The sequence below is a fragment of the Streptomyces sp. NPDC031426 genome (assembly GCF_055581585.1).
On record NZ_JBVIJE010000018.1, the window covers coordinates 115,344 to 163,949 of the forward strand.

45 protein-coding genes, 2 tRNA genes and 3 pseudogenes (1 of these 50 cut by a window edge) are annotated in these 48,606 nt (G+C 71.0%); 24 read left to right on the plus strand and 26 right to left on the minus strand.

The annotated features are described in order from the left end of the window. Positions 1-253 carry the 3' portion of a S41 family peptidase gene (locus ACZ5NH_RS31045; protein WP_468779895.1) on the plus strand. Its footprint begins 3,245 nt before the window's first position, so only the last 253 of its 3,498 coding nucleotides appear in the window; its start codon lies beyond the left edge, outside the window; its stop codon occupies positions 251-253. A gap of 158 nt (positions 254-411) precedes the next feature. Here the strand turns inward: ACZ5NH_RS31045 and ACZ5NH_RS31050 are convergent, their stop codons facing one another. The 4 genes from ACZ5NH_RS31050 to ACZ5NH_RS31065 form a co-directional block, all read right to left on the minus strand. Further along, the gene (locus ACZ5NH_RS31050; protein WP_388632218.1) at positions 412-636 is read right to left on the minus strand and encodes a hypothetical protein; all 225 of its coding nucleotides are present in this window, start codon (positions 634-636) and stop codon (positions 412-414) included. Positions 637-728: 92 nt separating this feature from the next. Then, the gene (locus ACZ5NH_RS31055) at positions 729-1,613 is read right to left on the minus strand and encodes an SDR family oxidoreductase (RefSeq protein WP_451554492.1); all 885 of its coding nucleotides are present in this window, start codon (positions 1,611-1,613) and stop codon (positions 729-731) included. Continuing rightward, on the minus strand, positions 1,610-2,551 hold the full coding sequence (locus ACZ5NH_RS31060; RefSeq protein WP_468779897.1) for an alpha/beta fold hydrolase: 942 nt from the start codon (positions 2,549-2,551) through the stop codon (positions 1,610-1,612). The genes ACZ5NH_RS31055 and ACZ5NH_RS31060 overlap by 4 nt, the downstream gene beginning before the upstream one ends. Continuing rightward, positions 2,548-4,074 (minus strand): flavin-containing monooxygenase, encoded by a 1,527-nt coding sequence (locus tag ACZ5NH_RS31065; RefSeq protein WP_468779899.1) that lies wholly within the window; start codon positions 4,072-4,074, stop codon positions 2,548-2,550. The genes ACZ5NH_RS31060 and ACZ5NH_RS31065 overlap by 4 nt, the downstream gene beginning before the upstream one ends. A 177-nt stretch (positions 4,075-4,251) precedes the next feature. On the opposite strand from ACZ5NH_RS31065, the gene ACZ5NH_RS31070 reads away from it, so the two are divergent. Next, a complete protein-coding gene (locus ACZ5NH_RS31070) occupies positions 4,252-4,875 on the plus strand; it encodes a MerR family transcriptional regulator (RefSeq protein ID WP_468779955.1) in 624 nt (207 codons plus the stop codon). A gap of 17 nt (positions 4,876-4,892) precedes the next feature. Here the strand turns inward: ACZ5NH_RS31070 and ACZ5NH_RS31075 are convergent, their stop codons facing one another. Next, complete coding sequence (locus tag ACZ5NH_RS31075) at positions 4,893-5,696, minus strand: exodeoxyribonuclease III (RefSeq protein WP_468779901.1); 804 nt, start codon at positions 5,694-5,696, stop codon at positions 4,893-4,895. Between the two features lie 79 nt (positions 5,697-5,775). Here ACZ5NH_RS31075 and ACZ5NH_RS31080 point away from each other — a divergent pair, with 79 nt between their 5' ends. Next, positions 5,776-6,252, plus strand: coding sequence for a GNAT family N-acetyltransferase (locus ACZ5NH_RS31080; protein WP_388632233.1), 477 nt, complete (start codon positions 5,776-5,778; stop codon positions 6,250-6,252). A gap of 49 nt (positions 6,253-6,301) precedes the next feature. Here ACZ5NH_RS31080 and ACZ5NH_RS31085 read toward each other — a convergent pair. From ACZ5NH_RS31085 to galU, 7 genes are all read right to left on the minus strand, one after another. Then, positions 6,302-6,375 (minus strand) — tRNA-Ala (locus ACZ5NH_RS31085). A gap of 91 nt (positions 6,376-6,466) precedes the next feature. Further along, the gene (gene sepX, locus ACZ5NH_RS31090; protein ID WP_468779903.1) at positions 6,467-7,687 is read right to left on the minus strand and encodes a divisome protein SepX/GlpR; all 1,221 of its coding nucleotides are present in this window, start codon (positions 7,685-7,687) and stop codon (positions 6,467-6,469) included. 172 nt (positions 7,688-7,859) lie between these two features. Beyond that, positions 7,860-8,483, minus strand: coding sequence for a GNAT family N-acetyltransferase (locus ACZ5NH_RS31095; RefSeq protein ID WP_451006520.1), 624 nt, complete (start codon positions 8,481-8,483; stop codon positions 7,860-7,862). Between the two features lie 20 nt (positions 8,484-8,503). Then, positions 8,504-9,004, minus strand: a complete 501-nt coding sequence (locus ACZ5NH_RS31100; RefSeq protein WP_388632242.1) for a MogA/MoaB family molybdenum cofactor biosynthesis protein — start codon at positions 9,002-9,004, stop codon at positions 8,504-8,506. Next, positions 9,001-9,513 (minus strand): cyclic pyranopterin monophosphate synthase MoaC, encoded by a 513-nt coding sequence (gene moaC / locus ACZ5NH_RS31105; RefSeq protein WP_388632245.1) that lies wholly within the window; start codon positions 9,511-9,513, stop codon positions 9,001-9,003. The genes ACZ5NH_RS31100 and moaC overlap by 4 nt, the downstream gene beginning before the upstream one ends. A gap of 146 nt (positions 9,514-9,659) precedes the next feature. Further along, positions 9,660-10,982, minus strand: a complete 1,323-nt coding sequence (gene glp, locus ACZ5NH_RS31110; RefSeq protein WP_468779906.1) for a molybdotransferase-like divisome protein Glp — start codon at positions 10,980-10,982, stop codon at positions 9,660-9,662. Next, positions 10,979-11,890: a UTP--glucose-1-phosphate uridylyltransferase GalU gene (galU, locus tag ACZ5NH_RS31115; RefSeq protein ID WP_388632251.1), complete on the minus strand. Its 912-nt coding sequence runs from the start codon at positions 11,888-11,890 to the stop codon at positions 10,979-10,981. Before galU ends, glp begins: the two co-directional genes overlap by 4 nt. A 133-nt stretch (positions 11,891-12,023) precedes the next feature. On the opposite strand from galU, the gene ACZ5NH_RS31120 reads away from it, so the two are divergent. Continuing rightward, entirely contained in the window at positions 12,024-12,605 is a 582-nt protein-coding gene (locus ACZ5NH_RS31120) for a 5-formyltetrahydrofolate cyclo-ligase (RefSeq protein ID WP_468779957.1), read from the plus strand. Between the two features lie 73 nt (positions 12,606-12,678). Here the strand turns inward: ACZ5NH_RS31120 and ACZ5NH_RS31125 are convergent, their stop codons facing one another. Further along, a complete protein-coding gene (locus ACZ5NH_RS31125; RefSeq protein ID WP_468779908.1) occupies positions 12,679-15,513 on the minus strand; it encodes a penicillin acylase family protein in 2,835 nt (944 codons plus the stop codon). Positions 15,514-15,730: 217 nt separating this feature from the next. On the opposite strand from ACZ5NH_RS31125, the gene ACZ5NH_RS31130 reads away from it, so the two are divergent. The 6 genes from ACZ5NH_RS31130 (at position 15,731) to mscL (ending at position 21,543) form a co-directional block, all read left to right on the plus strand. Beyond that, positions 15,731-17,287 (plus strand): potassium/proton antiporter, encoded by a 1,557-nt coding sequence (locus tag ACZ5NH_RS31130; protein ID WP_451554482.1) that lies wholly within the window; start codon positions 15,731-15,733, stop codon positions 17,285-17,287. A gap of 283 nt (positions 17,288-17,570) precedes the next feature. Further along, a complete protein-coding gene (locus tag ACZ5NH_RS31135) occupies positions 17,571-18,869 on the plus strand; it encodes an MFS transporter (protein ID WP_468779910.1) in 1,299 nt (432 codons plus the stop codon). Positions 18,870-18,937: 68 nt separating this feature from the next. After that, positions 18,938-19,237 (plus strand): FmdB family zinc ribbon protein, encoded by a 300-nt coding sequence (locus ACZ5NH_RS31140; RefSeq protein WP_451554480.1) that lies wholly within the window; start codon positions 18,938-18,940, stop codon positions 19,235-19,237. A gap of 99 nt (positions 19,238-19,336) precedes the next feature. Continuing rightward, complete coding sequence (locus ACZ5NH_RS31145; protein ID WP_468779912.1) at positions 19,337-20,170, plus strand: S-methyl-5'-thioadenosine phosphorylase; 834 nt, start codon at positions 19,337-19,339, stop codon at positions 20,168-20,170. A 146-nt stretch (positions 20,171-20,316) separates the two neighbouring features. Continuing rightward, complete coding sequence (locus ACZ5NH_RS31150; RefSeq protein WP_468779914.1) at positions 20,317-20,928, plus strand: hypothetical protein; 612 nt, start codon at positions 20,317-20,319, stop codon at positions 20,926-20,928. 138 nt (positions 20,929-21,066) lie between these two features. Continuing rightward, the gene (gene mscL, locus ACZ5NH_RS31155; protein WP_388632267.1) at positions 21,067-21,543 is read left to right on the plus strand and encodes a large conductance mechanosensitive channel protein MscL; all 477 of its coding nucleotides are present in this window, start codon (positions 21,067-21,069) and stop codon (positions 21,541-21,543) included. 19 nt (positions 21,544-21,562) lie between these two features. On the opposite strand, the gene ACZ5NH_RS31160 is transcribed toward mscL, so the two are convergent. Then, positions 21,563-21,739 (minus strand): hypothetical protein, encoded by a 177-nt coding sequence (locus ACZ5NH_RS31160; protein ID WP_468779916.1) that lies wholly within the window; start codon positions 21,737-21,739, stop codon positions 21,563-21,565. Positions 21,740-21,920: 181 nt separating this feature from the next. On the opposite strand from ACZ5NH_RS31160, the pseudogene ACZ5NH_RS31165 reads away from it, so the two are divergent. The 4 genes and pseudogenes from ACZ5NH_RS31165 to ACZ5NH_RS31180 form a co-directional block, all read left to right on the plus strand. Next, a pseudogene (locus tag ACZ5NH_RS31165) lies at positions 21,921-22,103 on the plus strand (low temperature requirement protein A); the annotation flags it as partial. A 37-nt stretch (positions 22,104-22,140) separates the two neighbouring features. Continuing rightward, positions 22,141-23,166, plus strand: a complete 1,026-nt coding sequence (locus ACZ5NH_RS31170) for a P1 family peptidase (protein ID WP_468779918.1) — start codon at positions 22,141-22,143, stop codon at positions 23,164-23,166. A 185-nt stretch (positions 23,167-23,351) separates the two neighbouring features. Continuing rightward, on the plus strand, positions 23,352-24,569 hold the full coding sequence (locus tag ACZ5NH_RS31175) for a L,D-transpeptidase (protein ID WP_388632381.1): 1,218 nt from the start codon (positions 23,352-23,354) through the stop codon (positions 24,567-24,569). A gap of 157 nt (positions 24,570-24,726) precedes the next feature. Then, positions 24,727-25,473 carry a DUF6227 family protein gene (locus ACZ5NH_RS31180; protein ID WP_468779920.1) on the plus strand — a complete coding sequence of 249 codons (747 nt, stop codon included), beginning with the start codon at positions 24,727-24,729 and terminating at the stop codon, positions 25,471-25,473. A gap of 37 nt (positions 25,474-25,510) precedes the next feature. On the opposite strand, the gene ACZ5NH_RS31185 is transcribed toward ACZ5NH_RS31180, so the two are convergent. The 5 genes from ACZ5NH_RS31185 to ACZ5NH_RS31205 form a co-directional block, all read right to left on the minus strand. Continuing rightward, positions 25,511-25,765 (minus strand): hypothetical protein, encoded by a 255-nt coding sequence (locus ACZ5NH_RS31185; protein ID WP_450987141.1) that lies wholly within the window; start codon positions 25,763-25,765, stop codon positions 25,511-25,513. Positions 25,766-25,885: 120 nt separating this feature from the next. Further along, positions 25,886-28,084 carry a PTS fructose transporter subunit IIABC gene (locus ACZ5NH_RS31190; RefSeq protein WP_468779922.1) on the minus strand — a complete coding sequence of 733 codons (2,199 nt, stop codon included), beginning with the start codon at positions 28,082-28,084 and terminating at the stop codon, positions 25,886-25,888. A gap of 283 nt (positions 28,085-28,367) precedes the next feature. Further along, positions 28,368-29,315: a 1-phosphofructokinase gene (pfkB, locus tag ACZ5NH_RS31195; protein ID WP_468779924.1), complete on the minus strand. Its 948-nt coding sequence runs from the start codon at positions 29,313-29,315 to the stop codon at positions 28,368-28,370. Beyond that, entirely contained in the window at positions 29,312-30,073 is a 762-nt protein-coding gene (locus tag ACZ5NH_RS31200; RefSeq protein ID WP_468779926.1) for a DeoR/GlpR family DNA-binding transcription regulator, read from the minus strand. Before ACZ5NH_RS31200 ends, pfkB begins: the two co-directional genes overlap by 4 nt. Before the next feature lie 278 nt (positions 30,074-30,351). Continuing rightward, complete coding sequence (locus ACZ5NH_RS31205; protein WP_468779928.1) at positions 30,352-31,932, minus strand: MFS transporter; 1,581 nt, start codon at positions 31,930-31,932, stop codon at positions 30,352-30,354. A 62-nt stretch (positions 31,933-31,994) separates the two neighbouring features. Between ACZ5NH_RS31205 and ACZ5NH_RS31210 the strand changes: the two genes are divergently transcribed. Next, the gene (locus ACZ5NH_RS31210; protein WP_468779930.1) at positions 31,995-32,984 is read left to right on the plus strand and encodes a helix-turn-helix transcriptional regulator; all 990 of its coding nucleotides are present in this window, start codon (positions 31,995-31,997) and stop codon (positions 32,982-32,984) included. Positions 32,985-32,988: 4 nt separating this feature from the next. On the opposite strand, the gene ACZ5NH_RS31215 is transcribed toward ACZ5NH_RS31210, so the two are convergent. Continuing rightward, a complete protein-coding gene (locus tag ACZ5NH_RS31215) occupies positions 32,989-33,828 on the minus strand; it encodes a TetR/AcrR family transcriptional regulator (protein ID WP_468779932.1) in 840 nt (279 codons plus the stop codon). 187 nt (positions 33,829-34,015) lie between these two features. Between ACZ5NH_RS31215 and ACZ5NH_RS31220 the strand changes: the two are divergent. Together ACZ5NH_RS31220 and ACZ5NH_RS31225 are read left to right on the plus strand one after the other, a co-directional pair. After that, positions 34,016-34,455: pseudogene (locus ACZ5NH_RS31220) on the plus strand (MerR family transcriptional regulator); the annotation flags it as partial. Then, positions 34,432-35,226, plus strand: a complete 795-nt coding sequence (locus ACZ5NH_RS31225; RefSeq protein WP_468779959.1) for a hypothetical protein — start codon at positions 34,432-34,434, stop codon at positions 35,224-35,226. The pseudogene ACZ5NH_RS31220 and the gene ACZ5NH_RS31225, both read left to right, overlap by 24 nt. A 468-nt stretch (positions 35,227-35,694) precedes the next feature. Here ACZ5NH_RS31225 and ACZ5NH_RS31230 read toward each other — a convergent pair whose 3' ends face one another. Beyond that, positions 35,695-36,693, minus strand: a complete 999-nt coding sequence (locus ACZ5NH_RS31230; RefSeq protein ID WP_388632299.1) for a sigma-70 family RNA polymerase sigma factor — start codon at positions 36,691-36,693, stop codon at positions 35,695-35,697. A 192-nt stretch (positions 36,694-36,885) separates the two neighbouring features. Between ACZ5NH_RS31230 and ACZ5NH_RS31235 the strand changes: the two genes are divergently transcribed. Next, entirely contained in the window at positions 36,886-37,404 is a 519-nt protein-coding gene (locus tag ACZ5NH_RS31235) for a GNAT family N-acetyltransferase (protein WP_468779934.1), read from the plus strand. A gap of 37 nt (positions 37,405-37,441) precedes the next feature. On the opposite strand, the gene ACZ5NH_RS31240 is transcribed toward ACZ5NH_RS31235, so the two are convergent. Continuing rightward, a complete protein-coding gene (locus ACZ5NH_RS31240) occupies positions 37,442-38,233 on the minus strand; it encodes a dioxygenase family protein (protein WP_468779936.1) in 792 nt (263 codons plus the stop codon). Positions 38,234-38,340: 107 nt separating this feature from the next. Between ACZ5NH_RS31240 and ACZ5NH_RS31245 the strand changes: the two genes are divergently transcribed. Next, entirely contained in the window at positions 38,341-38,850 is a 510-nt protein-coding gene (locus tag ACZ5NH_RS31245) for a MarR family winged helix-turn-helix transcriptional regulator (RefSeq protein WP_468779938.1), read from the plus strand. Positions 38,851-38,881: 31 nt separating this feature from the next. Here the strand turns inward: ACZ5NH_RS31245 and ACZ5NH_RS31250 are convergent, their stop codons facing one another. Together ACZ5NH_RS31250 and ACZ5NH_RS31255 are read right to left on the minus strand one after the other, a co-directional pair. After that, positions 38,882-40,438: an MFS transporter gene (locus ACZ5NH_RS31250; protein WP_468779940.1), complete on the minus strand. Its 1,557-nt coding sequence runs from the start codon at positions 40,436-40,438 to the stop codon at positions 38,882-38,884. Between the two features lie 179 nt (positions 40,439-40,617). Continuing rightward, positions 40,618-41,265, minus strand: coding sequence for a TetR/AcrR family transcriptional regulator (locus ACZ5NH_RS31255; protein ID WP_388632312.1), 648 nt, complete (start codon positions 41,263-41,265; stop codon positions 40,618-40,620). A gap of 433 nt (positions 41,266-41,698) precedes the next feature. Here ACZ5NH_RS31255 and ACZ5NH_RS31260 point away from each other — a divergent pair, with 433 nt between their 5' ends. The 5 genes and pseudogenes from ACZ5NH_RS31260 to ACZ5NH_RS31280 all read left to right on the plus strand — a co-directional run bounded on the left by ACZ5NH_RS31260 (position 41,699) and on the right by ACZ5NH_RS31280 (position 46,787). Beyond that, positions 41,699-42,931, plus strand: coding sequence for a M6 family metalloprotease domain-containing protein (locus tag ACZ5NH_RS31260; protein WP_468779942.1), 1,233 nt, complete (start codon positions 41,699-41,701; stop codon positions 42,929-42,931). A gap of 82 nt (positions 42,932-43,013) precedes the next feature. Continuing rightward, positions 43,014-44,624 (plus strand): IclR family transcriptional regulator domain-containing protein, encoded by a 1,611-nt coding sequence (locus ACZ5NH_RS31265; RefSeq protein ID WP_468779944.1) that lies wholly within the window; start codon positions 43,014-43,016, stop codon positions 44,622-44,624. A 91-nt stretch (positions 44,625-44,715) separates the two neighbouring features. Then, positions 44,716-44,791, plus strand: a tRNA-Arg gene (locus ACZ5NH_RS31270). A gap of 759 nt (positions 44,792-45,550) precedes the next feature. Beyond that, a pseudogene (locus ACZ5NH_RS31275) lies at positions 45,551-46,000 on the plus strand (tyrosine-type recombinase/integrase); the annotation flags it as partial. Then, positions 45,939-46,787: a DUF3987 domain-containing protein gene (locus tag ACZ5NH_RS31280; protein WP_468779961.1), complete on the plus strand. Its 849-nt coding sequence runs from the start codon at positions 45,939-45,941 to the stop codon at positions 46,785-46,787. The pseudogene ACZ5NH_RS31275 and the gene ACZ5NH_RS31280, both read left to right, overlap by 62 nt. Before the next feature lie 475 nt (positions 46,788-47,262). On the opposite strand, the gene ACZ5NH_RS31285 is transcribed toward ACZ5NH_RS31280, so the two are convergent. Together ACZ5NH_RS31285 and ACZ5NH_RS31290 are read right to left on the minus strand one after the other, a co-directional pair. After that, a complete protein-coding gene (locus tag ACZ5NH_RS31285; RefSeq protein ID WP_468779946.1) occupies positions 47,263-47,580 on the minus strand; it encodes a hypothetical protein in 318 nt (105 codons plus the stop codon). A gap of 29 nt (positions 47,581-47,609) precedes the next feature. After that, on the minus strand, positions 47,610-48,606 hold a 997-nt coding region (locus ACZ5NH_RS31290; protein WP_468779948.1), incomplete at its 5' end, for a Hint domain-containing protein.

The following is a 48,606-nucleotide window of genomic DNA, read 5'->3' on the forward strand; positions in this document are numbered from 1 at the left end:
CACGGTGATCACGGTCCCGATGAACGCGGCCTGGTTCGACGCCTACGGCTGGTCCGTCGAGAACCACGGCGTCGCCCCCGACCTGGAGATCCTGCGCACCCCTCTGGACTGGGCGGAAGGCCGCCACGCCCAGTTGACCGACGCGGTCGAACTCGCCCTGGAACTCCTGGAGTCCTGCCCGGCCGCCGTCCCCCCCGACTACACCGAGGTCCCCAACCGAGCCCGCCCCGAGCTACCGCCGCGGGCCACCTGACGAGGAGGGGTGCGTGTGGGAGGGGCGCGGGGAACTGCGCGACAAGCCACAACGCACCCGCGCACGACCACACATCCCCACCACCCCAAAAACCAGCGCAGGGCACCCTCCGCAAAGAAGGGCGCCCCACGCAAACCGGTCAAAGCCGAGCGCAGCGACTACGCGTCGTAGTCCCGGTCGAAGCGGTCTTCCATCTCCGCTTCCGTGTCCTCGATGTCGCGCAGATTCTCGCGGCCGCGCTGCGGCTGCTGCTGGCCACGCTGCGGCTGCTGCTGACCGCGCTGGGGCTGCTGCTGACCGCGCTGGCCGGCCCGCTCGCGGGCCTCACCGATCTTCTGCTTGCCCTGTTCCTGCCACTCGTTGGCCTTGTCCTTCATACCCATGTGGGTTCACTCCCGTGGTGGGTGAGTTGGGGGTCGGCCCCTCGGTGGGGCCTCACCCAGATTCACACGGGCGACCACGCAGCGCATGTGGATCAGTCACGGTGCGTAGCGCGCGCCGCCTCGTCGGCCGCCCCGCCTGCACCGACGAGCCCCGAGCGCATTCCTTGCAGACGGGGCGCGAACCGCTTCATCTCGCGCTGCCCGACCGTCCCGATGAGCGCCGGCAGATACCCGCGCACGCCCTGCATGCCACGCAGCCACCACTGCCCGTACACATGCGCCGAGCGCCGCTCGATCCCGGCGACGAGCCGGTCCACCGCGGGCCCCAGCGGGTAGGTCTTGTTGGACGGCCACGGCAGCCGCTGCCGCAGTTCGCGCATGACGTCGTCCTGGTCGGCGCCGCGCACCATGTCGGTGTCGGTCCAGGACAGGTACCCGACGCCGACGCGCACTCCCTGGTAACCGACCTCGGCGCGCAGACTGTGCGCGTACGCCTCCACACCCGACTTGGACGCGCAGTACGCCGTCATCATCGGCGCCGGCGTGATCGCGGCGAGCGAGGCGATCTGGAGGAGATAGCCCCGGCTCTCCACCAGCACCGGCAGGAACGCCCGGGCCGTCACCGCCGAACCGATCAGGTTCACCTCGATCACCCGCCGCCAGGCCTGCGGATCGGAGTCGGCGAACGGACCGCCCGTCGCCACACCGGCGTTGGCCACCACGATGTCGACCTTCCCGAACCGCGCCTTCACCTCCTGCGCGACCCGGCTCATCGTGTCGTGGTCGGTGACGTCGGCGTACCAGTGGGCGCTGTCGCTGTGCAGGCGCGAGGAGACGTCCTTGAGCGCCTCCTCCTCCAGCCCGACCAGCGCCACCTTCGCGCCGCGCGCGGAGAGCTTGCGCGCCAGCAGCTCACCGACACCGCGCGCCGCCCCGGTGACGACCGCGACCTGCCCTTCGAGGCTGACCCTGCTCATGCGCCCTCCTTGATCTGCACGCCTGTGGCCTTCTTGGTGGTGACGTAGGTGGTGACGAGTTCCCGGATCCGGCCGGTCACCAGCTCCGGGGCCTCGATCGGGGTCATGTGGCCGACGCCGGTCAGCTCGGTCAGGCCGACGCAGTGCGGCAGCGCGGCGACCAGCGCACGGGCGTGCACCGGGGGCGTGAGCCGGTCGGACGCGCCGTGCACGATCGCGGTGGGCGCGTGCAACTCCCTTACGCCGTGGTCGAGATCGAGCGCTTCGAGCACGCGCGACCAGGCGTGGCGCACGGCGCGCGGGCAGGCGTGCACGATCAGCGCACACGCCTCCACCATGTGCGGGGCGGAACCGGCGCCCATGGTGGCGTACTTGAGGATGCGCTTGGCGACCGGCGTGACCGGGCCGAGCGGGGCGCGCGAGCCGAGAATGCGCGCGGTGATCCAGGTGCGCACACGCCCGGCGCCGAGCGGCACCACACGCGCCTCCGCGACCAGCCGCGAGCTGCCGGTGCTGCACAGCAGGACGGCTGCGGCGTGGTCGCGGAAGCGGGGGCGCGTGGCCGCGGCCATGACGGTCATCCCGCCCATGGAGTGGCCGACGATCAGCGCCTTCTCCCCGGGCGCGAGGGTCTGCGCGAGCACCGCTTCCAGGTCGTCCGCCAGCGCGTGGGTGGTGCACGCGGAGCTCGCGGGACTGCGCCCGTGCCCCCTCTGGTCGTACGCGATCACGCGGTGGTCGGTCGCCAGGTCCCGGATCTGCGCCGCCCAGAAGGCGGTCGAGCAGGTCCAGCCGTGCGCGAGGACGACGGGGGGCGCGTTGTCGGGGCCGTGCACCTCGACGTGCAGCCGCGCGCCATCGGCGGAGACGACGGTGAGTTCACGGGAGGGGGTGGGCGGGGCGTACGGCCCGGAGGTCACGGGAGCGAGCCGGCTCATGCGGCGCCCTCGCTCTGCGGAACGGCGGCGACCGTCTTCTCCACGGCTGTACCGGACTTCCGGATGACCTCGTACTCCCCCAGGTCCACCCGCCGGGTCGCGCGCCGGAACTCCGATGTCGTACCGGGCCAGATGGTGGTGTTGCGGCCGCTGGCGTCCAGGTACCAGCTGGTGCAGCCGCCGGTGTTCCACACGGTGCGCTTCATGCGCTCCTGGACCTTCCGGTTCCAGTCCTCGACGGCCGCGGGCCGGGCATCGAGGGCCGTACGGCGGCCGAGGACGTCCAGTTGCCGCAGATAGTCGGCCATGTAGTTCAGCTGGGACTCGATCATGAGGATCATGGAGGAGTTCCCGAGTCCGGTGTTGGGCCCGATGATCGTCATCCAGTTCGGGAATCCGGCGGCCGCGGCACCGCGCAGCGCCTGCATGCCGTTCTTCCAGGACTCGGCGAGGGTGACGCCCTCCGCCCCGACCACCCGCTCGGCGATCGGCATGTCCGTGACGTGGAAGCCCGTACCGAAGATGATCACGTCGGCCTCGGCCTCGGTGCCGTCGGCCGCGACCAGGGTCGACCCGCGGATCTCGCTGAGCCCGCTGGCGACGACGTCCACGTTCGGCCTGGCCAGCGCCGGGTAGTACGTGCTGGACAGCAGGATCCGCTTGCAGCCGATGCGGTAGTCGGGGGTGAGCTTGGCGCGCAGGGCCGGATCCTTGATGGCGCGGGCCATGTTGCGCTTGGCGAGCTGCTCGATCAGGCCGAGTTCGTCCGGGTGCTTGGTGAACGCCTGGACCTGCAGTTCCCGGATGCCCCACAGCAGGCCGCGCCGCAGCTGGGTGGTGAAGGGCACGGCCCGGTGCAGCCGGCGCTCGGCGCCGCTGATGGCGCGGTCCATGCGGGGCATCACCCACGGCGGGGTGCGCTGGAAGAGGGTGAGCCGGTCGACCTGCGGCTGGATCGCGGGCACGATCTGGATGGCGGAGGCGCCGGTGCCGATCACGGCGACACGCTTGCCGCGCAGGTCGTGGTCGTGGTCCCAGCGGGCGGAGTGGAACACCTTGCCCGGGAAGGATTCCAGGCCGGGGATCTCCGGGACCTTCGGGTCGGACAGCGGCCCGGTCGCGGAGACGACCACGTCGGCGGAGAGCGACCCGCGTGTGGTCTCGATGTCCCACCGCAGGTTCTCGTTGTCCCAGCTCATCAGCTTGACCTCGGAGTCGAAGCGGATGTGCGGGCGCAGTCCGAAGAGGTCGGTGACGTGCTCCAGGTAGGCGCGGATGTGCTCCTGCCCGGAGAAGGTGCGCGGCCACTCGGGGTTGGGCGCGAAGGAGAAGGAGTACAGATGGGAGGGCACGTCACAGGCGCACCCTGGGTAACTGTTGTCCCGCCAGGTGCCGCCGACGCTGTCCGCCCGCTCCAGGACGACGAAGTCGGTGATCCCTTCGCGGCGCAGCCGCACGGCGGCCCCCAGGCCGCCGAACCCGGACCCGATCACCGCCACCCGTACATGCTCGTGCTCGGCCATCCCGAAGCCTCCACGCATCGCCTTGGACTCTGCCAGTGAACACTGGCGCAATGGGACTGTAGAGCAGCCCCGTACCGAGCGGTAGGGGTCGGGAACAGGAAAGTTACCGGCGGTACAACATAGGCTGCGGGCGTGGCAGAGGACGCAGAACGCAAGGAAGGCGGGCGCGAGTACCGCATGGAGGAGCTGGCGCGGCTGGCCGGCATCACCGTGCGCACGCTGCGCTTCTACCGCGAGCGCAAGCTGATCCCGCCACCCCGCCGCGAGGGCCGTATCGCCTGGTACGACGACCACCACCTGGCCCGCCTGCGGACCATCGCCGCCCTGCTGGAGCGCGGCCACACCCTGAACGGCATCGCGGAGCTCGCCGAGGCCCTCGACCAGGGCCGAGGCGTCGCCGACCTGCTCGGCGTCGGCACCCCCACCGAGGAGGAGCCGGTCCGCCTCACCCCGGAGGAACTCGCCGCCCGCTTCGAGGGCGAGGTCACCCCCGAGAACCTCGCCGCCGCCATGGAACTGGGCTACCTGGGCACGGACGGCGACGAGATCGTCCACATCAGCCGCCGCCTGCTGGACGTCTCCTCCGCCCTGGTCCGCGAGGGCATCCCGCTCGCCGAGGTCCTCACGGCCGCCGCCCGCGTCCGCGAACACGCCGACGCCCTGGCCGGACTCTTCACCGACCTGATCCTGCGCCACGGCCCCGAGGAGGACCTCCACCGCCTGCGCCCGCTGGCCCGCAGCGTGGTGGAGGCGGAACTCTCGCTGGCGCTGGACCGGCGGATCAGCAAGCGGGACTACTAGCGGATCAGCAAGCGCGACTAGAGGTCGTAGACGACGGTCACGGGCGCGTGGTCGGACCAGCGCTCGGCGTGCGTGGCCGCGCGCTCCACCAGGCCCTTGACGGCCTTCCCGGCGAGACCGGGCGTGGCGACCTGGTAGTCGATGCGCCATCCGGAGTCGTTGTCGAAAGCCCGCCCCCGGTACGACCACCAGGTGTACGGACCCTCGACGTCCGGGTGCAGGGCCCGTACGACGTCGACGTAGCCGCCGTCCTCCGCCGCGAACACCCGGCCGAGCCACTCGCGTTCCTCGGGCAGGAATCCGGAGTTCTTGGTGTTGCCGCGCCAGTTCTTGAGGTCGGCCTGCTGGTGGGCGATGTTCCAGTCGCCGCAGACGACCACCTCGCGCCCGTCGGCGGCGGCCCGCTCGCGCAGGGTCTTGAGGTGGGCGAGGAACTCGTCCATGAAGCGGACCTTCTCGTCCTGCCGCTCGGTGCCGACCTCGCCGGAGGGCAGATAGAGGGAGGCGACGGTGACGCCGGGCAGGTCGGCCTCGACATAGCGGCCGCTGCCGTCGAACTCGGCCGAGTCGAAGCCGACCCGGACGCGGTCGGGCTCGCGCCGGGTGTAGAGGGAGACGCCCGCACGGCCCTTGGCGGCGGCCGGGGCGTGCACGACGTGCCAGCCGTCGGGCTGCCGCACCTCCTCGGGCAGCTGGTGCGGCTCGGCGCGCACCTCCTGCAGGCAGACGACGTCCGCTTCCGTCTGCGCGAGCCACTCCACGAAGCCCTTCTTGGCGGCGGCTCGCAGCCCGTTCACGTTAACCGAGGTCACAGTCAGCACCCGGGCACGATACCGGCACACTGGTCGGAGCCCTCAAAGCCCGAGGCCCCACCGTCTGCATAGAAGTACGATACTCAGAATGTATATACGCCGCGTTCGTTTCGATCATCCCGACGCCGTGAAGCTCAACACCGAGGTCCAGGCCGAGTACGCCGAGCGTTACGGCGACGACGGCGACGCCACCGTCCTCGACACGACGGACTTCGACCCGCCCCACGGCGTCTATCTGATCGCGTACGACGAGTTCGACCGCCCCGTGGCCACCGGCGGCTGGCGCAGCCAGGACCGCAACGAGGAGGGCAACGAAGACGGCGACGCCGAGCTGAAGCGCATGTTCGTCATAGCGGAGATGCGCGGCCGCGGCCTGGCCCGCCGGATCCTCACCGCCCTGGAGGAGGACGCCCGCACGGCCGGCCGTGTCCGCATGGTCCTGGAGACCGGGACCAAGCAGCCGGAGGCCATCGCGCTGTACACCGCGAGCGGCTACGAGCCGTGCACCAAGTTCGGCTACTACCGCCACCACGAGGAGAGCCGCTGCTTCGCGAAGAAGCTGTAGACACGATGAAGCCCCGGTCGGCTCTCGCCGACCGGGGCTTCATGCTGCGTGGACCTGAGGGGATTTGAACCCCTGGCCCCCTCGATGCGAACGAGGTGCGCTACCGGACTGCGCCACAGGCCCTTGCAACGAGTGAAACTTTAGCATCCCGATCGGGGTGCTTGGAAATCCGTTCCCTGACTGGTCAGCGCGCCTTCCGGAAGTGTGGCGGGCATCACTCGTTGGCCGCGCGCGGGCGGTCGCCGTCCTCGTACTGATCGAACAGGGGGGTGCGCCCGCGCTCGCGCGACCGGCGTGCGGAGGCTGTGCGACGCGCGTCGCTGCGGCCGTCCGCCGGCTTGTCCCCGGACTCGGGCGCCTGCTCGTCCGCCTCGGCCTCCGGCGTGCGGCTCGCCTCGTGCTCCGGCGTCACCGAGCTGGAGCGCGCCGAACTCCAGGTGTCGGGCGCCCCCAGATCCACATCGGACGTGGCACGCGGCGCGACCGGCGCGGTCACGTACGTCGGCAGGGGCACCGGCACCGGGTCCCAGCTGTCCCCGCCGGGCCGCCGCTGCCGCTCGCGCTGCTGGTCGACCCACTCGGCGTGGTCCGTCTGCTCGACCAGGGCGCGCCGGTCCGCGGCGAGTGCGGCGAGCCCGGTGTCCGTCTGGACCTGAGGGGCTTCCTCCGGTTCGTCGGCACCGGGGCCCGCGTCGAGGGGCGCGCGGCGACGCGGCTGGCGCTCCCGCAGCCGCTGGGCGGCCACCTCGGCACGCCGGCGGTCCATCTGGTAGGCGAAGCGGCGGCGTTCCTGGGAGCGCAGGTAGGCGATGTACGCGCTGAGCAGCACGGCCGGCGCGGCGGGCGCCCACAGGAAGGCGAGCCCGCCGACGGCGGCGACGATCGCGCCCAGTGTGAAGGCGAGGAAGAGCACCACGGTGGTGCGCCTGCGGCGCGCGAGGACCTTCGAGCGCCGGGCCCGTGCTGCGGCCGCCTGCGCGGAGGACGACTGCGCGGAGGACGCCTGGCGCGCGGACGGCACTCGCTTCTGCGCGGGCACGGAGGCGGAGTTGCGCGGCGGCGCAGCACCGGAGTTGCGCGCCGCCGGGGCGTCGCGTTCTCGCTCCGGTTCCACCCTCCCGGAGGCCTCGGGCTCGGCGTCGGCGTGCACCTGACGGCGGGTCGGAGGCATGGCGAAAGCCCGGACGTCCACCGAGTCGGTGACGGCGTCCGGGTCGCGGGCGCCCGGCTCCCCCTCCTGGGCGGAGCGCGCCCGCAGGTCCTTGGCGTACCGGCGCTCCATTCCCGCCCGTCCGGACAGCAGCCGGATGGCGGTGCTGAAGCGTTCCGTCGGACGGGCCTCGTTCAGCTCGTCCTGCCTACGGAGCCACATCGGCACCAAGTAGGCGGCCCAGGCCCCGACAATGACTGCGTAGATGAGGCCGCTGCTGCTCACATCTCACACCGTAGAGGGGTTTGCATGAGGCCATCCGCCAATTGGGCCGGTGTGTCGCACGATCTGGCTGATATTTCCAGCACTTTTGCGACCGATGCGATCAGCGCACCGTCTCGGGCGGTAATTCATTGCCCCGGAGACGGTCATCAACCGATCAATTTCGAACACATATTCAATTTCCGGTGCTCTGGGGTTTCTGCCGCACCTGCTGGGAGCGTGCCCGCTGCCACCGCGCGAGCAAACCGTCGGGCACCTCTTCCGCGGTGAGCGCGAACACCAGATGGTCGCGCCAGGCCCCGTCGATGTGCAGATAGCGCGGCCGGAGCCCCTCCTCGCGGAATCCGAGTTTCTCCACGACCCGGCGACTGGGCCGGTTCTCGGGCCGAATGCAGACCTCGATGCGGTGCAGTCCGACGGTGCGGAAACAGTGGTCCACGACAAGCGCGACGGCCGTCGGCATCACCCCGCGCCCGGCCACCGCCTCGTCCACCCAGTAGCCGACGTGCCCCGAGCACATCGATCCCCAGGTGATCCCGGCGACCGTGAGCTGGCCGACGAGCCGCCCCTGGTACTCGATGACGAACGGCAGCATCCGGCCCGCGTTGGCCTCGGAACGCAGGTGCCGGACCATCTGGCGGTAGGTCGGCCGGTGCGCGATCGGCCCGCTCGGCGTGGGCGGCGGAATGGTCGCCTCCCAGGGGCGCAGCCAGTCCCGGTTGCGCCGGTTCACCTCCCGCCAGGCCCGCTGGTCGCGCAGCCTTATCGGCCGGAGGACGACATCGCCGTCCGCCAGCACGACGGGCCAGGAAGGGCTGTTCAGCTCGCACCCCCGCTGCTGGGTCTGGGGTGGTCGCCGCCGCGGATCTGGTCGACGGCGTGGACCAGCAGGGGCTCCAGCACGGCGAGGCCGTCCTTCACGCCGCCCGTGGAGCCCGGCAGGTTGACGATCAGGGTCCGGCCCGCGACCCCGGCCAGGCCCCGGGAGAGCGCCGCGGTCGGAACCTTCTCGCGCCCGAACGCCCGGATGGCCTCCGCGATGCCCGGCACCTCGTGGTCGATCACCGCGCGGGTCGCCTCGGGCGTGCGGTCGGTGGGCGAGATCCCGGTGCCGCCGGTGGTGACGATGGCGTCGTACCCGGCGTCGACTCCCGCGCGCAGAGCCGCCTCCACGGGCTCCCCGTCCGGGACGACCCGGGGGCCGTCGACGGCGAAACCGAGGCTCTTCAGGCCGTCGGCGACCAAGGGGCCGCCCTTGTCCTCGTAGACGCCCGCGGCAGCCCTGTTGGAGGCGGTGACCACCAGAGCCCGGTAGGTCATGCCCGGCTCCAGTCGCCCGACTTGCCGCCCGTTTTCTCTTCCACCCGCACGTCCGTGATGACCGCTCCCTTGTCGACCGCCTTGACCATGTCGATCACGGTGAGCGCGGCGACCGTCACGGCGGTGAGGGCCTCCATCTCGACACCCGTACGGTCCGTCGTCTTCACGGTGGCCTGGATCTCCACCGCGTCGTCCGCGACCGACAGGTCCAGTTTCACACCCGACACCGACAACGGGTGGCACAGCGGAATCAGGTCCGGGGTGCGCTTGGCTCCCATGATCCCGGCGATCCGCGCGGTGGCGAGGGCATCGCCCTTGGGCATCCCCTCGCCGCGCAGCAGCTCGACCACCCGGGGCGAGACGAGGACGCGGCCGCTGGCGCGGGCGGTGCGCGCGGTCACGTCCTTCCCGGACACGTCGACCATGCGGGCCGCGCCCGCCTCGTCGATGTGCGTCAGTCCGTCCTGCGCAGGGGGTCCGGAGGTCTCCCCCCGGAATGACTCAGTCATGCTGTGTGCCGCTCCCGGTCCGGGCCCGGCGCAGTGCGGTGCGCGGGCCTGTTGTGCGCGACACGGTACCGCCCTGTCCGCGCCGGCACCGGCCCAGGACCCCCGTCGGCCTTTTCGCACTTTTCGCACGCGCACGCGCGCGTGCCTCAGCCGAGCAGGACGACCTCCACCTCGGTGCCGGGCTCGACGGACTCCACGTCCTCGGGGACGACGATCAGCGCGTCGGCGTGCGCCAGCGCCGCGATCAGGTGCGAGCCGGCGCCGCCCACGGGGGTGACCTCGCCGTCGCCGTAGGCACCGCGCAGGAACTGCCGGCGGCCCTTGGGCGAGCGCAGCGCCTGATCGGTCTTCAGGGTGGCCGGGACACGGGGCCGGTGCACGTCCGTGAGGCCCATCAGGGTGCGGATGGCGGGACGCACGAACAGCTCGAAGGAGACGTACGACGACACGGGGTTGCCCGGCAGGGCGAGCAGCGGTGTGTGGTCGGGGCCGATGGAGCCGAAGCCCTGGGGCTTGCCGGGCTGCATGGCGAGCTTGCGGAACTCCACGCCGCTGCCCGCCTCGTCCTCGTCGCCGGCGTATGACAGCGCCTCCTTGACGACGTCGTACGCCCCGACGCTCACCCCGCCGGTGGTGACCATCAGGTCGGCGCGGACGAGCTGGTCCTCGATGGTGGAGCGGAGGGTCTCGGCGTCGTCGGCGACGGCGCCCACCCGGTAGGCGATCGCGCCGGCGTCCCGCGCGGCGGCGGTGAGGGCGAAGCTGTTGGAGTCGTAGATCTGGCCGCCGGCCAGTTCCTCGCCGGGCTGCACGAGTTCGCTGCCGGTGGACAGCACGACCACGCGCGGGCGCGGGCGCACGCGTACCGTGCCGCGGCCGACCGCGGCCAGCAGCGCGATCTGCGGCGGGCCGAGGACCGTCCCGGCCTCCAGGGCGCGGTCACCGGCCTTCACGTCGCTGCCCCTGGCGCGCACGTGCGCGCGTGCCTCGACGGGGCGGTGCACGCGTACCTGCCCCTCGGCGCCCTCCGGGGCCAGGCTGCGCGCCCGCATCCCGCTCACCGGGCCTTCGCCGAGTCCGCCGTCGGTCCACTCCACCGGGACGACGGCCTCGGCGCCCGGCGGCAGCGGGGCGCCGGTCATGATGCGGGCGGCCTGGCCGGGGCCGACCCGGACCGGATGGGCCGCGCCCGCGGCGACGTCGCCGACGACCTCCAGGGCGGCCGGGAACTCCTCGCTGGCGCCCGCCACGTCCGCGACCCGCACCGCGTACCCGTCCATGGAGCTGTTGTCGAACGGCGGCAGGGACACCGGCACCGTGACGTCGTCGACCAGGACGCAGCCCTGGGCGTCGAGCAGTTGCAGCTCGATGGGTTCCAGGGGACGGACGGTCGAGAGGATGTCCTCCAGGTGCTCGTCCACCGACCACAGGTCGTCCGGGCCGGCGGGGCGGGTCGCGGCGCTGCTCAAGATTGCTGCATCTCCTCGGCTACGTAACTGCGAAGCCAGGTCCGGAAGTCCGGACCCAGGTCTTCACGTTCGCACGCGAGTCTGACAATGGCACGCAGGTAGTCGCCACGGTCGCCGGTGTCATAGCGGCGGCCCTTGAAGACGACGCCGTGCACCGGGCCGCCGACCTTCTCGTCCGTCGCGAGCTGCTGGAGGGCGTCGGTGAGCTGGATCTCGCCGCCGCGGCCCGGCTCGGTCTTGCGGAGTATGTCGAAGATGTGCGGGTCGAGGACGTAACGGCCGATGACCGCGTAGTTCGAGGGGGCGTCCGCCGGGTCGGGCTTCTCGACGAGGCCGGTGACCCGTACGACGTCACCGTCGGCCGTCGCCTCCACGGCCGCGCAGCCGTAGAGGTGGATCTGCTCGGGCGCGACCTCCATGAGGGCGATCACGCTGCCGCCGTGCTCCTCCTGGACCTCGATCATGCGCTGCAGGAGCGGGTCGCGCGGGTCGATCAGGTCGTCGCCGAGGAGCACCGCGAAGGGCTCCTGGCCGACGTGCGGGGCGGCGCACAGCACGGCGTGGCCGAGACCCCGGGGGTCGCCCTGGCGCACATAGTGCATGGTCGCCAGGTCGCTGGACTGCTGCACCTTGGCGAGCCGTTCGGCGTCGCCCTTCTTCTGGAGCGCCGATTCCAGCTCGTAGTTGCGGTCGAAGTGGTCCTCGAGAGGACGCTTGTTGCGTCCGGTGATCATGAGGACGTCGTCGAGCCCCGCTGACACGGCCTCCTCGACCACGTACTGGATCGCGGGCTTGTCGACGACCGGCAGCATTTCCTTGGGAGTGGCCTTCGTGGCCGGCAGGAACCGGGTGCCGAGACCTGCTGCGGGGATGACAGCCTTACTGATCCTGGGGTGCGACTGAGTCATGCCCGCAACCTTATCCGGTGCCTTTGTCAGGAATCTGTGGCTCCGGTTTGTTGGCCCTTTATGACGGCATTCAAGAAGGGTGCGAGAACGACCCGTGGAACACGACGGACGCGCGAGCGAGCCTGCCAAGGGAATGTTGCGGCGGGAGCTCCTCTCGGTGAGGAAAAGGTTGACGGACGATGACGTCGACGAGACGGGCCGCGCGCTGGCGGAGCGCGCCCTGGAGCTGCCCGAGCTGGCACATGCGCGCACGGTGGCGGCCTACGTCTCCGTGGGGAGCGAGCCCGGCACGGGGGCGCTGCTGGACGCGCTGCGGGCGCGAGGCGTGCGGGTGCTGCTCCCCGCGCTCCTGCCCGACAACGACCTCGACTGGGGCGAGTACGCCGGCCCGGATTCCCTCACGCGGGTCCAACACGGCGGGAAAATGGCGCTTTTCGAACCGTCCGGCGCGCGTCTCGGTCCGGACGCCGTGACGGCCGCGGACGTCGTGCTGCTGCCCGGGCTCGCGGTCGACGCGCGCGGGATGCGCCTGGGGCGCGGCGGCGGGTCGTACGACCGCGTACTGGCCCGTCTGGAGCGCGCGGGCGCACGCCCCCGGCTCGTGGTGCTGCTGTACGACAGGGAGGTCGTCGCGCAGGTCCCGGCAGAGGCGCACGACAGGCCCGTGCACGCCGTGGTGACGCCCTCCGGCGTGCGCCGCTTCCCGAGCGCCTGACGGGACTCGCCGACATGGGGAACGGCCCTCCACGCGCGCGTGGAGGGCCGTTTTCCGTGCTGCCGTCAGAGGGTCACGGCTTGAGGACGAGTGCGTCGCTCGTGCTGCTGTCGACCGCCTTGGCCGAGAACGACCAGGGCAGCAGTTCGCCCTTGGCCCACAGGCTCGTCTGGTCCGTGTAGTGCGCGCTGAAGGCGTGCCCGGAGGCGCCGGTCAGGTTGATCCACCTGGACTTGTCGAAGTCGGCGAGGTTGACGACCATCCGCATGGACGGCACCCAGACGACGCCGTAGCCGCCGGCGGCGTTCCAGCCGGTCGCGTTCACCGTGGCCTCGCCGCCGCTGAGCCTCCAGGGGCCGCGGTTGAGGATGTACTGCAGCGCCTTGGGGCCGTCGGTGCCGAGGGTCTGGTTCTTCAGGAACAGGCGGTGCAGCCGGCCCCAGCTCCAGGTGTCGATGTCCTTGCCGAGCTTGGCGGTCAGCTCCCAGCGGGCGTCGATCATGGCCCGGGCGAGGAGCTGGTCCACGTTGTTCGCCGCGGGGCGGGTGCCCGACTTGGGGGTCTTCCACCAGTCGCTGTCCGGCTTGTCCATCAGGGTGCGCACGACCTCGAACCAGCGGTCGCCGCCGTCCGGCTGCGCCTGGTCGGTGTCCCGGTCGCCGCACTCGCGCACCTTGGTGTCGTCGTCGACCGGGCCGGTGCTGTCCATCTTGTCGACCCACAGGCACTGTCCCTGGACGCGCAGTTCCTTGGGCAGTTTGTTCCCGAAGGCGAGCTTGAGGATGTTGCGCCAGACCGCGTTGAAGTAGGCGGCCGCCGCGGAGTCGGACTCCTGGGTGTAGTCCCAGCCTTCCAGCAGCTTCTGCGCGTCGCGGACGTTCTTGTCGCCGAGGTTGATCTTCAGCAGCTTCGGCACGAGCAGCTTGGCGATCTCGCTGCTGTTGTCCAGCTGCATCTGCCGCATGTCGTCGGTGGAGATCTTGCCGCCGTCCTTGATCTTGGACTCGATCAGGTCGGTGATGCGCTGGCTGCGAGTGCCGTAGCCCCAGTCGGTGGTGAGGGTGTACGGGTACTTGTCCTTGTCGATCACGGCCTGGTTGGCGGTGACGATGTAGCCGCGCCTGGGGTTGTACTCGTAGGGCAGCTCGTTCTGCTTGATGAAGCCGGTCCAGCGGTACTTCGAGTCCCAGCCGGGTGCCGGGACGGCACCGTCGTCCACCGAGGAGCGCGTGGGGATCCTGCCGGGCAGCGTGTAGCCGATGTGGTTGGCGGTGTCGGCGTAGACCAGGTTCTGCGAGGGCACGTCGAACAGGGCCGCCGCCTGGCGGAAGTCGCTCCAGTTCGCCGCCTTGTCGAGGGCGAACACGGCGTCCATGGAGGTGCCCGGGTCGAGCGCGGTCCACCTCAGGGCGATGCCGTAGCCGTCGCCGCGGTCGGGGGCGGCGGTGTTGACCGCGGCCCGCTTGCCGACCTGGACGAGTTCGTCGTCGCGGTCGGACAGCAGCGGCATCCCGTCCTGGGTCTGGCGCACGACGATCGTCTTGGACGAGCCGCCGGCGACCTTGATGGTCTCCTCACGGGTCCTGAACGGCCGGACCTTGCCGTCGTACAGGTAGCCGTTCGCGCTGACCTTCTCCAGGTAGAGGTCGGTGACGTCGACCCCGGAGTTGGTCATGCCCCAGGCGATGTCCGCGTTGTGGCCGATGATCACACCGGGCATGCCGGCGAAGGTGTAGCCGGTCACGTCGTACTGGCACTTGCTGGAGACGGTGCGGCAGTGCAGGCCCATCTGGTACCAGACCGACGGCAGCGACGCCGACAGGTGCGGGTCGTTGGCGAGCAGCGGCTTGCCGGTGATGGTGTACTTCCCGGCCACCACCCACGAGTTGGAGCCGATGCCATGGCCGTTCACTCCGACGGCGGTGGGGACGTCGTCCAGGACGTTGTAGAGACCCGCCAGCTGGCTTGTGAGCGACGATCCGGACGCCGTCGAGGTGGCGGAGCCGGTCGTGCCCGTCGAGCCCGCAGAGCCGCCTGTGGCGCCGCCGGTCGTGCCGGACGTGCCCGTCGTGCCGGTGCCCTGCGAGGTTCCGGTGCCGCCGCTCTGCTGGAAGGACCTGGTCAGCGTGCTGTACTGGCCTTCCTGCACGATCGGCTTGTTACGGCTGTACGGGTACTCGGGGTACAGGTCCTGGATCTGCTGCGGGCCGAGCCGGCTGGTCATCAGGGCGCGGTCGATCTCGTCCTGCATGTTGCCGCGCAGGTCCCACGCCATCGCCTTCAGCCACGAGACCGAGTCGACCGGGGTCCACTTCTCGGGCTTGTAGTCGTTGGTGAAGCCCAGGGCGGCGTACTCCAGGGAGATGTCCTTGCCGTCCTTGCCCTGCAGGTAGGCGTTGACGCCCGCGGCGTAGGCCTGGAGGTACTTCTTCGTGGCGGCCGACAGCTTGGTGTCGTACTCCTGCCGGGCGATCCGGTCCCAGCCGAGGGTGCGCAGGAACTCGTCGTTCTTGACCTGGCCCTTTCCGAACATCTCCGACAGGCGCCCGGAGGTCATGTGCCGGCGCACGTCCATCTGCCAGAACCGGTCCTGCGCCTGGACGTAGCCCTGCGCCATGAACAGGTCCTCGTCGGAGGACGCGTAGATCTGCGGGATGCCGTTGCCGTCCCGCTTGACGTCGACCGGCCCCGACAGGCCCTGGAGCGTGATCGTGCCCTTGGTCTGCGGGAAGGAGGCGCGGACGGTACTGACCGACCAGTAGGCGCCGTAGGCGATGCCTCCGATGATGGCCAGTACCAGCACGAGCACGATCAGTCGGGCTTTGCGCCCCTTCTTCCTGCCGGACTTGGCGGGCGCGGCACCGGTGGTGGCGGTGTCACCCGTTGTGGCGGTGGTGTTGGGGGGCATCGCTGTCCTTGCTGTCCTAACGCGAGCGGCAGGTCGGGCTGTGACTTTGAATGAGCGCTGGAGCAACCATAGGCGCAGGGCCCCGTCCCGCTTGACGCGGAGTCGGGAACCAGCGCGCACGAGCGTTCGATCTTGCCTCGGCGAGCGTCAAGAAAGCGTCAAGACTTAGGTAAGGTAACGAAGTACTTGGGTGCGGTGCGCCGCAGCCTCGGGTCTTGTGTACGCGAGCTCGCGCCCCTGGCGCGCGGGCCAAGGAAGGGAACCGCCGCTGACTGTTCACCACCTCAACCAGCTCCTGCTCGTCTGCTCCGTGGTCCTGCTCGTCGCCGTCGCGGCCGTCCGGATCTCCTCCCGCAGCGGGCTCCCCAGCCTGCTCGTGTACCTGGGGATCGGCGTCCTCATGGGCCAGGACGGCATCGGCGAGATCCACTTCAACAGCGCCGCGGTGACCCAGGTCATGGGGTACGCGGCCCTGGTCGTGATCCTCGCCGAGGGCGGTCTCGGCACGAAGTGGAAGGAGATCAGGCCGGTCCTGTCGTCCGCCTCCGTCCTGGCGACCGCCGGAGTCGCGATCAGCGTGGGCGTCACCGCGGCGGGCGCGCACTATCTGGTCGGGCTGGAGTGGCGGCAGGCGCTCATCATCGGCGCGGTGGTGTCCTCGACGGACGCGGCGGCGGTCTTCTCGGTGCTGCGCAGGGTTCCCCTCCCCGCGCGCGTGACGGGCACGCTGGAGGCGGAGTCCGGCTTCAACGACGCCCCGGTGGTCATCCTGGTCGTCGCCTTCTCCATGGCCGGCCCGGTCGAGCACTGGTACGTCCTGCTCGGCGAGATAGCCCTGGAGCTGGCCATCGGCGCGGCCATAGGGCTCGCGGTGGGCTGGTTCGGCTCCTGGGGGCTCAAGCATGTGGCCCTGCCCGCTTCCGGCCTCTACCCGATCGCGGTCATGGCGATCGCCGTGACGGCGTACGCCGCCGGCGCCCTGGGGCACGGCAGCGGCTTCCTGGCCGTCTATCTGGCCTCGATGATGCTCGGCAACGCCAAGCTCCCGCACTGGCCGGCCACGCGCGGCTTCGCCGAGGGGCTCGGCTGGATCGCCCAGATCGGCATGTTCGTCGTACTCGGCCTGCTGGTCACCCCGCACGAGCTGGGCGACGACGTCGTACCGGCCCTGATCATCGGGCTGGTCCTCACCATGGTGGCCCGCCCGCTGAGCGTGGTGCTCAGCCTGGCGCCGTTCCGGGTGCCGTGGCAGGAGCAGACGCTGATGTCGTGGGCGGGACTGCGCGGCGCCGTGCCCATCATCCTGGCGACCATCCCGATGGTGAACGGTGTCACCGGCAGCCGCACCATCTTCAACATCGTCTTCGTGCTGGTCGTGGTCTACACCCTCGTCCAGGGCCCGACGCTGCCCTGGCTGGCCCGCACGCTGCGGCTGGGCGAGGAGGGCGAGGCCTCCGACCTCGGCATCGAGTCGGCGCCTCTGGAGCGGCTGCGCGGACATCTGCTGTCCATCTCGATTCCCGAGGGCTCCCGGATGCACGGGGTCGAGGTCAGCGAGCTGCGCCTGCCTGCCGGGGCCGCCGTCACCCTCGTCGTCCGCGAAGAAGAATCGTTCGTTCCGCTGCCCGCGACGGTGTTGCGGCGGGGCGACGAACTGCTCGTCGTCGCCACCGACCCGGTCCGCGACGCGGCGGAACGCCGCCTGCGCGCGGTCGCCCACGGCGGCAAGCTGGCGGGCTGGCTCGGCACCAACGGTGCGAGCAGCTCGCGTTGAGGGCGTGTTCCCTGCCGTTCACGCTCCCGTCCCGTGAAATCCCAGGCGGGCTCACGCGTGGTGCTCGTTTTCACAGATGGGGGAGGCGATAGCCCCTGTACCATGAAGGCGCACCTGATCGAACCAACTCTGCCTGACGCAGAGCTGGCGCGACCGTATGGCGGCCGGGTCGCCTCCCACTCGCAGTGGGCGCCGGTATCTACCGCAGTTTGCGCAAGAGGACAGCTCTCGGCGCCCGGGTCACACGAGGCCCGCGCTACCAGGCGGCAGAAAGGCACGGGCCGTGGGATCCACGGTCACCACCAACGAGCCGGAGAAGACCTCCCCGGCCCCGTCCCGCCCGGGATACGGACAGCTGCTGCGCACCCGCGGCGCCTGGACCTTCCTGCTCCCCGGTTTCGCGGCGCGCCAGCCGTTCGCGATGCTCACCATCTCCATCGTGCTGCTCGTGCAGCACACCACCGGCTCGTACGGCGCCGCGGGTGCCACCGCGGCCGCCACCGGTGTCTCCATGGCGCTGTTCGCGCCGTACAGCGGGCGCCTCACCGACCGCTACGGCCAGCGCGCCGTGCTCACCCCCGGCGTTTTGGTGCACACCCTGTCCGGCCTGTCGCTGACGGTGCTCGCGCTGGCGCACGCCCCCCTGTGGGCGCTGTTCCTGGCGGCCGTGCCGACCGGCGCCTCGGTGCCGCAGGTCGGCCCCATGGTGCGTGCCCGCTGGGGCGTGAAGCTGCAGGGCTCACCCCTGATGACCACCGCGGCGGCGTTCGAGTCGGTCACGGACGAGCTGACCTTCGTCTTCGGCCCACTGCTGGCGACCGCGCTGTGCACCACCGTGACGCCGGCGGCCGGCCTGGTCACGGAGGGCGGCCTGACCCTCGTCGGCGGTCTGCTGTTCGCCGCGCAGAAGGGCACGCAGCCGCCGGTGAGCGCGGAGAGCGGGCACGCGCGCGTGCAGCACGCCTCCGCGCTGCGCGTACCGGGCGTGCGCGTGCTGGTCGTGACCTTCCTGGGCATCGGGTCCGTCTTCGGCGGCATGCAGGTGGGGCTGGCGGCGTTCACCGAGTCGATCGGCGAGCCGGGCCTGAACGGTGTCCTGTACGGCGTCTTCGCCGCCGGCAACATGCTGTCCGGCATCGTCTGCGGCGCGATCGCCTGGAAGACCGCCCCTCAGTACCGCCTGGTCGTCGGCTACACGGCGCTCGCGATCGTCGCGTCCGCCCTGTGGACGGCCCATTCGGTGCCGCTGCTCGCCGGGCTCGGCCTGCTGGTGGGCATGTGCATCGCACCGGCGCTGATCACCGGCTACACGCTGGTCGAGGGCCTGGTCCCGGCCGGCGCCCGCACGGAGGCCTTCACCTGGCTGACCGGCGCGGTCGCGCTCGGGCAGGCGGCCGCCGTCACGGTCGCCGGACAGCTGGAGGACCGGCTGTGGAACGGCGCGGGATTCCTGGTGCCGATGGCCGGCACGGTGCTCGCGCTGGCGACCCTGCTGACGCTGCGGTCGCGGCTGGCCGCGCGGCCCCAGAACCGTACCGTCGCACGTGGCGTCGGTCACCGCGTGCCGGTGACGGTGGACTGATCCCCGGGAATACGTCACTATGGACTGTCGTTAGCACTCATTGAGTGAGAGTGCCAGGAGGAAGACAAGTGCCGACCTACCAGTACCAGTGCACCGAGTGCGGCGAGGGCCTTGAGGCGGTGCAGAAGTTCACCGACGACGCCCTGACCGAGTGCCCCAACTGCGGTGGCCGCCTGAAGAAGGTGTTCTCCGCGGTCGGCATCGTCTTCAAGGGCTCCGGCTTCTACCGCAACGACTCGCGCGGTTCCACGTCGAGCAGCAGCCCGGCGTCCAAGCCGTCGAGCACCTCGTCGTCGAGCACGCCGAGCTCGTCCTCGTCCGACTCGAAGCCGTCCTCGTCGAGCTCCGCCGGCAGCTCCGCGGCCTGACCTCTTCCTTCCCGGACCCTGCTGTCGTACGACGGCAGGGTCTTCGGTGCTTCCCGGCGCCGCTCCCCCGCGGTTTCACCGCCCGCTAGGGTGCTGGTCATGGCGAACGCAGAGATCGGCGTGATCGGTGGCTCGGGCTTCTACTCGTTCCTCGACGACGTGACCGAGGTCCAGGTGGAAACCCCCTACGGGCCGCCCAGCGACTCCCTCTTCCTCGGCGAGATCGCCGGCCGGCGGGTCGCCTTCCTGCCCCGGCACGGCCGCGGCCACCACCTGCCACCGCATCGCATCAACTACCGGGCCAACCTGTGGGCGCTGCGCTCCGTCGGCGCCCGGCAGGTGCTCGGCCCCTGCGCGGTGGGCGGCCTGCAGCCCGAGTACGGCCCCGGCACCCTGCTCGTGCCGGACCAGTTCGTGGACCGGACGAAGTCCCGGGTGCAGTCGTACTTCGACGGGCTGCCGCTGCCCGACGGCACCGTGCCGAACGTCGTGCACGTCTCCATGGCCGATCCCTACTGCCCCACCGGACGGGCCGTCGCTCTGAAGGCCGCCCGGGGCCGGGACTGGGAGCCGGTGGACGGCGGCACGCTGGTCGTCGTCGAGGGGCCGCGCTTCTCGACGCGTGCCGAATCGTTGTGGCACCGGGCGCAGGGCTGGTCGGTCGTGGGCATGACCGGTCACCCGGAAGCGGCGCTCGCCCGGGAACTGGAGCTGTGCTACACGTCGCTCACCCTGGTCACCGACCTCGACGCCGGCGCCGAGACCGGTGAGGGCGTCTCGCACGAGGAGGTGCTGCGGGTGTTCGCGGCCAATGTGGACCGGCTGCGCGGCGTGCTGTTCGACGCGGTGGCGGCACTGCCGGAGACCGGGGCGCGGGACTGCCTGTGCGTGAACGCGCTCGGCGCAATGGATCCGGGCTTCGAGCTGCCGTAGCGCCTTCGCGGGAAAGCCCGGGATTCCCCGTTCGGGTGGCCGAGTTGTCCACAACCGGCCCGTGATCCACCGGCTCCGGCGGAATTCGGCGCGAGGCCTCATCGTGGCATCGCAAGCCGAATTCCTCGTCGCAGGCGGTGATTTCCGTGCCTCGGTCCTCGTCCTTGAATCCGTCCCCGAATCCGTCTCCCGTTCCGCCCCCGTCCTCTCCGCTTTCTCCGCCTCCGCTCCGGCTTCCGCGTCCGCTGGGCACGGACGCCCCGGCGACCTGCACAGTCCCTCAGTTCCCGCCGGTGCGGGTGCGCGGCGGGCGGTATCGGCTGCAGCGGCTCGTACGGCACCGCGGTCGGGCCATCGCGGCCGGCCTCGCGGTGACCGCGGCCGCGCTCGTCGCCGCGGGCCCGCACACGGGTGCCGCACCAAATCGTGCGGAACAGGCCCGGAGCCGCCCGGTCACGGTGCCCGTACGCCGGCACACGGCCGTGGACGTGGTGACGGCACCGGTGCGGATCGCCGACGCGGCCACCGTCCGGCTCCTGCGGCCCGGCGACCGTGTCGACGTCATCGCCGCCGGGGACCCGACGGCCGGGGGCGTCGCGCGCGTGCTCGCGCGCGGCGTGCGGGTGACCGAGGTGCCCGAGCCGCTGGAGGACGGGGCCGAGAGCGGGGCGCTGGTCGTGCTGTCGGTGCCGCGTGGCACGGCGGCGCGGCTCGTCGGGGCGAGTGCCACGGCGCGTCTGGCGGTGACGCTGTGCTGAACCGGCTCGGACGCTTTCTCGGCGGTTCGCTGTCAAGGCGTTCGATGGTGCCACGGGGCTGGACACCTTGGCGGCACCGTGCCGTAGGTTGCGGAGCGTTTCGTTCCACACCCTGCGCATGCGAGGAGAGTCCCCGAGGTGAGCGAGAAGAAGGAACCGAGCGTCTGGCACGGCTTCAAGGCCTTCCTGATGCGCGGCAACGTCGTCGATCTGGCAGTCGCGGTGGTTATCGGCGCGGCCTTCACGAACATTGTGAACTCGGTGGTCAAGGGGGTCATCAGCCCGCTGGTCGGAGCGATCGGCACGCAGAACCTGGACCACTACAGCTCGTGTCTGAAGCCTCCGTGCCAGGTGGGGGCGGACGGCACGGTCAAGAGCGGTGTGCCGATCCTGTGGGGCTCTGTCCTCGGTGCGACGCTGACGTTCGTGATCACCGCGGCGGTCGTGTACTTCCTGATGGTCCTGCCGATGTCGAAGTTCCTGGCGCGGCAGTCGGCCCGGAAGGCGGCGCGGGAGGGCACCAAGGAGGTCATCGAGGTGACCGAGCTGGAGGTGCTCAAGGAGATCCGCGACGCACTGGTCGCGCAGCGCGGATCGGGACACGACGAGCGCTAGCGGCGCTGCTGCGGAAGGCTCAGAGGTGGTGGGGCGGCTTCTCGTCGAGGAAGCGCTTCAGGTCGGCGGCGCTGTCGCCGTCCGTGCGCCCGCCCCACCCGCGATCGGTGTCGTCCGAGGACTGCTGGTACAGCGGGTCGTCGAAGACCAGGGCGGGCTTCGGGTCGCGGGGCTCGGATGCGGGGGCGGTGCTCATGCCACCAGGGTACGGCCCCGGCCCAGGCGCCCGTGCGCGTCCGGCGCCCCGGCGGGGGCCGCTGGTGAATGCGTTCCTTGTCTGTGCCGTCACAAGGCCTTCTGGACGCTTTTCTGCTGTGCTGAGAGGCATGACGTCGAGTTCCGCTCCTGCGCCCGCCCCCTCGGGCGCACCCCAGTCCATCGCCCAGCAACTGGTGCTGCCGACCACGGCGCTGCTGGTGATCTGCTGCACCTTCCTGGGCCACTGGGCGGTGCTCGCGGCGGGACTGGTGTGCTCGGCCGCGGTCGCGGTCGGGGTGGCGCTCACGGCGCGCATGGTCGACCGGAAGCGTACGGCGAGCGCCACCGCTTTGGCCGGCTGAGTCCGCACGGGCGCCTGGACGGACGAGACTGGCCCGCATGACAGTTGACGCAATCACGGACGTCGCCGGGTTGCGGGTGGGGCACGCCACCCGCACCGGGGACGGCTGGCTCACCGGCACCACGGTCGTCCTGGCCCCGGAAAGCGGCGCGGTCGCCGCCGTGGACGTGCGCGGCGGCGGCCCCGGCACCAAGGAGACCGACGCCCTCGACCCGCGCAACGTGGTGCAGCGGGTCGATGCGGTCGTGCTGACCGGGGGCAGCGCGTACGGGCTCGACGCGGCATCCGGTGTGATGGCCTGGCTGGAGGAGCAGTGGCGCGGAGTGCGGGTGGGGCCGGGCCCGGCGCACGTCGTGCCGGTCGTGCCCGCCGCGTGTGTCTTCGACCTGGGGCGCGGAGGGAACTTCAGCGCGCGGCCGGACGCGGAGACCGGGCGTGCGGCGGTGGAGGCCGCGGCGGTGAGTGTGCCGGGCGCGCGGGTGTGGGAAGGATGCGTCGGGGCCGGGACGGGCGCCGTGGCGGGGCGGATCAAGGGCGGTGTGGGCACCGCGAGCACTGTGCTCGACTCGGGGATCACCGTGGGCGCGCTGGTGGTCGTGAACGCCGCGGGGTCGGTGATCGAGCCGGAGACCGGGGCGCTGTACGGGGAGTTGTGCCTGGGACGGGTGGAGTATCCCACCGAGCGCGTGCACGAGGCCGCGCGCCGGCGCCTCGACGAAACCGCCGCCAAGAACGCGCCGCCCCCGCTCAACACGACACTGGCGGTGGTCGCGACCGACGCGAACCTGTCCAAGGCGCAGGCACAGAAGCTGGCGGGCACGGCGCACGACGGGATCGCGCGCGCCGTACGGCCGGTGCACCTCATGAACGACGGCGACACGGTCTTCGCGCTGGCGACCGGGGCACGCTCTCTTTCCGAGCGTCCGCTGGAACTCAACGACATCCTCGCCGCCGGTGCGGATGTCGTCACGCGTGCGATCGTGCGGGGTGTGCGCGCCGCCGAGCCGGTCGACGGGCCCGGCGGAGTGTGGCCCTCGTACGGGGAGTTGTACGGGGCGCGATAGGGGGCGCTGCGCGGCGGGGGCGGCGGGCTGAGGACGGGACACAGCCGCCGCCCGCGTTGCATTGTCGCGGTTCTGTCACGTGATGGCGTTCACGGGAGGACGGCGGGAACCTTCCCGGCCGCCAGTGTCCTCTCTCTTCACGCACTGGAACGGATCACGCACATCACATGAACCTGGAGCAGCCCGTGACAACGCCGGACATTGCAGCGCGGCGCGTACTGGGGGCCTGTGCCGCCCTGGTGGTCGGCAGCCTCGCCCTGACCGCGTGCGGTGGCAACGCCGACGCCACCGACAACGGCAACGGCGGCAAGAACTCCCCCAAGGCATCGACGGCGCAGATCCTGATCTCGGCCAGGGACGGTTCGACCGGCGCGTCCATCAACGCGACCGGCGTGCAGGTCAGCGGCGGCAGGCTGACCGAGGTGAAGATGACCGTCGCCGAGTCGGGGCGGACCGTGGCGGGCGCGATATCCGCGGACGGCGGCAGCTGGAAGCCGAAGGAGCGGCTGGAGCGCGGAACGAAGTACGAGATCGACGCGACCGCGAAGGACTCCGGCGGGCGTACCACCACGACCAAGTCCGTCTTCACCACCGTCACGACGGCGAACAGCTTCATCGGCACCTACACGCCGGACAACGGCACCACGGTCGGGGTGGGCATGCCGGTGTCGTTCAAGTTCGACAAGTCGATCAGCGACAAGAAGGCCGTGCAGTCGCACATCACCGTCGACTCCAGCAGCGGTCAGCAGGTGGTCGGGCACTGGTTCGGGGACCAGCGGCTGGACTTCCGGCCGCAGGAGTACTGGAAGGCCGGCTCCAGGGTCACGCTGAAGATCGACCTGGACGGGGTTCAGGGGGCGCGAGGCGTCTACGGCGTGCAGAAGAAGACCGTCATCTTCACCGTCGGGCGGTCGCAGGTCTCCACGGTCGACGCCAGCACCCAGACCATGACCGTGGTGCGGGACGGCAGGACGATCAAGACGGTTCCGATCTCCACCGGCGACCCGCAGCACACCACGTACAACGGGCAGATGGTGATTTCCGAGAAGTTCCAGCAGACACCCATGGACAGCCGGACGGTCGGCCTCGGCAACGCGTACAACATCCCGGACGTGCCGCACGCCATGCGCCTGACCGACTCCGGCACCTTCATCCACGGCAACTACTGGTACAACAAGGCCAATCCGCCCTTCGGTCACGAGGGCACCAGCCACGGCTGCGTCGGGCTCGCGGACGTGCAGGGCGGGCAGGGCGCCACGTCGGCCAAGTGGTTCTTCGACAACTCGATCACCGGCGACGTCGTGATCGTGAAGAACTCTCCCGACAAGACCGTCACCCCGGACAACGGGCTCAACGGCTGGAACATGTCGTGGAGCGCCTGGACTGCCGGAAGTGCCGTCTGATCGGCGGTTTTTGACGTCATGTCGGGCCGCGCGGGAACTTCTCGCGCGGCCCGCGCGTTTTCCCGGCGTACGTTTTCTCGGTTCCCGGACATGATGTCCGACCGAGGGGCTACGGTATGCACCCACAAGGTGACATGCAGCAACGCCGGGAGATGTCTTGAGCGTTCCGTACGAGACGGCAGCGTACGAACCAGCCGAGTCGCCCGAGTCTCCTGAGGAGCATCTCGAGCGGCTCCTCGGCCGTGCCCTGAACTCCTTCGAGCTGCCCGACGAGGTGATACGGCAGCTCGACTGCGCGCTGGCGCACGACAGTTCGCTGCACTCCGCCTACCACAGCGCGGGACTGCACCGGGAGACCTACCGGCACACCTGGCTGCTCGCCGACGGCTCCGCGGTCACGCTGTGGGAGCTCGCGCACAACCCCGCCCCGGGCGGCGCTCCGGAGAGCGAGGTGTACGTCGACGAGGAGGAGCTGCAGGCGGCCACGGCGCGGCTCGGGATGCCGCCGGAGGCACCGGGGTTCGAGCTGCCCGCGCTGATGCGGCTGTGGGCGGTTCCGGAGCCCCGACACGTGTTCGCCGCCGACGACTCGGCGGACCACGCGCGCAGGCTTCTGCGCCGTGCGGAGAATCCGGACCGGCCCGGTGCTCAGACGGCGGCGCTGCTGGCGACGGCGACGGCGCACGAGATCACGCAGGCGTTCGGGCGCCCGGGGCGCGCCGGGCGCGCGGGACTGAGCTACGCGCTGTACGAGCACGCGTTCCTGCTGCCGGACGACAGCGAGGTCTCCCTGTGGGAGGTGGAGCACACGGCGACGCCGGACGGGCGGCACATGTGCGAGGTGTACATGTCGGAGGACGCGGCGCGGGACGCCATGGAGCGGCGCGCGGCGCGGCAGGGCTAGCGCGCGTCCCGCGGAGCGGATGACGGCGCTTGTCCGGTCAGTGATCGCTGCCGAGTCGCCGTATCAGTCCGGCGAAGGCGTCCTGTTCCGCGGGCGTCAGCTCCACCTTCTCCCACGCGGGGCCGGCCTGCGGCTGGGGCGGGAGGAACGGGAGACGAGCAGCCGGGAGGTCTCTCAGGGCCGCCGCGCGGAAGCGGCGCAGCAGGCGTACGACGCCGATCGCCCAGGCCACGCCGGCCAGGGTGAGAACGGCCGCGCCGGCCAACTGGAGAGTCGAGAGATGCTCGGGCATACACGCCAGTACACACCACGGTCCGGGACTTTGGCCCCGGACCGTGACGTATCTCGCAGGTGCCGTGAACAACTCACAGCGAACTAAAGGGACAAGGCGTGGCAGGGGGCGGTGCGGTCGTCAGGCCGCCACGGGCTGCTTGGGCTCCTTCGTCGTGCGGGCCGCGTTCGCGGCGGGGTCGGTGGCCGTGGTCTCCGGGGTCTGCTTGCGCATGCCCTTGAGGAGCACGACCAGGGCCGTGGTGGCGCAGACGCCGGCCGCGATGGCGATGAGGTACAGGAAGGGGTTGCCGATCAGCGGGATCACGAAGACGCCGCCGTGCGGGGCGCGCAAGGTGGCGCCGAAGGTCATCGACAGGGCGCCGGTGAGCGCACCGCCCACCATCGACGAGGGGATCACGCGCAGCGGGTCGGCCGCCGCGAACGGGATCGCGCCCTCGGAGATGAAGGAGGCGCCCAGCACCCAGGCGGCCTTGCCGTTCTCGCGCTCGGTCTGGGTGAACAGCCTGCCGCGCACGGTGGTGGCCAGGGCCATCGCCAGCGGCGGGACCATGCCGGCCGCCATCACCGCGGCCATGATCTTCATCGCGGAGTCGCTGGGGTTGGAGACCGCGATGCCGGCGGTGGCGAAGGTGTAGGCCACCTTGTTGACCGGGCCGCCCAGGTCGAAGCACATCATCAGACCGAGCAGGGCGCCGAGCAGGATCGCGTTGGTGCCGGTGAGGCCGTTCAGCCAGTCGGTCAGGCCCTTCTGGGCGCTTGCGATGGGCTTGCCGATCACGACGAACATCAGGAACCCGACGATCGCCGAGGAGATCAGCGGGATCACCACCACCGGCATGATGCCGCGCAGGGCCGCGGGGATCCGCACCTTCTGGACGGCCATCACCACGCCACCGGCGATCAGACCGGCCGCGAGTCCGCCGAGGAAGCCCGCGTTGATGGTCAGTGAGATCGCGCCGCCCACGAAGCCGGGGACCAGGCCGGGCCGGTCGGCCATGCCGTAGGCGATGTAGCCGGCCAGGACCGGGACGAGGAAGCCGAAGGCGACGACGCCGATCTGGAAGGACAGCGCACCCCAGCTGTCGGCCTGGGTCCACACGAAGTGGTCCATCACCGACGGCGCCTTGTTGATCTTGTAGCCGCCGATCGCGAAGCCCAGGGCGATGAGGAGGCCGCCCGCCGCGACGAACGGAACCATGTAGCTCACACCGCTCATCAGCCACTTGCGGAGCTTGCTGCCGTACCCCTCGGTGGAGTCGCCCGCGCGCTCGACCGGTGTGCCGCCCGACGCGGGCGCCGGCGCGCTCGTCTCGCCGCGCGCCGCCTTCGCGCGCACCTCCGTGATGAGTTCGGCGGGGCGGTTGATGCCCGCCTTCACTCCGACGTCGACGGTCGGCTTACCGGCGAAACGGTCCTTCTCGCGTACGGGGACATCGTGCGCGAAGATCACCGCGTCCGCCGCCGCGATGACCGCCGGGTCCAGCCGGGTGAAGCCGGCCGAGCCCTGTGTCTCGACGACGAGTTCGACGCCCGACTCGCGTCCCGCGTTCTCCAGGGACTCGGCCGCCATGTAGGTGTGCGCGATGCCGGTCGGGCAGGAGGTGACGGCGACGATACGGAAGGGGCGCTCGCCGGAGTCCGCGGCGGAGCCGGCGCCCGCCGGGGTCGCCTGCGCCGGGGTGGATGCGCCCGGCGCCTGCGCGGTGGTGTCCGCTGCGGCGTCGGCGGAGGCCGCCACCGACGCCGCAGCGGAGTCTTCGGAGGCGCCGCCTGCGCCCGCGGCGCCCTGAGCGGCGCTCGCCGCAGCCTTCGCGCCGCCGCTCGCGCCCGTGCCCTCCTCGGAGGACTCCACCGGCGCCTGCGCCGTGCTCGGCGTCTCGTCGCCGCGGATCAGCGCCGCCGCCGTCTCCACGTCGGTCACCGCGCGCAGTGCCGAGGTGAACTCGGTGTTCATCAGCTGGCGGGCCAGGGAGGAGAGGATCGTGAGGTGGGCGTCGTCGGCACCGGCCGGGGCCGCGATCAGGAAGATCAGGTCGGCCGGGCCGTCCGGGGCGCCGAAGTCGATGCCGGCGGCGCTGCGCCCGAAGGCGAGGCTCGGCTCGGTGACATGGGCGCTGCGGCAGTGCGGGATGCCGATGCCGCCGTCGAGGCCGGTAGGCATCTGGGCCTCGCGGGCGGCCACGTCGGCGAGGAAGCCCTCCAGGTCGGTCACCCGGCCCTGGGCCACCATGCGCTCGGCGAGGGCGCGCGCCGCCGCTTCCTTGCTGTCGGCGGACAGGTCGAGGTCGACCAGGTCCGCGGTGATCATGTCGCTCATCGCGGGCTCCTATGCACGCGTATCGCCCGGGGGGAGGCGTGGGCGGAAAGGGGGACGGGGGTGCGGTGGGGGGATGGGGCCGTTCCGGAGACGGGGCCTGGGAGACCCTGCCTCCTCTGGGCGGCGCAGCGGCTGGGCCGGCCCTGCCGCTCGGGGGCAGCGGCGAGTAACGGGGAACCTCGTCGCTTCGAGCCGGGCGGGGTGGGAGCGTCCTGGGGTCCGGGCGCGGGGCGAGCGCCCAGCCGCCGGGTGCCGGGGCGGGTGCAGCAGAGCGCGAGGGCGTTCATGACACCGGCTCCGTCAGTTCGCGGTCGAGCGGGATCTCGGCGGTGACGGCCACGGCCGATGGGTCCAGGTCGGCGGGGGTCGGCATGACGCTGCCGGGGAGCTGGACGGCGGCGGCGCCGTGGGCGACGGCGGAGGCGAGGGCCTCGGGGCCGCTGCCGCCGGCGATCAGGAAGCCGGCGAGGGAGGAGTCGCCGGCGCCGACGTTGCTGCGGACGGTGGCCACGCGCGCGGTGGCGAACCAGGCGCCCGTGTCCTCGACGAGGAGCTGCCCGTCGGCGCCCAGGCTCGCGAGCACGGCGCGGGCCCCCATGCCGCGCACCTCCTCGGCCGCTTTCAGTGCGTCGCCCACGGTCGCCAGGGGGCGTCCGACGGCTTCCGCGAGCTCCTCGGCATTGGGCTTCACCACGTCGGGCCGTGCGCGCAGCGCCTCCAGCAGCGCGCGTCCCGAGGTGTCGAGCGCGATGCGTGCACCCCCGGCGTGCGCCCGCGTGACGGCGTCTGCGTACCAGGAGGGTGCGAGTCCCCGGGGCAGGCTGCCGCAGCACGCGATCCAGTCGGCGTCGTGGGACTGCTCGCGCACGGCGTCCAGGAGGCGTTCCTGTTCGGCCTCCGACAGCTCCGGTCCCGGCGCGTTGATCTTCGTGAGCACCCCGTCGGACTCCGCGAGCGCGATGTTCGAGCGGGTGGCTCCGGCGATCAGGACCGGCGCGACCTCGATGCCCTGCGCGTCCAGCAGATCGGCGATGAGCGCTCCCGGCGCACCACCCAGGGGCAGAACGGCGACTGTGCGCCGGCCGGCGGCCGCGACGGCGCGCGAGACGTTCACGCCCTTGCCGCCCGGATCCATGCGCTCGCCGGTGGCCCGGACGACTTCGCCGCGCTCCAGGGCGGGGATCTCGTAGGTGCGGTCGAGGGAGGGGTTGGGGGTGACGGTGAGGATCATGCGCGCACTACTTCCGTGCCGCCGCGTTCGATGGCGGCGGCGTCTTCGGGGCTCAGCCCGTTGTCGGTGATCAGCAGGTCCACATCGCCCAGGTCGCCGAAGCGGGCGAAGTGCTCCTGGCCGTGCTTGGAGGAGTCGGCCAGCAGCACGACGCGCCGGGAGGCGGCGACCGCGGCCCGCTTGACCGCGGCCTCGGCGAGGTCGGGGGTGGTCAGGCCGTGCTCGGCGGAGAAGCCGTTGGCCGCCACGAACAGCACGTCGGCGCGGATCTCGCCGTACGCGCGCAGCGCCCAGGCGTCCACGGCGGCGCGCGTGCGGTGCCGTACGCGCCCCCCGACCAGGTGGAGTTGGATGCCCGGGTGGTCGGCCAGACGGGCGGCGATGGGCAGGCTGTGCGTGACGACGGTCAGGGAGGCCTCCAGCGGGATCGCGGCGGCGAGCCGGGCGACCGTCGTACCGGCGTCGAGGATCATCGTGCCCTCGGTCGGCAGTTCGGCGAGGGCAGCCTTGGCGATGCGGTCCTTCTCGTCGGCGGCGGTGGACTCGCGCTCGGCGAGGTCCGGTTCGAAGTCGAGGCGGCCGACCGGGATGGCGCCGCCGTGCACCCGGCGGACGAGGCCCGCGCGGTCGAGGGCCTTCAGATCGCGGCGAATCGTCTCCGCGGTGACCTGGAACTCCTCCGCGAGCGACAGCACGTCCACCCGGCCGCCGTCACGTGCGAGCCGGAGGATCTCCTGCTGCCGTTCCGGTGCGTACATGTCCGCTCGCCTCCGAGTCGATGTCCGTTCGCTTTTGACCAATGCCCGAACGTGTGGTTTCAGTCGGGAGGCTACGCCGGGATTTCCAGAAAGTAAACAGGTCCGGGCTGCAAACGGACATGATCGGGCGTCCGGCCCTGGCAGGGGCAGGGGGCAGAGGCAGAGGCAGAGGCAGAGGCAGAGGCAGAGGCAGAGGCAGAGGCAGAGGCAGAGGCAGGCAGCGGAGCATGCGAAAGGGGCCCGGCACCCGCAGGTGCCGGGCCCTGGTCGGGCGCAGTTCAGTGCACCAGCTCCGGCTCCCGCGCCGGCGCCTCCGCCTCGGCTGCCTCCGTCTGCTGGGCCGGCCGCTTCGGCAGGGCGGACATCAGGAGGAAGATCGCGGCCATGATCCCGGCGACCCACCACAGCGCGTGCTGGAAGGCGTGCACGAAGGCCGGGCCGACCTGGGCGGGGGCCAGCCGGTCGCCGATCTCGCCGAAGAACACCACCGACACGAGCCCGAGGCCGAGCGCGTTGCCCATCTGCTGCACCGTGTTGATCAGCCCGGACGCGGACCCCGCGTGCTCGCGCGGCACCTCGGAGAGCACCGCGTCGGTCAGCGGGGCCACGATCAGCCCCATCCCGGCGCCCATCACGATCAGCGGGAGGGCCATCTGCCAGGAGGCGATGGCGAGGCCGTACCGGTGCGCCTCCCACAGATAGAGCAGTACGCCCGCGGCCATGACCAGCGCGCCCGCCTGGAGCACCTTCCGCCCGAACCTCGGGACCAGCTTCTGCACCGACATCCCGGCCGCCGTCGACACCGCGAGGGAGAACGGCACGCCGGTCAGCCCGGCCCGCAGCGGGCTCCAGCCCAGGCCGATCTGCATGTACAGCGTCCAGACCAGGAAGAAGATGCCGAGCGCGACCCCGAAGACGGTCTGTACGGCGATGCCCGCGGCGAAGCTCTTCACCCGGAAGAGGGACAGTTCGATGAGCGGGGAACCGTCCCTGGCCGCCTTCCGTTTTTCGTACGACACCAGCGCGGCGAAGACGACGAGCGCGCCGGCCATGCAGAGGTACCCCCACAGCGGCCAGCCCAGCTCGCGGCCGCGGGTGAGCGGGTAGAGCAGCATCAGCAGGCCCAGCGAGACCAGGGCGACACCGACCAGGTCCAGTTTCAGCGCCTTGGGGGCCTTCGATTCGGTGATGAAGCGGCGTCCGAGTATCCAGGCCAGGACGCCGACCGGGAGGTTGATGAGGAAGATGGGCCGCCATTCGAGGCCGAACAGGTTCCACTCCGTCAGCAGCGCGCCGAGCAGCGGTCCGGAGACCGCGCCCAGGCCGACGATCGCGCCGAACAGACCGAACACCTTGCCGCGTTCCCGGGCCGGGAAGGTGGCGTGCACGATCGACAGCACCTGCGGCACCATCATCGCCGCCATACCGCCCTGCAGGATGCGGGAGGCGACCAGCATCTCCGGGTTCGCGGCGAAGCCGCACAGGGCGGAGGCGAGGGTGAAGCCGCCGATACCGGTCAGGAACAGCCGCTTGCGGCCATGGATGTCACCGAGACGTCCGCCGGTGATGAGGGCTGCGGCGAAGGCGAGCGCGTAGCCGGCGGTGATCCACTGGATCTGGCTGACCGAGGCGTGGGCGCTGCGCTGGATGGACGGGATGGCGATGTTGACGATCGTCACGTCCACCAGGTCCATGAAGGCCGCGGTCATCACGATGGCCAGGGCCAGCCAGCGGGTTCGGTCGGGTGAGGGTTCGGGGAGTGTGCCGGCAGTTGCCGTCGTGTGCCGGCCGTCCGTCGTCCTGGGCTGGTCGCGCAGTTCCCCGCGCCCCTCGCCGGTGTTGCTGTCGTTCGGGGTCATGAGGTGAAGGTAGGGCGGCAATAGGTCAGATCCCGTCCTAGTTGTGCGGCATTCTCGTCGGTATGACTACGGACACACCTGCCCGGCTGCTGCAGCTCCTCTCCCTGCTCCAGACCCCGCGCGAGTGGCCCGGTGGTGAGCTCGCCGAGCGGCTCGGGGTGTCCCGGCGTACCGTGCGGCGGGACATCGACCGGTTGCGCGAGCTGGGGTATCCGGTGCAGGCCAGCAAGGGGGCCGACGGCGGATACCGGCTGGTCGCCGGCAAGGCGCTGCCGCCGCTGGTGCTGGACGACGAGGAGGCGGTGGCGATCGCGGTGGGGCTGCGGGCCGGTGCCGGGCATGCGGTGGAGGGCGTGGACGAGGCGTCGGTACGGGCCCTGGCCAAGCTGGAGCAGGTGCTGCCGGCCCGGCTGCGCCACCGGGTGTCCACGCTCCAGGCCGCGACGACACCGCTGACCAGCGGGGACGGGCCGACGATCGCGCCGGAGACGCTGACCGCGATGGCCTCGACGGTGGCGGGGCACGAGCGGCTGCGGTTCGCCTACCGCGACAAGGACGGCAGCGAGTCACGGCGGCTGACCGAACCGCACCGGCTGGTGTCGACCGGGCGGCGGTGGTACCTCGTCGCCTACGACCTCGACCGCGCCGACTGGCGGACCTTCCGGGTGGACCGGGTGAACGAGCCGTTCGCGACCGGAGTCCGTTTCGCGCCAAGGGAGTTGCCGACCGGGAGCGCGGCGGAGTACCTGCGGCAGTCCCTCCACCGACGGCAGGAGACCTACGAGTTCGCGGTGCGGTTCGCCGCGACGGCGGAGCAGGTCTCGGCGCGCTTGCCGGCGGGGCTCGGGGTGCCGGAGGACGACGGCGAGGGCGGTTGTGTGCTGCGGGGCACCTTCGGTGCGCCGCTGGAGTGGCTGGCGGTGCGGCTGGCGATGACGGGGTACGAGTTCGCCGTGCGGGGTCCGAGTGAACTGGTGGAGCGCATAAGGGAGTTGGCTGGGCGGCTGAGTCGGGCCGGGGCGAATGCCCTGGAGGAGGAGTCCCTTCGGTGACGGCTCAGCCCTCCCCGGCGCCCCACTCGAAGTCCCGCAGGGATCGGAGGTTGCGCAGGGCCAGGGCCGCGGGGCCTTCCGGGCCGGTGGGCGGGGAGGAGGTGGCGGCCCAGGACTCCACGGCGACCCGGACGGCGGCGCCGGCGACGGCCGCAGCGAAGCGGAGGTCGGGGGTGACCGGTGCGGGGAGTGCGGACCCCGGGGCAACGTTGTCGCGCCGGTTGTCGCGCCGTCCTGCGGTTGCGTCGGCCTCACCGGTTCCGCGACCGCCAACTCCACCGTGTTCACGGCCAGTTGCCGCGATCCGGTCCGCGAGGATCTCGGCCAGGGTCCGCTCCGACGCCTGGCACACCTCTGCCCAGACCTTGCGCAGGGCGGGGCTGGCGTCGGCCAGGCGGATCAGGGTGCGGACCCATTCCCAGGACGCGGCCGATACCCGGACGCCGGGGGTGAGGGTGTGTTGTACGGCGTGCTCCAGCGCCTCGGGGACGCCGAGGTGGGCCGGGGCCGAGCGGACCGCTTCCGCCCAGCGCTGGGCACCTGCCGCGTAGAGGGGGGCGACCGCTTCCTCCTTGGTGGCGAAGTAGCGGTAGAAGGTGCGTGGTGCGATGCCGGCGGCCTGTGCGATGTCCTCGGCGCGGGTCGCGCGCAGTCCCTGGCGGACGAACAGGGCGGCCGCCGCCCGGGCGATCTCCGTCCGGGTCTCGGCCTTCCGGCGTTCGGTCAGCGAGACCGGAGTGGGGGCGGAAAGCGGCTGATGGGCAGCGCTGGAGGTGGTGCCGGGGGTGGTACGAGGGGTGGCGCTGGAGGTGTTGCCAGGGTTGGTGCCGGGGGTGGTGCTCATCTGGGCAGGCTATGCCCATGTGGCAGAATCTGCCATCCGACGGTCCACCCCGGGGTTCAGGTACGGGGTGGACCGTCGTCCCATGATGCTCACCACCCCACGCGCTGGCCACCGCCCCACGCCGCCCACCGCCTCGCCGCCCGTGCAGACTTGAGTCTCCCGCAAGGGGAGACCGGAAGGTGGGCTCATGCACTCCGGCATCTCGTACTCGATCGGTGAGCTGGCCCGGCGTACCGGGCTGTCGGTCAAGACGATCCGCTTCTATTCGGACCAGGGCCTCGTGGTGCCGGCGAGCCGTACCCCGGCCGGTTACCGCCGCTACGGTCCCGAGGCGGTCACCCGACTGGCGCTGGTGCGGACGCTGCGCGAACTCGGCCTCGGCCTGGAGGTGATCCGGCGGATCGTGGACCGGCCGCTCTCCCTCGGCCGGGTCGCGGCCGAGCAGGCTGCCGCGCTGGATGTGCAGGTCAGTGTGCTGTGCCTGCGCCGGCGGTGCTGTCCGCCGTGGCGTCCAGATGTGAGCCGACCTTCGAGGAGATGGAACGCATGCACCGGTTGGCGACCCTGTCCGAAGCGGAACGGCGACGCCTGATCGACGGTTTCCTGGACGCCGTCTTCGAGGCACCACCACGGCCCTCACCGACCGACACACCCCGCCCCGCCCTGCCCGACCCACTCCAGACCTCGCTGCCCGACCCACCCCGACCCGCCCTGCCCAACGCACCCCGGCCCGCCCTGCCCGACGCACCCCAGACCCCGCCGCCCGACGCACCCCAGACCCCGCCGCCCGACCCACCCCGACCCGCCCTGCCCGACACACCCCGGCCCGCCCCGACCGACGCACCCCAGACCCCGCCGCCCAACGCACCCCACCCTTCCCCGGCCGACCCACCCTTCCCCGCCGAGGCCGGGCTCCGGCGTTCCCTCACCCCCGAGTTGCCCGGCCACCCGACCGAGGAGCAGGTGACGGCGTGGGTGGAGCTGGCCGAGTTGTCGCTCGACGACGAGTTCCGCACGGCCGTACGGCGTCTGGTCCAGGAGCATGCCGTGAACCGGCCCGGGCGTGCGGACGGCGTCGGCGCCCCGCCCCTGCCCGACGTCGTCGCCGTCGCGCGGGATGTCGTATCCACCGCCCTGGCGTCCGGCACCAGGCCCGAAGCGCCGGAAGCGGATCCGGTCGTCGCGGCCCTGGTCGCCCGGTGCGCGCCCCTCTCCGGGCACCCGGGCCACAGCTCGCCGCACCAGTGGCTGATTCGGTGTCTGGAAGCGGCCCGCGACCCCCGCAGGGACACCTATCTCCGCCTGCTGGCCCTCGTCAACGACTGGCCGGCCGCAGAGCCGTTGACCCCGGTGATCGACTGGGCGGCCGCAGCGCTGCGCGCACGAGCGGTGGCTTGATGGGAACGTCCGGACAGCGGTGGCGAGTTGCCGGACGGCCCCTCGGCCGGCGTGAGGGGCACAAGAAGAAGCCGGGCCTCGGCACCCGGGGGGGGATAGGTGCCGAAGCCCGGCTGGGGAGGTCCCGGCGCCGGGGGGGATGTGCGTCGGGACCTGGCTGTGTGGGTCGGGTCGTGCGGTGGGCGCGTGGGGTCGGCCCGTAGGTGCGGTTGGTGCGTCGGGAGTGCGGTCCCGGGCCTGGCTGCTGTGGGGCCCGGAAGGGTTGTTCCCGTGGGCCCGGGAGTTGAAGCGATGGGAGCACGCCATGTTTGCGCCGTCTTCCGCCACCGGCGTGCGCCCCCTCAGGCACCGTACGCCCACAGGCACCACGCGTCGCCGACCGCCGCGGCCCCGGCACCGCGCCCTTGCCTCACCCCATGAGCACCCCTCTCACAACACCGGCACCGGCGCCCGCATGCCGTAACCCCGTTACGCCGCCGCATCGAAGCCGGTCTGGCGGGCCAGCTTCTTCAGTTCGAGCAGAGCGTGCTTCTCGATCTGGCGGATGCGCTCGCGGGTCAGGCCGTGTTCCTTGCCGACCTCGGTCAGGGTGCGCTCGCGGCCGTCCTCGATGCCGTACCGCATCTTGATGATGGAGGCCGTGCGCTGGTCCAGGCGGCCGATCAGGTCGTCCAGCTCCTCGCTGCGCAGCAGGGTCATGACGGACTGCTCGGGGGAGACGGCCGAGGTGTCCTCCAGGAGGTCGCCGAACTGGGTCTCGCCCTCGTCGTCCACCGACATGTTCAGCGACACCGGGTCGCGGGCCCAGTCGAGGACGTCGATGACGCGCTCCGGCGTCGCGCCCAGCTCCGTCGCGATCTCCGCGGGCTCCGGGTCGCGGCCGTGCTCACGGTTGAACTCGCGCTGCACACGGCGGATGCGGCCCAGTTCCTCCACCAGGTGGACGGGGAGCCGGATCGTGCGGGACTGGTCGGCGATGGAGCGGGTGATGGCCTGACGGATCCACCAGGTGGCGTACGTCGAGAACTTGAAGCCCTTGCGGTAGTCGAACTTCTCCACCGCGCGCACCAGACCGGCGTTGCCCTCCTGGATCAGGTCGAGCAGGGGCAGGCCGCTGCGCGGGTAGCGCCGGGCGACCGCCACGACCAGGCGGAGGTTGGAGCGGATGAAGACGTCCTTGGCCCGCTCGCCGGCGGCGACCAGCGCTTCCAGTTCCTCGCGGGAGGCGTCCGTCCTGGACTCCTCCTCACCGTCGAGGACCTGCTGAGCGAAGACCCCCGCCTCGATGGTCTGGGACAGCTCGACCTCCTTGGCGGCGTCGAGCAGCGGCGTGCGCGCGATCTCGTCGAGGTACATGCCGACCAGGTCGCGGTCCGCGATCTCGCCGCCATGGGCGCGAACACTGCTTGCCGAGTCGACCGTCTCGCCGGTGGCGGACTGACGACGGGCGACGGCACGGGTTGCCATGCGTGCTCCCTTGCGATGGTGGGCTGGCGGGTGGTCCTGCTGAACGCTCGGCATCGGGGGAGTGTCTTTGGCGACTCTCTCCGAGTGCCCTGCATCCGTGGGAGACAACGACTGGAATCCGGACAGAATTCCCAACCCGCCCCCCAATTTTTCTGATCATGCAGTACCCTGTCCGCCACCCAGGGAGGCGAGATGCCGACGGAACGTACAGAGGTGCAGGTCAGGCCGGGAGTCGAAGGAGATCTCGACGCTCTCACGGCGATCTACAACCACTATGTACGTGAGACGGCCATCACTTTCGATACCGCGATCTTCACTTCGGAAGAGCGCCGCCCTTGGCTGCTCTCCCACCCGGAAGACGGCCCGCACCGGCTGATGGTTGCCACGAATCCGGACTCTCAGGAGATTCTGGGGTACGCCACATCCAGCCCTTACCGGCCGAAACCCGCGTACGTCACGTCGGTGGAGACCTCGGTGTACGTCGCCCCGGACACCGGCCGGCGCGGCATCGGCACGCTGCTCTACGAGGCCCTGTTCAAGGCGCTGGCCGACGAGGACGTGCACCGTGCCTACGCCGGGATCGCCCAGCCCAACGAGGCCTCCGAGCGGCTCCACGCCCGCTTCGGCTTCCGCCATGTCGGCACCTACCGCGAGGTCGGCCGCAAGTTCGGCCGCTACTGGGACGTGGCCTGGTTCGAGAAGGAGCTGTAGCCCGGCGGGCACCCGCGCCCCGGCAAGGGCCGGCACCTCACCCGAACTGCACCGACCGCTTCGCCATTCCCATCCAGAACCCGTCGATCACCGACTTCTGCGCGTCCAGCTCGCCGCCCGCCTCCGCCGCGCCCATGGTGACGAAGAGCGGGGCGAAGTGTTCGGTGCGCGGATGGGCGTACCGGCCGGCCGGGGCTTTGTCCAGGAAGGCCAGCAGGGCGTCCCAGTCGCGGGCCTCAAGGGCGCGGCGGCCCCAGTCGTCGAACTCGGAGGACCAGCTGGGTACGCCGCTGCCCGCGTAGCGCAGGGCGGCGAGGTTGTGGGTGAAGAAGCCGGAGCCGACGATCAGCACCCCCTCGTCCCGCAGCGGGGCGAGCCTGCGGCCGATGTCCATCAGGCGCACCGGGTCGAGTGTGGGCATGGAGATCTGCAGGATGGGAATGTCGGCGGCCGGGAACATCTCGACGAGGGGGACGTAGGCGCCGTGGTCGAGGCCGCGGTCGGGGATGTCCTGGACGGGGGTGCCGGGGGCGCGCAGCAGCTTGCGGACGGACTCGGCGAGCTCGGGCGCGCCGGGGGCGGCGTACTGGACCCGGTAGTAGTGCTCGGGGAAGCCCCAGAAGTCGTAGACGAGCGGGACGGTCGCCACGGCGCCCAGCGCGAGCGGGGCCTCCTCCCAGTGGGCGGAGACCATGAGGATCGCCTTGGGGCGAGGCAGGTCCGCGGACCAGGCGGCGAGCTGGCCGGGCCAGACGGGGTCGTCGGCGAGCGGCGGGGCGCCATGGCTGAGGTACAGGGCGGGCATGCGCTCCGGGCTGCTGATGGACATGGCGGCGGCTCCCAGGGACTACCGGTTTGCTTTAACTCTCAAGTTCCAGGTCAACCGTACGCCCGACTTGTTCAAGTTTCAAGGAGATGCCTCGTACAGTGGACTGCATGAACACGGCACCCGGCTCCGCCGCACAGCCCCGCTGGCTCAGCGACGGGGAACAGCGCGTCTGGCGCGCCTATCTGCACGCCACCACCCTGCTGGAGGACCACCTCGACCGGCAGCTGCAGCGCGACGCGGGCATGCCGCACATCTACTACGGCCTGCTCGTGGGCCTCGCCGAGGCACCGCGCCGCCGGCTGCGGATGACCGAACTGGCCATGCAGGCGAAGATCACCCGTTCCCGGCTGTCGCACGCGATCGCGCGGCTGGAGAAGAACGGCTGGGTGCGCCGCGAGGACTGCCCCTCCGACAAGCGCGGCCAGTTCGCGGTGCTCACGGACGAGGGCGCGGAGGTGCTGAGGCGCACCGCGCCGGGACATGTGGCCGCCGTACGGCAGGCGATGTTCGAGCGGCTCAGCCCGGAACAGCAGAAGGCCCTCGGCGAGATCATGGAGATCATCGCCGAGGGCCTCCAGCCCGATGAAGCGGGTGCGGACCTGCCCTGGCTCCGCTAGATCAGCGCACGGCCACGCGCCGCACGGCCGGTCAGTGGGCCACCACCGGCACCGGCACCTCGTCCTCGACGCCCTCGCCGGAGATCACCGCGGTGGTGCCCGGCCGTCCGGCGTTGACGAAGGTGAAGGCGATCAGGGCGGCGAGCCCGAGGATGCCGACGGCGAACCAGATCGCCGAGGTGTAGCCGTGCACCATGCCCTGGAGCCCGACCAGCTGCTGCTGCGGCTTGGTGGCCGCACCGGCGATGTGGTCCTTGATGTACGACGTCTTCGCCGACGCGGCGATGGTGTTCAGCAGGGCGGTGCCGATCGCGCCGCCCACCTGCTGCGAGGTGTTGACCATCGCGGAGGCGACACCGGCGTCCCGGGGCTCGACGCCCTGGGTGGCCAGGGACATCGCCGGCATGAACGCCGTACCCATGCCGAGGCCGAGCAGCAGCATCGCGGGCAGCAGCAGCATGCCGTACGAGGAGTCGATCTTCAGCTGGGTCAGCAGCAGCATGCCGACGCCGGCGACCAGGAAGCCGGGGCCCATCAGCAGCCGGGGCGCGACCCGGGTCATCAGGCGGGTGCCGATCTGGGTGGACCCCGTGATCATGCCCGCGATCATCGGCAGGAAGGCGAAGCCGGTCTTGACCGGCGAGTAGCCCTTCACGACCTGCAGGTAGTAGGTCAGGAAGAGGAACAGGCCGAACATGCCGATGATGGCGAGGCCGAGGGAGAGGTAGATGCCGCCGCGGTTGCGGTTGCTGACCACGCGCAGCGGGAGCAGCGGAGCCTTGACCCGGGACTCGACGACCACGAAGGCGAGCAGCAGCACCGCGGACGCGACGAACATCGAGACGGTCAGGGAGTCGCCCCAGCCGTCGGACTCGGCGCGCGTGAAGCCGTACACGAGCGCGACCAGACCCAGGGTGGACAGGATCACGCCGGGGATGTCGAGCGGGGAGCGGTTGCGGCCGCCCTCGGGCTCACGGATGACGAAGTAGGCGCCGGCCGCGGCGACGATGGCGAACGGGACGTTCACGAAGAAGGTCCAGCGCCAGTTCAGGTACTCGGTGAGGAAACCGCCGAGGATCAGGCCGACGGCACCGCCGCCGCCCGCGATGGCGCCGTAGATGCCGAACGCCTTGGCGCGCTCGCGGGCGTCGGTGAACATCACGGCGAGCAGCGACAGCGCGGCCGGGGCGAGCAGGGCACCGAAGACGCCCTGGAGGGCGCGGGCGCCGAACATCATCGGGCCGGTGGTGGCGGCACCGCCCAGCGCGGAGGCGAGGGCGAAGCCGGCCAGGCCGGTGACGAAGGCGCGCTTGCGGCCCCATTTGTCGGCGATCCGGCCGCCGAAGAGCAACAGACCGCCGAAAGCGAGGGCGTAGGCCGTGACGACCCACTGCCGGTTGCCGTCGGATATGCCGAGGTCGCTCTGGGCGGAGGGGAGGGCGATGTTCACGATGGTGGCGTCGAGGACGACCATCAGCTGGGCGAGCGCGATGAAGACGAGCGCCTTCCAGCGGTTGGCGTCGGCGCCGCGTGCGTCGATGCCGGTCGGCGCGGCGGCGCCGGGAGCCTTTCGGGCTGTTTCGGACATGGAGGTACCCACTTCGGGACTTCGTGACGGAAGTGACGGAAAACGTGCGAGAAAGATCGAGAAAAGAGACGGTAGGACGAAAAAACGGAAGCTCGGAGTGTGGCTCGTCGACGGTGACGGCCGGGGCGCCGGGTGTGCCGGCCTACGGGTGGACTGGGATCGGGAGCCGAACTAATCGGTCAGGACGCGCGCAGCTCCTTGATGGTCACGGCCGTGCCCGGCAGGGCGGAGCGGGCGGGCGCCCGCAGGCCGTCGAGGAACAGCTGGAGGTGGCGGTGGACGAAACGGTCGCCGCGCAGGCAGTCCGTGCCGGCCGGGGGCCGGCTCAGCTGGGCCACCACGATCATCAGGTCGCCGACGCCGACGTCGGTCCGGAGCTGTCCGGCCGCCTTGGCCCGGCCCATGACCTCCTCGATGAGCTGCTCGACGCGCTCGCGGGAGGCCTCCAGGTCGGGGTGGTGCTTGTCGAAGCTGCTGGCGATCATCGGGCACAGCGCGCTGATCCGCTCGTCGGCGGAGACGTGCACGAAGTGCTCCAGGGCGGCGAAGGCGTCCCCGGTCTCCGCGAGGGCCACCTCGGCCGCCTCGGCCGTACGGTCCATCACGGAGCAGACGACCTCGCGGACGAGGGCCTCGCGGTCGGGGAAGTTGCGGTACACCGTGGCGTTGCCGACGCCGGCCCGGCGGGCGATCTCGTCGAGCGGCACGTCCGGACCGTGCTCGACGAACATCTCCCGGGCCGCGGTGACGATCCGCTCCCGGTTGCGCACGGCGTCGGCGCGGGGCCGGGGCACCTTGCGCACTTCGGGGGTGGTCGCGGTCGGCACGGCGTACTCCTCGGGGCGTTGAAGGCGATCCGGGGAACCAGTCCCCGTTTTCGCTCGGACACAGGGCTAAACGGGGAGACGTTCCCCGGTTATTTCCCCAGCACGAAAAGAACCGCTGTGACCTGAGACACACTCATCTCTCGCCCGGATTCACCCTCCTGCGGCCCGGCATTCCCACGATCGGTCTCCTCCAGCGCGCGCCCCCGCACCCCGCCGACACAGGGTGAGCGCAAGGGTGCAGCCGGAGACCGGTGGCTGCCGTGGAGCGAAGGGTCCATGCATGCAGCCGCAGCCGCCCCGCCACATACCCCTTGCCGCCGCGGGAGCCCCCCGGGCCGGCACACGGGCCCACCGGGGTGGCACGCGGGCCCACCGGGGTGGCTTTGACCGCGAAGTGCGCCCGCGCGTCCGCCGGCGCATACGCCCGCGCCGGGTGGCCGCTCTCGCCGTGGTGACCGCGCTGACCCTGACGGTCAGCACCTCGGCCGGAACCGGACACCTGATGGCGCCCACCACCGCCGGGCCCATCGGCACGGCCCGTTCCGCCCTCTCCCCCTGCGCGGTCCAGGCCGGGGCCGACGTGGAGATGACCGAGGGCACGCCCACCCCGCACGGCTACGCACACTCCACCGGCACGCTCCACGCCCTGACCCTGATGGTCGACTTCTCCGACGCGCCCGGGCAGGGCAAGGCCATGGACCGCTTCCACGAGTTCTTCCCGCAGACCCAGGAGTGGTTCCGCACCGCGTCCTACGGCCGCCTCGACTACCGGGCGGAGACCCCGATCACCACCTGGCTGCGGATGCCCAGGCCCTTCAAGGGGTACGGCATAGAGCGCGGCGCGCCCTTCGACCCCGGCTACCGGCAGCTCGTGCAGGACATCGTGGCCGCGGCCGACCCCAAGGTGGACTTCCGCGCGTACGACATCCTGAACGTCCTGATCACCCCCAACGCCGGCCCCTCCGCCCTGGACACGGTCCTGTCCGTGACCTTCGCCGGCAACGGCGACGCCCCGGTCGCCGACGGCGTCCACGTCGCCAACGCGTCCTTCATCTACTCCCGGCAGGACGACGGCTCCGGCTCCTACTCCCGCACCGGCTACCGGGTGCTGCCGCACGAGAACAGCCACACCTTCGGCCTGCCCGACCTGTACACGCAGGAGGGCGGAGGCGCGGTCGGGCACTGGGACATCATGAGCGAGGACTGGGGTGCCTCCAACGATCTGCTCGGCTGGCACAAGTGGAAACTGGGCTGGCTGGACGGCTCCCAGGTGGGCTGCGTGGCGGCACGCGGCACCGTCGAGTACGACCTGACACCGCTGTACAAGCCGGGCGGCGGAAAACTGGTCCTGGTCCCCCTCGACACGCGGAGTGCGTACGTCCTGGAGGTACGGGAGCAGGGCGGCAACGACGGGGTGGTGTGCCATCCGGGTGTCCTGATCTACAAGGTGGACGGCGCGATCGACACCGGACGCGGACCGGTCACGGTCCAGGACAGCCACCCCGGCAGCGGCGGCTGCACCCGCAGCCCCAACGTCCAGGCAGAACTCTCCGACGCCCCCTTCTCCCCCGGCGAGACCTTCAAGGACCGTCGCCACGGCATCACCGTCCAGGTGATCAGCAGGGACGAGGACGGCGAGTACCGGCTGCGGGTGACGCGTCAGTAGGGGCGCTCGGGCCCGCTTCGGGCAACGGCGTGCCGAGCGGCGGTTTACCGTAGGCGTGCCCGAACGCCGTACCGGAGAGCCGATGCCCGCGAAGACCGCACTGGATGCCGACGCCCGTGTCGAAGCGGGGGGAGCCGTCGGGCCGTTGCTGCGCGGGGTCGGGGTGCTGCGGCGGCTGACCGAGGCGGGCGGCACGCTGAGCCCCAGCGCACTGGAGCGGGCCACCGGCCTCGCCCGCTCCACGGTCGACCGCATCACCGCGACCCTGGCCCGCATGGACTACGTCCGCCTGGACGGCCGGGACGTGATCCTGGCCCCCCGCGCGATGGAACCGGGCAACGCCTACCTGGCCGCCCTCCGCCTGCCCGCACTGCTCGGCGCCCACGCCGACGCCCTCGCCGACGAGCTGGACGAGTCCGTCTCGCTCGCGGTCGCCGACCTCGACGGCATCCGCTTCATCCACCAGGCCACCCGCCGCCGCGCGATGTCCGTGAGCTTCCGCATCGGCGACCTGCTCCCGGCCGAACGCACCGCGCCGGGCCCGCTGTTCGCGACCGAGTGGACGGAGCCGGACTGGACCCGCTGGCGCGCCCGCCGCGCGGCGGACCCGACGGACTCGACGTTCCCCGCCGTACCGCCGAGGCAACCGCCCGCCGACGACTCCACCTTCCCGGCACGCGTGGAGCGGGCGCGCCGGGACGGCTGGGCGGTGGACGACCAGCTGATCGAACCGGGCCTGGTCGCGGTCTCCGTGCCCGTACGGCACCCGGACACCGGCCGCCCGGCCTGCGTGGCGAGCGTGGTCAGCCACACCAGACGCCACTCGGCGTCCGACCTGCGCACCACTCTCCTCCCCCGCCTTCGTACGGCGGTGACGGCGATGGAGTCCGCCCTGCGCACGGCACCGCCGCCCGAGCCGGGGCCGCCCCCCGCGGGCCTCGCGACCTGGACGACGGCGTCCAAGCACGAGCTGGGCCGGGACTTCGTGGAGTCCCTGGCGCGCGGGCTGACCGTGCCGACTGCCTTCGGCGAGGGCCGCTCGGCGCTGTCCCTGAGCGAGGTGGCACGGGCGACCGGCCTGGCCCGGGCCACGGCCCGCCGCGCGCTGCTCACCCACGAACAGCTGGGCCTGGTACGCGCGCACCCCGACCGCACCTTCGCCCTGACCCCCCGCGTCCTCGACCTCGGCTTCCCGCCCCTGTCCCGCACCACGCTCCCCCGCCTGGCCGAGCCCCACCTCCGCCTTCTCGCGGACCGGCTGCACGAGCCGACGGCGCTGGCGGTGCTGACGCCCGACGGCACGGAGATCCAGTACACGGCCGGAGCGGGCGCGAGCCGCGTCCTCACGGTCCACATCACGGTCGGCGCCCGCCTCCCCGCCGCGCAGACCTCCCTCGGCCGCGTCCTCCTGGCGGAAACCACATCTCCCCTCCCCCCGCCCCTCGCCGAGGTCCGCGCCCAGGGATACGCCCTGGTCGACGAGGAACTGGAGTCGGGCCTACGCTCCATCGCGGTCCCACTGCGGAACCGGTCCGGCCGGGCGGTCGCCGCCCTGAACGTCGCCACCCACGCGGCCCGCCGCACCCTGGAGGACTGCGTCCAGGAGATCCTCCCCGCCCTCCGCACCACCGCCGACCACATCGAGTCGGACTTCCACACCGCCTCCCGCTTCACCCACATCCCCGCGTCCTGACCCCCGCATCCCCGGCCCGCCGTACGGCGACGACCCACCCGCTACACTGTCGCTCGGTGGCTCGTCGCCACCGACCGAGCAACGCCTTCTTGCCTTCGTAGCTCAGGGGATAGAGCACCGCTCTCCTAAAGCGGGTGTCGCAGGTTCGAATCCTGCCGGGGGCACCAGGTCTGACCAGCGCGTTTACCTCTCTGAGGTAAACGCGCTGTTCGACGTAGCCATGGCATTAACCATGAATAGGTTCCAGGACCATGGCGAACACCAAGAGCAAGCGACGTCAGCGCGGCAGCGTCCGTCCCAACGGGGCCGGCTTCCAGGTCCGGGTCTACGCCGGACGTGACCCGCTCACGAAGAAGGACATCTACCTCCACGAGCAGGCCGAGACGGAGACCGAGGCGGAGAAGGCCCGCACCAGGCTCCTGCACCAGGTCGACGAGAAGCGCCACCCCAAGACGCAGGTGACCATGTCGTTTCTGCTCGACCGGTGGTTGGGCGTCGCCGAACTCGACGAGACGTCGTACGAACGGGCCGAGGGCATCATCCGCAACTACCTCAAGCCCACATTCGGCAACCTCAAGGCCGGCAAGCTGACCGCCGAGATGCTGGAGCTGTTCTACGCCCGCCTCCGGCAGTGCCAGGAACAGTGCGAGGGGCGACGCAACGGCAAGACCGACCCCACAACGAAGCAGAAGCACGTCTGCGAGCCACTCGCCGCGAACTCCATCCGCAAGATTCACTTCATCCTGCGGCCAGCGCTCAACCGCGGCCTGCGCTGGGGTTACGTGACGACGAACGTGGCAGCCCTTGCCGAGCCGCCATCCCAACCCAAGCCGAACCCCGACCCGCCCACTCCTGAAGAGGCAGCCCTGGTTCTGAACACTGCCTGGCAGCGGGATCTGGACTGGGGAACGTTCCTGTTCATGACGATGGTCACCGGCTCACGCCGCGGCGAGATGTGCGCTCTGCGCTGGGCAGACATCAACCTCGACCGCCTCGAACTCTTCGTGAAGCACTCCAACAACGGTCGCAGAATCAAGGACACCAAGACCCACCAGCGCCGTAAGCAGGCCATCGACGTGATCACGCGTTCCGTCCTGGCCGCCCATCGAGCCCGCGCCGAGGAGCGCTGCAAGGCGCTCGGTGGTGAACTCGCCCGTGACGCCTTCGTGTTCTCCGGCGAAGCCGACAGCTCCGCCCCACTCGTGCCCTCAAGCGTCAGCCAGAGATACCGCCGCCTCGCGCAGAAGCTGAAGATCCACACCCACCGCCTGAAAGACCTGCGCGCGTACAACGTGACCGAACTCCTGGGCGCCGGTGCCGACGTACGAACGGTCGCCGGCCGCGTCGGGCACGGCGGCGGAGGAGCGACCACGCTCAAGTACTACGCAGCCTTCCTGGCCACCTCCGACCGCCAGGCCGTCACCGCCTTCGCCAAGCAGCTGCCGGTGCCGGCAGGGCTACTCGCCGAACAGCCGGTCACCACCGTCATCAACGGGCTCCGCCTGCTCTGCGAGTGCGGCAACGAATCGCTGTGGGCAATGCTCGTGGTCACCGAGGAAGGCGCTGAGGCTCTGTGCGGCCAGTGCGAAACGGCCGTCCAGGCCCGCCCGGACGCGGCCGTGGGTCCCATCGGCAAGACCATCAAGACCGAAACCGCCCCGCCCCGCGAGCTCGCTGCGACCGGACGGCCCCCTAGCCCACATCGACGACTGGGCAGGCAAGTACGTCGGCGCCGTTGCCCGCATCGCCGGCCTCCTCCACCTCGCCGACCGCGCCACAGGCCGGTGGGGCGAACCGATCGAGGCGGCCACGATCGAGCGCGCCATCGCGATCGGCGAGTACTACACCGCCCACGCACTGGCGGCCTTCGACCTCATGGAAACCGAGGCTGACAGCGAGAAGGCTCAGCTGGTGCTCGACTGGATCCGCAGGACGAAGGTCACCAGCTTCAAGGCCCACGAACTCGTCACAGCCCGTCGCCGGGCCTTCCCCACCGTGAGTTCCACGGCGCCGGCACTGAGGCTCCTTGAGGAGCACGGCTACGTCCGTCGGCTCCACGAGGAACGAGCTGGATCGCGTGGGCGCCAACCAGCTGCGGTGTACCGAGTGCATCCCTCGGTCGTAGACGATGCTTCAGAAGCCTCTTCGTATAAATCGGGTTGATCGCGCGCAGGTGGACGGCTGCCCGTCGTTCGCTGCAGAACCAGGATGATGCTCAATCGCGCTGGCCGTCGCGCTCGCCGCCCCTAGCCACCCTCGCGATCGGGCGTCCCAAGAGCAATCCTTTATCCCCGTCCGCGGCTGTGCGGACGATGCCATCGCCGTCGCCCGCGTGCTGCGGACCGTCATCTGACACGCCGTCCGCGGCGCTCGAAGACCCTTGAGACTGTCGCGGACCGGGGATCTGATCAGCACTGTAGGCACTCCCAATGATTTGCCAATGAACATGCCAACAGCGAACCAAGTCCACCACTACGGCACCACTCAGCGGTGAGCCGGTATCGAGATCGCCGTTTCCGGTGAACTGCCGTCAGACACGCCGGAGGGCCCGCCGGAGAAAACCCGACGGACCCTGGGAAGGCCGGCCCTGCCTCAGTGCTCCGACTCGATTCGGCCGGTACCGAGGGAGGCGATTCCGCTATTCATGCGGACCTCCCGCCTCAAGGAACTGCCGGTAAACGAGATCGAGCAGGGCCGCGTATGCGTGTTGCGAGCGGGCCACGGCCTGGTCGCCGTCCGATGCTGTGTCACTGAGCCGATCGATTCGCTGCATCAACTCTTCGAGCATCGCCGGTACGTCGACCGGAGCAGGCTTGAAGATGCCGCTTTCCACGAATCGGATCACGGTCGTCACGTACTCGTCGGCTTCCGCCAGATCGCTGTGCGCCAGGATCAGGTCCTTCGTCGATCCCTTCCGGGGGAACGGCAGGTTGAGCCAGAGAGTGTAGGCGTCCATGAAACCGAGCATCATGTCTTCCCCCGCTTCTAATGGTTCTCGTCGTACCAGAAGGAAACGACTCGTCCATCCGGCCCGATCATCCCGCCCATACCCCCGTGGGGATCGGTGTACTTCACGCCCCACTTACCGTCCGGGAAGGGCATCCTCTTCTGATTGTAACCCTTCTTGCCGCCCGGCTCGGCCAGTCGCTTCGCCCAGTCCGTCGCATCCTGCAAATACTTGTCGGGCGGGACATTCAATGTCTCACCGTGCTTTTTCCAGTGGTATTGGAAGCTTCTCCCGGGGTTTTCGAAACTTCCCTCGTGCCAGACATCATCGAGATTCGCCGGGCACCCTGAATTGTGCACCAGCACCGGCGTGCGGCCGGCCAGCACGTAGTAGGTGTGGAGGTCTTCGACGGTGAGGTTGTAGGTGCGGGTTTGCTGGTCGAAGGCACGGTTGGCCTGGACGCGGACGGTGGTGCCACCGGTGCTGAGGAGGGTGGTGTCGGGGGTGAGGTCGTGGGCCTTGACCCACTGGTGTGCTGAGGGGCTCCAGAAGGGGTGTTCGTAGGTGGCGGTGAGTTTCCGGGGGCCTTCGGGCGTGGCGATGGTGAGTTCGTCGAAGTGTTTGTCGCCGTCGGTGATGATGAGACGGCTGACCTTGCGGGGTGCGGTGCGGCCGGTGAGTGGGTCGCTGGCCAGAACGGTGTCGCCCGGGTGGATGGCTTCGATGTTCTTGGTGCCCGCGTTCGCCATGAGGACCTTGGTGCCGGCCGGGAAGCACTGGGTGCACCCCTTCATGTAGCGGAGGCGGCGCAGGTCCTGAAGCGCTTCCACCCCCTCTTCGAGGAGCTTCCACTTGCTACGGAACGCCTGGTCCTCAGCGAGTTGCGTGCAGGCTTCGAGGTCGCCCTTGCTGCAGGGGTACCAGTTTCCGAGGCCGAAGGCCTTCTCCACGGTCCACAGCTCTTCGGCGGCGACCTCGGCGCCGGGGCCCATGGAGGCGAGGTCGCACAGCACCTCGTTGTGCTGGCAGTAGCGC

Coding starts and splice junctions, on each gene's coding strand:
- ACZ5NH_RS31190 (WP_468779922.1), bottom strand. CDS start 28,084: ATGAGCGACATGATCACCGCGGACCTGGTCGACCTCGACCTGTCCGCC.
- ACZ5NH_RS31210 (WP_468779930.1), top strand. CDS start 31,995: ATGACTACGGACACACCTGCCCGGCTGCTGCAGCTCCTCTCCCTGCTC.
- ACZ5NH_RS31245 (WP_468779938.1), top strand. CDS start 38,341: ATGAACACGGCACCCGGCTCCGCCGCACAGCCCCGCTGGCTCAGCGAC.
- ACZ5NH_RS31145 (WP_468779912.1), top strand. CDS start 19,337: ATGGCGAACGCAGAGATCGGCGTGATCGGTGGCTCGGGCTTCTACTCG.
- ACZ5NH_RS31205 (WP_468779928.1), bottom strand. CDS start 31,932: ATGACCCCGAACGACAGCAACACCGGCGAGGGGCGCGGGGAACTGCGC.
- ACZ5NH_RS31100 (WP_388632242.1), bottom strand. CDS start 9,004: ATGACCTACCGGGCTCTGGTGGTCACCGCCTCCAACAGGGCTGCCGCG.
- ACZ5NH_RS31080 (WP_388632233.1), top strand. CDS start 5,776: ATGTATATACGCCGCGTTCGTTTCGATCATCCCGACGCCGTGAAGCTC.
- ACZ5NH_RS31050 (WP_388632218.1), bottom strand. CDS start 636: ATGGGTATGAAGGACAAGGCCAACGAGTGGCAGGAACAGGGCAAGCAG.
- ACZ5NH_RS31265 (WP_468779944.1), top strand. CDS start 43,014: ATGCCCGCGAAGACCGCACTGGATGCCGACGCCCGTGTCGAAGCGGGG.
- ACZ5NH_RS31170 (WP_468779918.1), top strand. CDS start 22,141: ATGACAGTTGACGCAATCACGGACGTCGCCGGGTTGCGGGTGGGGCAC.
- ACZ5NH_RS31215 (WP_468779932.1), bottom strand. CDS start 33,828: ATGAGCACCACCCCCGGCACCAACCCTGGCAACACCTCCAGCGCCACC.
- ACZ5NH_RS31240 (WP_468779936.1), bottom strand. CDS start 38,233: ATGTCCATCAGCAGCCCGGAGCGCATGCCCGCCCTGTACCTCAGCCAT.
- pfkB (WP_468779924.1), bottom strand. CDS start 29,315: ATGATCCTCACCGTCACCCCCAACCCCTCCCTCGACCGCACCTACGAG.
- ACZ5NH_RS31070 (WP_468779955.1), top strand. CDS start 4,252: ATGGAGGAGCTGGCGCGGCTGGCCGGCATCACCGTGCGCACGCTGCGC.
- galU (WP_388632251.1), bottom strand. CDS start 11,890: ATGACTCAGTCGCACCCCAGGATCAGTAAGGCTGTCATCCCCGCAGCA.
- ACZ5NH_RS31055 (WP_451554492.1), bottom strand. CDS start 1,613: ATGAGCAGGGTCAGCCTCGAAGGGCAGGTCGCGGTCGTCACCGGGGCG.
- ACZ5NH_RS31230 (WP_388632299.1), bottom strand. CDS start 36,693: ATGGCAACCCGTGCCGTCGCCCGTCGTCAGTCCGCCACCGGCGAGACG.
- ACZ5NH_RS31285 (WP_468779946.1), bottom strand. CDS start 47,580: ATGGACGCCTACACTCTCTGGCTCAACCTGCCGTTCCCCCGGAAGGGA.
- ACZ5NH_RS31060 (WP_468779897.1), bottom strand. CDS start 2,551: ATGAGCCGGCTCGCTCCCGTGACCTCCGGGCCGTACGCCCCGCCCACC.
- ACZ5NH_RS31200 (WP_468779926.1), bottom strand. CDS start 30,073: ATGTACGCACCGGAACGGCAGCAGGAGATCCTCCGGCTCGCACGTGAC.
- ACZ5NH_RS31185 (WP_450987141.1), bottom strand. CDS start 25,765: ATGCCCGAGCATCTCTCGACTCTCCAGTTGGCCGGCGCGGCCGTTCTC.
- moaC (WP_388632245.1), bottom strand. CDS start 9,513: ATGACTGAGTCATTCCGGGGGGAGACCTCCGGACCCCCTGCGCAGGAC.
- ACZ5NH_RS31125 (WP_468779908.1), bottom strand. CDS start 15,513: ATGCCCCCCAACACCACCGCCACAACGGGTGACACCGCCACCACCGGT.
- ACZ5NH_RS31235 (WP_468779934.1), top strand. CDS start 36,886: ATGCCGACGGAACGTACAGAGGTGCAGGTCAGGCCGGGAGTCGAAGGA.
- ACZ5NH_RS31065 (WP_468779899.1), bottom strand. CDS start 4,074: ATGGCCGAGCACGAGCATGTACGGGTGGCGGTGATCGGGTCCGGGTTC.
- ACZ5NH_RS31250 (WP_468779940.1), bottom strand. CDS start 40,438: ATGTCCGAAACAGCCCGAAAGGCTCCCGGCGCCGCCGCGCCGACCGGC.
- ACZ5NH_RS31160 (WP_468779916.1), bottom strand. CDS start 21,739: ATGAGCACCGCCCCCGCATCCGAGCCCCGCGACCCGAAGCCCGCCCTG.
- ACZ5NH_RS31120 (WP_468779957.1), top strand. CDS start 12,024: ATGTTGCGGCGGGAGCTCCTCTCGGTGAGGAAAAGGTTGACGGACGAT.